Genomic DNA, 57,671 nt, shown 5'->3' on the forward strand with positions numbered 1-57,671 from the left:
AATAAACGGCGCCACGGCAGAGCCTTGTGCGAACACAATCAACCCACCCAATAACACCAACACCAAAATAATAGGTGCAAGCCAGAATTTTTTACGGGCCCGCATAAAGCCCCAAAGGTCTATTAATAAATCGCTCATTAGAATGGCCTCTCCATATGTTCTGCTGTTGGTTTATTGCTTTCTATTCGAAAGCTGAGCTCGTCTGTGTCATGTGATTTGATCGTCGCTGAACCGAATAAACGCGCTACAAATCCGGCGGGGGTTATAAGTAAGTAGAAAACGATACCTAGGATAATACGCGTATTAATAAAACCTAAAACTGCACCTATTTTCATCCACGGTAAATACACGACATATAAAGTTGAGGGCAACACCAACGCCCAAACAACCAAAATTGCCGATACAATAAAAGGCCATTGCGGTATCGCGTGACTAAATACCCAAGGTAAGAAAAACGCAAATATCAGGCTTACCAATACGGCACTAATCAATCCGAATTTACGCAGTTCAACTGCCCCAGGGTTTTCAATTTTGGGAAATAACTGATTACTCATACGCTACTCCTAATCCAACTCAAATTCTTCGCGCCAGTCACCGGCTTCCGCCCATTCTGGCTGTTCATGTTTGTACATCAAGAAATTTTCGATCAGCAAACAATCCATCTCCGTGCGCATAAAGCAGCGATAAGCGTCTTCAGGCGAACACACTATCGGTTCGCCGCGCACATTAAATGATGTATTCACCAATACCGGACAACCCGTTATATTTTCAAAAGCGTCAATTAGCCCATAAAATCGCGGATTGGTTTCTTTATGTATGGTTTGAATTCGAGCGGAATAGTCCACGTGCGTAACCGCTGGAATATCGGAGCGAGGGATGTTGAGCTTTTCGATACCAAACAGGTTGTTTTGCTCATCCGTCATTTGATGGCATTTTTCCTTCTTCACTGGAGCAACCATCAGCATGTAGGGGCTGGCCTCATCAATCTCAAACCACTCCGAAACTTTTTCCGCTTTACATGCCGGCGCAAACGGACGAAAACTTTCACGGTATTTAATTTTAAGGTTCATCGTTTGTTGCGTGCGCGGGCTGCGCGGATCGCCCAGAATGGAACGACCACCCAGTGAGCGTGGCCCAAACTCCATACGCCCCTGAAACCAACCGACGATCTGTTCAGATGCCAGAACGTCGGCGACTGTGGGGAGCAACGTGTCATCTTCCATGAAATGATATTTTGCGCCGACGGTATCTAAATACGCCTTTATTTCATTTTTTTCGTGACGCGATCCTAGATAAGAACCTTGCATACTATCGCTTGGATTTGCAGTACGAGGGTTGCCTAAATACTCATGCCAACAACTTAAGGCGGCGCCCAATGCACCACCTGCATCGCCCGCAGCAGGCTGCACCCAAATATTCTTGAAAGCGCCCTCGCGCAATAAACGCCCGTTAGCGACACAATTTAGTGCAACGCCGCCAGCCATACAAAGACTGTCGCAGCCGGTCTCACGCTGTACTGTTTTCGCCAACCTCAGAATAATTTCCTCAGTTACAACTTGTATTGAACGCGCTAAATCCATCTCCTTTTGGCCCAGCTCACTCTCAGGTGTGCGCGGTGGCCCACCAAATAATGCAGCAAACTTATCGTTCACCATGGTCAGGCCTGTGGCGTAATTAAAGTAGCTCATATCGAGACGAAATGTACCGTCATCCTTAACTTCGATCAGGTTGTCGTAAATAAGGTTAACGTAGGTAGGTTCGCCATATGGAGCCAAGCCCATTAATTTATATTCACCGGCATTCACCTTAAACCCGGTGTAGTAGGTGAACGCGGAATACAAGAGCCCAAGCGAGTGAGGAAAGTCGATTTCCCACTGCGGTGTCAAACTATTGCCATCGCCAACCCAAACACTACTCGTGGCCCACTCGCCAACGCCATCAAGACAAATAACCGCGGCTTTTTGATAGGGGCTGGGATAGAACGCTGAGGCCGCATGGGAGCGATGGTGATCATTAAAGAGTAGTTGCGGCAAATCCCCCGGCGCTATTCCACTCATCGCTGACAGGGCTTTTTTTAATGTCGACTTTAAAAATAACTTTTCCTTTAGCCAAACAGGCATCGCGGCAATAAAAGAGCGCAAACCATTTGGCGCGTAATGTAAATACGTTTCTAAAAGGCGTTCAAATTTAACCAATGGCTTATCGTAAAAAACGATGTGGTCTATATCAGAAAGGTCTATCGCGGCCTCCCTTAAACAATAGCCAATCGCGTGCTCTGGAAAAGACGGGTCGTGCTTCTTACGCGTAAAACGCTCTTCTTGTGCGGCCGCCATAATTTCACCGCCGACAACAAGTGCCGCAGCACTATCGTGGTAATAGGCAGACAAGCCTAAGATAACTTTTTTATTATTCTTCACAGATTTCCCCTGAATTACTTTATCGATCAATAACACAGAACGACGTGCGCAATATCACCACGCACGAGAGCTCTACAAACGTCATTTAAAACAAAATGGAATATTGATCGCTTGTTATTATTGTAAATTGGCGTAAAACAAAGTGTATTCACTTCAGGACTCCGCCTGAAAGAATGGCTGAACGCGACTTCTGTAAGGTCTGAATATATTATTTTTATTGTTACTACATTTTTAGCTACCGAATTACTCCAGACTGTTTCAACTCAGAAAAACATTCTTCGATGAATCCAGTCGTCACAAATCTCTAGCTAACAGCTCACACAGTTCAGAGGAGAAATATTACCAGCTAGTGATAGTCACTTGTACTATTAGGGTGCACCCCAAAGTGTGACCCCCATCTCATTATCGTCCCGATGTGGTCGTCTAGATATACAATATGAGGGAGCCGGAGTGCCGCACTGGAAAAACAAGCTGGTAACCCCAATAATAGCCAATCACAACTATTTGGAGTTTTAACATGCAGCAGGCAGAACACACCGTAGCGGTGATCGAATCCGGCGACCCTGTATGGGCGAGAATTCGTCAGGAAACGCGGCTGCAGGCCGAGTCGGAGCCAGCTCTAGCAAGCTATTTACATGCCAGTATTCTGAATCACAAGACTTTGGAAGCCGCATTGAGCTTTCATTTGGCTATGAAGCTAGCCAGCCCCGCTATTTCGGCCTTGCAGATTCGCGAGATCATCGAGGACTCGATCAAAACGAATACCGGCCTCAAGGAATCTATTCGCGCCGATATCAAGGCCGTATTTGACCGCGACTCTGCTTGCGATACCTACGTCTTACCTTTCCTCTACTTCAAGGGTTTTCACGCATTACAGGCGTTTCGAATTGCGCATTGCCTGTGGCTGGGTGGCCGCAAGTCTCTGGCCTATTTCCTGCAAAGCCATATTGCGCTTACCTTTGGGGTGGACATACACCCCGCAGCCCGCATTGGCAAAGGAATAATGCTTGATCACGCAACCGGCATTGTGATTGGTGAAACCACCGTGATAGAAGATGATGTATCAATTATGCAGGGCGTTACCTTGGGTGGGACGGGTAAAGAAGCTGGTGATCGTCACCCTAAAATTCGACGCGGCGTGCTCATCAGTGCTGGGGCAAAAATTCTCGGCAACATTGAAATTGGCGAAGGTGCGAAGGTTGGTGCCGGCAGCGTGGTACTTAAGGCCGTTGCGCCACACACGACGGTTGTCGGCGTTCCCGCACAACCCGTTGGCCATCCGGTTACCTCTTCCCCTGCTCTGGATATGAATCACGACTTTAGTTGCGACTGCGACGACTAATCGTTAGAACCCTAGGCTTTCTACGCCGCTATAGATGATAAAAACATAGTCACTAAAAAGAGAACCGGTATGACCGGTTCTCTTTTTAGGCTGGAAACTTATTAGGCGGGGATAGGAATCCGAGGAGCTAGCGCTTTTTGCCTTTAGGTGGGGTTCTACTGGGCATAGCCTGATTACGTTTATCTCCACGGGCAGAACGCGCTCGCGGGTTCCCCATACGTTTTTCATTCGACCGCAGGCGCAGCTCGCGCTCTTCGCTGGGCACCAGATGTCGTGGCGACTCACCAATTAAGTCGCTTCGCCCCATAGCTCGCAAGGCTTTGCGCAACTGCGGCCAATTTTCTGGATCGTGGTAGCGCAAAAATGCTTTTTGGGTTTTACGCTGGTCGCCATCTTTGGGAGTGAAGATTTTTTTCGTTTTATAGTTCAACGGCTTTAGCGGATTGCGATCGGAGTGATACATCGCGGTAGCCAAAGACATAGGCGAAGGGTAAAACGTTTGTACTTGATCAACTTCAAATTCATGTTTCTTAAGCCAAATCGCTAAGTTCAGCATATCCTCATCCTTACAGCCTGGGTGCGCGGCGATAAAGTAAGGGATTAAATACTGTTTTTTGCCTGCCTCTTTAGAGAACTGATAAAACATTTTTTCAAACCGTTCGTAGCTCCCCATGCCCGGCTTCATCATCATTTCTAAGGTTCCAGTCTCGCTGTGCTCCGGCGCAATCTTTAGATAACCACCAACGTGATGGGTGACCAGCTCTCTCACATATTCAGGGTCTTCCACCGCTAAGTCATAACGTAAGCCGGAAGCAATCGCCACCGTGTGAATACCGGGCACCTTGCGCGCCTTGCGATATAACTGGGTTGTCGGGCTGTGGTCGGTATTGAGGTTTTTACAAATCGTTGGGTAGACACAACTCAACTTGCGGCAGGACGATTGAATATTCGGGTCGTCACAATTTAGCGTGTACATATTCGAGGTGGGGCCACCCAAATCAGAAATAGTGCCCGTAAAACCGGGAACCTTGTCTCGAATATCTTCAATTTCCTGCAGGATAGATTCATGCGACCGACTTTGAATAATCCGCCCTTCGTGCTCGGTAATAGAACAAAACGTACAGCCGCCGAAACAACCCCGCATAATATTCACCGAGGTTTTGATCATGTCGTACGCGGGTATTTTTTGCTTTCCGTATTTTGGGTGCGGAACGCGGGCGTAGGGCAAACCAAACACCAAGTCCATTTCTGGCGTGGTTAAAGGAATGGGGGGCGGATTCACCCAGATTTCGCGCTTACCGTGTTTTTGCACCAAGATTCGCGCGTTATGCGGGTTGGATTCCTGATGTAATACCCGCGATGCGTGCGCGTATAGAATGGCATCTTTCGAAACCTTTTCAAACGATGGCAAGCGTATACAGGTTGTTTCTGGCTTTAGGTTTTGTTCTTCGCGACGCAACGGCATAGGCACAACTCGAATCGGCTGCACCGCGTCATCGGTTACCGGAGAGGCTCCGGAGTCGCACTGGTTTTCAGGTACGTATTCGTAAGGGCTGGGCATAGCATCAAGCCGCCCAGGCCAATCGATACGCGACGAGTCCAACTCGGTAAAACCATTTGGAACGTGGGGCATAACAACCGTGGTACCACGTAGATCAGTGATGTCTTTGATGCTTTCATTCGCCGCCAAGCGATGGGTTAAATCGATAATCGCGCGCTCGGCGTTGCCGTATAGAAGTATGTCGGCGGTAGAATCGATAAGTACCGAGCGCCGCACTTCGTTGCTCCAATAATCGTATTGCGCGATACGGCGTAAACTCGCTTCGATACCGCCGATCACAACGGGTACATCTTTCCAGGCTTCTTTACAGCGCTGGCTGTAAACGGTAACCGCACGGTTCGGGCGACTGCCACCTTCTCCGCCAGGGGTATAGGCATCATCGTGGCGGATACGTAAATCTGCGGTATAGCGATTTATCAATGAATCCATATTGCCGGCGGTTATGCCGAAATAGAGGTTCGGTTTTCCCAGAATTTTAAAAGGGTCGGCACTACGCCAATCGGGTTGAGCAATTATGCCAACACGAAAACCATGATTCTCTAGGAGTCGCCCCATCACAGCCATACCAAAACTTGGATGATCAACATAAGCGTCGCCGGTAACAATAATGACATCGCAGGAATCCCAGCCGAGCTGATCCATTTCGGCACGAGAGGTCGGCAGAAACGGCGCTACACCGTAACATTCGGCCCAGTAACGCGGGTATTGTTCTATATTTCGAGCGGCGATTTGGGGCATAGGATTACAACTGCATATATGAGAATGGGAGCACGGAGCTAATAGTGCGCTGTTCGAGCAGGCACATCAACAAGCGATCGACACCAAGGGCGACACCAGCGCACTCGGGAAGACCGGCATCCAGCGCGGCTAAAAACTTTTCATCTGGAGCAATAATGGGCTTACTCAATTCACAGCGAGTTTGATTATCGGCGTTAAACCTCTTGCGCTGCTCTGCCGCATCGGTTAGTTCCCAATAGCCATTGGCGACTTCAATACCTTGCCAAAACATTTCGAAGCGGTGCGCCACTTCAACACCCTCAGCGTTAACCGAGGTTTTCGCTAATGCCTTCTGGCAAGCTGGGTAGTCGTATACAAGGTAAATAGCGTCGTTCAACTGCGGCTCAACGAGATGAGAAAAAAGCAGGTCTAACCAAAGACTGATCGAGTCATCAGGCCAGTTTACGTCGAGCTTCTCCGCCGCTAGCTGCCTAAACTGGGCCGCACTTGCGGTATGCGGATTGAGCCCAGTATGACGTTCAAACAGCTCCCCGTAGCTAATTTTGGTAATTGCCGCCGCTACCTTTAAGTAACGGATCAACTCGACCAGCTCATCGATAAGCCGGTGGTCATCAAACTTGGGGCGATACCACTCGAGCATTGTAAACTCGGGGTTATGGCGTGCGCCCGCCTCATCGCGGCGAAAAGCTTTACCGAGATAGTAAATAGCGCCGCTGCCGGCCGCCAACAAACGCTTCATAAAATATTCTGGCGACGTTTGCAGGTAGTGCTCAGCAACCGATAAGGCCTCGATATGGGGATCGCTCACCGAGGCGGCGCCGAGAACTGGTGTATCCACCTCCCACACGCCTCTTTCGGAAAAAAAAGTGCGCAACTGACTCATCAGCTTGGCACGCTGCTGTAGATGTACGATAGACGCAGAAGGTTGCCAGTCACAAGGCATAAACATAACTCAAGCTATACAGTGATATCGCCAGCATAACGAGGGCAATACAAAATCGACAAAACTAAAGAAGCCGACACTAGGCCGGCTTCTCAATCAAACACGACAACTCGCCGGTTTGTTATTTACTTGCACGCCCGAGGTATTCGCCGGTACGGGTATCTACACGCACAACTTCACCGGTACACAAGAACAGCGGTACTTTTACCACCGCGCCGGTTGAGAGGGTCGCAGGCTTAGTGCCACCTTGAGCGGTATCACCTTTTAAACCTGGGTCGGTTTCAACAATTTCTAGCTCAACGTGGTTTGGGGCCGTTACTGCCAACGGCGCGCCGTTGTACAGCGTTACCATCACAATATCCTGCTCACGCAACCACTTAGCGGTATCGCCAACTACGGTTGCATCACCTTGATGTTGCTCAAACGACTGCGGCTCCATAAAATGCCAATACTCACCGTCGGTATACAGATACTGCATATCCATATCCATCACATCCGCACCCTCGAGTTGCTCTCCAGACTTAAAGGTACGCTCCCAAACGCGACCGGACTTGAGGTTTTTCAAACGCACACGTGCGAACGCTTGGCCCTTACCGGGCTTTACCATTTCACATTCGACGACGGAGCAAGGGTCTCCATCTAACATTACTTTTAAACCACCCTTGAATTCATTGGTAGAATACGTAGCCATCTTGACCTCAATTAATCACGAAAATGTTGCTGTAAAATAAGGGCGCTAATGATACATCGAACTATCCCAACATGGCAGACTAGAAGCTGGCAAGATGAGCTAAGTCAGCTTATTACTGAGCCAGAAGCGCTTTTTACCACATTAAAACTCGACCTTGGTCATCTCGAAGCGGCTAAACAGGCTGCAAACCTGTTTCCGCTGCGTGTTACCCAGTCCTTTTTAAACCGAATGAAGCCCGGAGATATTGCCGACCCCCTGCTCTTGCAAGTACTCCCTTTGGCAGAAGAGTTCAATCAGCACCCCGATTATTCAGCCGACCCGCTCGAGGAAGCTGAGAGCAACCCAGTTCCGGGGTTGATCCACAAATACCGCAGTCGCGTCTTATTGATCGGCGCCCCTCAGTGCGCCATTAATTGTCGCTACTGCTTTCGTCGTCACTTTGACTATCAAGCAAACAGCCCCTCTCGGGCACAGTGGCTCGATGCCTTGAGCTACATCCGATCAACACAGGACATAGACGAAGTCATTCTCAGCGGCGGCGACCCACTGGTGATTAGCGACCGGCAACTTGCTTGGCTGATTGACGAACTAAGCGCAATTCCACACCTTCAGCGCCTGCGCATCCACTCGCGCCTACCAATAGTCTTACCCTCGCGAGTCACACCGGAGCTGGTTAACATACTGACAAGCTCTCGACTGCAGCCGGTACTGGTGGTTCACTGCAATCATCCACAGGAACTCGACAGCGAAGTTGGTGCAGCGTTTGCGCTACTGCGAAATCAGGGGATTACCCTGCTAAATCAAACCGTTTTGTTAAAAGGTATCAACAACGTCGCAGAGACACTAATTCAACTCAGCAAAGAGTTGTTTAAGTTAGGTGTACTACCGTACTATCTGCACTTATTAGATAAGGTCGAAGGAACTACTCACTTCGACCAAAACGAGCGCGATGCAAAAGGCCTACATATGGCAATGCTCGCACACCTACCCGGCTATCTGGTACCAAAACTGGTAAGGGAAGAGGCCGGCGCTACAAGTAAAACACCCGTCTAAAAAGTTTAATCGACCAACCAAGCTTATAACTGTCGACTATACTTCAGGGTGTTGCCAGGGACGGATATGCTGAAATCGCTCATGAATAACGAAATGCTCCCGATAACACTGCTAGGTGGAATTGCGCTCCCACCAACTGATTTGACCAAACTATCCTTCTGTGGAAGCGCCAAACCTGCAAAAGTTCAGCAGTGGGTGGAAGGTTTGCGGGCAACGCAAAACCTACAAACCAGCGCGACGCTATACCGTTCGCTACCGGAAATAGCACGCTTACGCACTGCCCCGATGCAACGCCTAGCGGTGCTGGAAGCGGTTCGTCCGGTTACCCAGCGCGCTATTGAAGCGCTCACACAAGACTTTCTTAATCAACCCATCATTTTGCCAAAAGATGCGCAGAAAACAGCCATCGTCGCACAAGCGCTGCAAAAATCTATGGTGGACGGTTACACTCGCTGTATTCGAGAAATATGCACACAAAAGCGTCTTAAGGCTTCTGCGCTAGAAGGTCTGACTTTAGCGCTACACCGCGCTATATCCGGTATTGGGTTAATTTTTTTCCGCAGTTATCAACTCTACACCCAAGTACCAACGGGGCTTTGGCATCACTTGCACGCACTATTTCAAGTTGCCGAATATTTCGATGTGCTCGCAAACCCAGTCAACGATCCACATCTGATCAGAATGCGAGCGAGCAATATTCAATGCGCCTATATTCGAGTGCTGATGCTCGCCACCGCCCGCTTAAATCAACTCAACCGTAAAGATGTAGCGCGAGTTTATGAGATTTTCGAAACATGGTCGTTGAGTGTGCGGCTCCTGCCAAATTTAACCCAAGATAAAGACAACTTCTTTATCGTTAATATTTCGGCCGATTTAGCCCCTACATACAAATCCCGTTTTGTCGGTAGTGAGGACGATCGCGTTGTTGAACTAGATTTCAAGTCGCTGGTAAATCAGATAACCAAGCTTATGCCGGGCGGCGAAGTAGATAGCCCTGCAGAAACCGAGGGGCTGTCAATGCCCGCTGGGTTTCCTGTAACACTGCTCAATCATGTAATCGCGAGCTGGAGTAGTATTGCTCAACGGCGACAAGATCGTCGCACCGTTAAAAGTTCTTGCGAAGTCTGCGTTGGTTTAGTCGATTGCCACTATTTCATCTCCGGCGCTCAATCCTTCGACCAATTTAGCCAGCAAGGCGGCGCCAGCAGTCAGTTCGGCGGCATTGCTAACACCCTAACGGTTGGCTTAACTCCGCTAAGCAGTAAACCGAATGATAAAACGGAATACGATCGCCCTCTTTACCGTACATCAATTCAAAACATCAGCAATGGTGGCTATTGCCTATTATGGAAGGGAGACGTCCCCAACAAGCTCCTTGCGGGAGAAGTGCTCGGGATTAAAGAGCTGGGGAGACACACTTGGACTGTGGGCGTGGTGCGCTGGGTACGCCAACTAAAAGACTCATCTCAACTGGGTATTCAAACCCTAGCAAGTCAGCCGAAACCCTATGGCGCCGCGCAGATTTACGGCATGGGTGGTTACTCGGATTACATGCGAGCACTCTACATCCCATCCAGCAAGTCGGCAGATACACCGGCGACACTACTGACCCCGAGTGTGCCCTTTCACGAACAAGACAAGGTTAGATTGTTTGACGGCGAAGAAGCCACCACCATCAAACTCAACAAGGCGGTATTCTCCACGAGTACTATTCGTCAATTTTCATTTCACCCACTCGACACCCCCAGCAGCCCTAAACCTGAGATCAAAAAACCATCAAAACAGGATGTCGAAACAGAAAATTTTGAAGATGACTGGGAATAACCCTCTAAAAACTTGCGCCCCAGCACAGCAATAGCAATCTGTAGCAAGCTCGCGCTTGGCTTTCTAGGACTGCAGCTATATATCAAGTAAACTGGGGCGTGCTTCATTTAGCTGGTTTCCTGTTATAGTGGGCGTGGTCATTTTTGCGTCAGCTATAAGACTTACCTACTGAGCACAACACAATCGCTGTACTTCGCTAAGCTATACTCCACTATGCGAGAGCAACCTAACTAAGCGAAAGATTAACTAAGCGGAAAACTGTCAACGAGTCGCGGCCAGTATCGGCTCACTCAAACTTGGCTATTTTGCTATGGGCCAAATCGAATTTATGACACAAATTAAAACCATACGACTGCTCGTCCTAAACGATTCACGTAATGAGGCCGAGAGACTGATCAGTATGCTGCACAATGCAGGCAGGCCTGTCAGAGCACAGTACGTCGACAGTGAAGAAGCCCTTAATAAGCTGTTACAGGAGAAATCCTGGGATCTGATGATTGGCCTAGATACCACCACCAACATCAAACCCTCCGATGCTGTACGCCTCATTCGTCGCCTCAACAAAGATGTTCCCCTCGTGTTACAAACTCAAGAAGAAGGCACTTCGGCCGTGGTTGACGGCATGAAGCTTGGGGCCATGGACGTGGTTCGCCTCGATGAGGACCAACATCTCTTGCAAGTAATTCAGCGCGAATTTCAAAATCGAGAAGAACGCGACCAACGTCGCACAGCTGAACGACGCCACCGCGAGATCGAGCGCCACAACCAACAATTACTGGATAGCTCACGAGATGCAATCGCCTTTGTTCAAGATGGTATGTTTCTATATGTGAACGAATCCTTTAGCGAACTCCTTGGTCACAGCTCACGTGATGAGCTCGAGTGTATGCCGGTAATTGACATTATTAGCGCCGACGATCAAGACAAAGTTAAGAAGTTTTTAAAAGAATTCACCCTAAAAGGTAGCGACATCGAAACCAAGTCACTCGACTTCCGTGTAACGGCAGCCGATAGCAGCGAACGCGGGCTAAAGGTTGAAATTCGAAAATCAAGCTATGAAGAAGAACTTTGCATTCAGTTCCTAGTCCGCACTTCCAGCTCGGACAACGAAGAACTGGAAGCGCAACTGCAACAAATTAAGAGCCAAGACTTGGCAACAGGCCTGTTCAACAAAAGCGTACTCATGGATCACCTACATGAAGCCGTAGACAAGGCCGCTACCGCACAAATCAACAGCGCACTTATTAATATTGAAATAGAAGACTTTATCGAGACCGTCAGCGCCAAAATCGGCGTTTCGTCCACAGATATAGTACTGGGAACTATTGCGGCTCACGCTAAATCGCTCGTTAAAAAAGGCGACCTTCTATGCCGCTTTAACGAAGACTCCTTTATGTTGCTGGCACCTAAGATAGATGCCGAAACAGCCTTAAAGCGCGCGGCTACGCTCTATAAAAAATTAACGGATTACGTCGTTGATATCGATGGTAAAACAATCCAGTTCAGCTACAGCATCGGCGTATCCCTGATTACAGAGAACACCGCCGGTACCGACGAGCCCATCGACCAAGCACTTAAAGCACAGCAAAAAGCAAAGCTGGAACCCGAGCAACATGTGCGCATGTACGAGCCGGAAGAACGCAGCGCCGAAGACGAAAAACGCGATATCACCAATATGGTTCAGAACGCGTTAAGTAAAAATCAATTTAAGCTTTTATTTCAACCAATATTGAGCTTGCGTGGCTCCGATAAAGAACACTATGAAGTGCTTTTAAGGATGCTAGATAGTGAAGGAACAGAGATTTCGCCAAACGAATTTCTGGTATCGGCAGCACGAATTCGAGCCACTACTAAGATCGATCGCTGGGTAATATTGGAGTCTATCAAACTGCTTGCAGACCACCGCGGCAAGGGTAACGATACTCGTTTAATCGTCAATCTCAGCCGCGAATCTATGCTCGACCCTACCTTAACACCTTGGCTGGCAGTGGCCTTTAAAGCGGCTGGATTGCCAACCGAGGCAATCATTTTCCAGCTAAACGAAATCGATATCAACGATCACCTCAACGTTGCCAGCTCGTTTACCGCCGATCTTAAAAAGCTGGGTTGTGAGTGCAGCATTACGCGCTTCGGATGCGCCCTAAATCCGTTTAACGCACTGAAGATGTTGAGCTGTTCGCATGTGAAAATCGATGGCTCATTCACCCAAGACCTACAGAAGAATAGTGAAGATGCCGAAGCCTTAAATGAATTGGTTAGCCAGCTTCATCAGGAAGACAAAATCACAATTGTGCCTTTTGTCGAGAATGCCAGCGTGCTATCTAAACTCTGGCAGTCTGGTGTGCACTATATTCAGGGCTACTATCTACAGGGCCCAACCGACGCCATGAACTATGACTTTGATACAGAGAGCTAATCTAGCTCTCTGTCTCTAAAGCCCATCAGATATAAAATGGCATCCAACCCCAAGGTCGAGATGGCCTGTTTCGCTTCAGCCCTTACGAGGGGTTTTGCTCGAAAGGCAATTCCTAGCCCCGCAATGCTCAGCATTGGCAAATCGTTAGCGCCATCACCTACCGCCACCACTTGCTCTAGAGATATACCCTCGTTTGCTGCTAGTTCGCGCAACAACTGAGCCTTACGCTCGCCATTCACAATTTTGCCGGTAACCTTGCCAGTAACCTTGCCATCAACAACTTCTAACTCGTTGGCGAAAACATAATCAATACCGAGCATTTTCTGCAAATAATGACCAAAGTAATTAAAACCACCGGAAAGAATCGCGGTTTTATAGCCGAGCTTGCGCAATGATGAAATTAACCGCTCCGCCCCCTCGGTTACCGGTAACTGTTCGGCGATACCTTGTAACACAGATTCATCCAAGCCTTTTAACAAAGCCATCCGGCGTCTAAAGCTTGCGTTAAAGTCCAGCTCACCACGCATCGCCGCCTCGGTAATCTCAGCTACCTCAGCGCCAACCCCCGCAGCTTTCGCCAACTCGTCGATAACTTCCGCTTCAATTAAGGTAGAATCCATATCGAAACACACCAAGCGTCGTGTGCGGCGATACATATTATCTTCTTGGAAGGCTATATCCACATCAAGCCTAGATGCCAGCTCAGCGAAATCTGCGCGCAACTGGCCAATATTATGAGCCTTACCTCGGGCAGAGAACTCAATACAGGCTTTACTATTGCCATTGTCTGATTCAAGTGGCACCCGCCCGGTCAAGCGACTGATATCGTCAATATTCAATTCGTGTTTGGCTACAATCGTAGTTAGTGCCGCAATTTGCTCTGCGGTAATCTGGCGGGCCAGCAGCGTTACGATATGACGATCCTTGCCCTGATGAGAAACCCACTCGCCGTATTCAGGCTCAGTTATCGTCTCAAAGCGCACTTGCATTGCCAGAGATTCCATCGCAGCCAAAACACTATCAAGCGAGGCTTGTGCCTTAGCGTTTGTTGGGAATCGCACCAGCATACCGAGCGATAGGTTATCGTGAATTACAGCCTGACCAATGTCGAGCACGCTCGCATCAGCTTTAGATAGAATATCAGTGACCACCGAGGTCACTCCCGGTCGATCATGTCCAGCAATTTTGATTAAGGTAAGATCGCGCACGTGTCCTGCTCTATGAAAGAAAATAGTGGGGCATTATAAAGCAAGCGCAGACAAATACACCTGCCCGTTGCCTTCGAAGATAATTGTCTCTATCTTACGAAATAAATATTCGCCGCAGCGCTAGAAGCTAGCGGCCACGCACGAGCATCGGAGATACTTTTTGCGCATTCAATTTCAGCCGCTACCTCGACTTGTCCTCTTTCTTTTGGGATTGTTCGTAGGAATACTGGTCATTACACTCGCGACCCTGCCGCCGGCCCAGCAAATAAATCAAAGTCAGCTCGACAACTATGGTAGAACCATGGCTCGAATGGCCTCGCAGCAGGCCGTTGATGCAGCATTCAATCATGACTTATTGCGCTTACAAGTCATTCTACAAGGGGTAATGGACAACCCATTAACACAGCTCGCCACCATTCACGATGTCGAAAATAATCTCTTAGTGCAAGCAGGAGACTCGCGCAAACCAACCAAAAACAGCTCGAACTATACTGCTGCGATCCTATTGCACGACAGTATTGCCGGTTACCTCGGAATAACCTTACAGCAACCCACTCAAAGCTTAGCCGCACTGCAGTCCACTATTCTTTGGTTTGAATTGGTATTAGCCGCAATGATCGTATGGCTGATTTGGCGTAGTGGCAGTGTGGAAATTGACCTAAAGCAATGGCTTAGTCGACTGCCTGTCTTTAACGGCGGGAGTTTTAGCCAAAACACCGATCAACCGAGTGAAACACTTAGCTCTACTACGAACGAAATAGTCCCGATCAGCCTATCAATGACCACGGTGCCCTGTGTATATACAACTATTCGGGTCAAAAACCTCACGGTGCTTAAGCAACAGCTAAACGGTGCCAGCTTGCGCAAGACACTTACCCGCATGGAAACCATTATTGCCGATGTAGTTGCGCTCTACTCCGGCTACAGTTTTTCCTTGGAGGGTGAGTGTTATGTGCTGCGCTTCCCTATACATGAATCACAGAGTGAAGCCCTGTTCCGCGCTAGCTGCAGCGGCTACCTCATTGTTGAATTGGCCAGTATTATTCACAACATACCACTCGATCTTGCCGCTTTCGTTTCGGTGGCAAACCCGACAGACGAAAGTGCAGACCCGCTCCCCGGAGAACACCCAAACGAACAAGCCAGCGACGCTGAAACGACGCAGGAAAATGAAGTGAGCAACTTACCAATTGTCGGTTTAGCGCTAGATTCGCTTGCCGCTCGCGACCCACTTATTGGGCGCCGCTTACTTATTGTCGATGTCAGTAGTGGTGACGACCGCAAGCTCGTAACGGGCTTCCGTCAACCCTACCAAAATTTGCTAGAAAACCAACGTGTAGAATTTGAAAAACTGAGCGCCCGCTAGGCTCAGCAATTGGCCTAGTATCTGTCACTGTTCGGTCATACTCTTACACTACTCTTGTCCGCATTATCCCTCCATTCACACCTAGAATCGAGAACGGACAGGCGCACCATGATCAATGTCGAACAGGCTATTCACAGTAAATTCCCCAGCTTTGCCAGCAAACCCAAAATGCTGCGCAACCCCACGCTTACACTACTCAAAAAGCTCGTTCACGAAACTGAAATCAATGCTTTTTTACGTGACAACAACGACGCTCGAGGGTTCGACTTTATCGACCGAGTGTTCAGCTATTTTAACTTTAGCTACCGCGTAGACGCGCGCGAGCAGCGGCGAATACTTAAAGCTGGACGACTAATTATCATCGCGAACCACCCTATTGGCTCGCTCGATGGCTTGGCATTGCTAAGGATGGTAGGCGAGGTGCGACGCGATGTGAAGGTCATCGCAAACGATATGCTGATGAACTTCGAACCCCTACACGAGCTATTTATTCCGCTAGATAATATGACCGGTGGCAGCACCCGAAAAAGCTATAAAAACGTCATTAAAGCGCTAGAAGATGAACAGGCAGTGATAGTATTCCCCGCAGGAGAAGTCTCTCGCGCACGCCCGTCTGGGGTAAAAGATACGCGTTGGAGACCCGGCTTTTTACACTTTTCTCGCAAGACATCGGCGCCTGTTCTGCCAGTACACATCAACGCAAAAAACTCGCTATTTTTCTATGCCGCCTCGTTACTTTTTAAACCGCTGGGAACCGCCCTGCTCGCCCACGAGATGTTTAACAAACGCTCCGCTAACATTGCTCTTACCGTCGGTGAATTAATTCCGAGCAACCGGCTGAGCAGTAAATCTGTTCAGGATCGAGCACTCGTTAAACGTGTAAAAAGACACATTTATCGGCTTGGCCAACAAAAGGTAAGCGCCTTTGTCAGTGAGCTTCCCTTGGCCTCTGCCCAGCCACCGAAAAAACTTTTTACCGAACTACAAAACAATAAGCTGATCGGCGAAACCCGCGACGGCAATCAAATCTATCTCGTCGACTGCGCAAAAAAATCTGCAGTATTAAAAGAAATTGGCCGCTTGCGAGAACTGGCATTCCGCATGGCGGGAGAAGGCACAGGTAAAAAACGCGATATCGATAGCTACGACCTGCACTACCGCCACCTAGTGCTGTGGAATGCTAAAAATCAAGAGATAGCCGGCGCCTATAGAATTGGTGAGGGGAAAAATATACTTGCGAACTTTGGCGAAGAGGGGCTGTACACTCGAAGCCTATATAAATTCAAACCCGAACTCGCCCCCTACTTTGAACAGGGAATTGAATTGGGACGCAGCTTTGTCTCACCAAAATACTGGGGAAAGGCCTGTTTAGATTATTTATGGCAAGGCTTGGGGGCTTATATCGCTCACAATCCAGATGTGCGCTATTTGATCGGCCCCGTCAGTATGAGTGCCGATTACCCGCGCCAACTGATGAATACCCTAGTTTACTTTTATCGACGCTATTACGCCTGCGAACAACAACTGGCCGAAGCAAACCATCCATACTTGATTAGCACCGATACCCTTGACGAACTTGACCAGCTATTCGGACCGGCCGATGCCTCAGAGGCATTTGATTTGATGCAGGAGAAATTTAACGCGGGCGGTCACAAGTTACCGGTTTTGTTTAAGCAGTATGCCGCGCTGTATGAACCCGGCGGATTTAAATCGATAGTGTTTAGTCGCGACCCCGATTTTGGCGACTGTCTCGACGGCCTGTGTATGGCCGACGTTTGGAGCTTAAAAGAGAACAAGCGTAAACGCTACATTCCAAAACTTTAACGCTCGCGCTACAAACCACGTTGTTTTCGCGAGTAAGTCTCTTTTGCTTCCAGTCTTTTGCGGTCGCTCTTGCGCAACAAGACATAGGTAGCGCCATAGCTGCCATGTTGTTTTTGCGCCGAGTGAAAAGCCAAAACCTCTTCAAATTGTGGCAACCAATGATTGACGCAACTTTTCAACAGCGCCGGCGTTTCGCGACCCTCGCCTTTTCCGTGGGTTATAAGCGCCGAGCGCACATCATTGGCAATGCAATCTTTTACAAACTGAAAAATCGTTCGGCGTGCCTGCTCAACGGTCATTCGATGTAAATCTAAACGCGCCTCGGGTGGATACTTACCAAGGCGTAAACTTTTGAAAACACCATGCTGTACACCAGCGCGCTGAAAGCTCAACACCGCTAACGGGTCAACCATGTCCACGGGCGTACTGAGTGGATCCGCCTTTGTACTGGTGGCAGCCTCAGCGCTCAAACGCCGAGCTTCTTTATCAACATCAGCATCGCGCGGCGCTTTAATATCAACGCGTTTCTCGACCTTAAGTGGCTGAACATCGTCACCTAAGAGACTGCTAAAATCGCCATCATCAGACATGATTATCTCTCACCAAAATGGCCAATTAATCTAGCCGCGTATACCCAAATACTGCAAACCCGACACTTAATATACCTAGGTAGCTACACGATCCGATAGCAAGGTTCGTACTCAGTCGTTGGGATCTTCATTCGCTTTTGCTCAACAAACGAGCGCAATAACTTTTCCAACGGCTCGATAATTTCGACGTCACCACTGATCAAATACGGGCCGTTTTCAGCAACGGATTTAATCCCATTGGCCTTAACATTACCGTCTACAATACCCGAAAACGCCTTGCGCAAGTTGCTCGCGAGCTTATGTGGTGGCTGTTGCTTATGAAGGCTTAGTGCCGCCATTTTTGCGTGCGTAGGCTCGAAAGGATGCTGCTGGTCATCGTCAATTCGCACCACCCAGTTAAAATAGTAGGCGTCGTGAGTAGCCCGTCGATAATCGGTAACCCGCTGCATAGCGTCACGCATTTTTTGAGCCACCAAAATGGGATTATCGACAACGATCTCATAGAGTTTTTGCGCCTCGGCTCCAAGCGTCAAACCAATAAATTCATCAATCTGCTCAAAATAAGCGGCCGCCGTGGGTGGGCCGGTAAAGATTAATGGGAAAGGAATATCTTTATTTTCTGGCAGCATCAAAATACCCAAAATATAGAGAATTTCTTCCGCGGTACCGGCGCCACCAGGAAATACCACAATTCCGTGCCCAGCTCGAACAAACGCCTCTAAACGCTTTTCGATATCCGGCATAATGATAAGCTGATTTACAATTGGATTGGGCGATTCTGCGGCGATAATACCGGGTTCAGTAATACCGATATAACGGCCCTGCACACGCTGCTTGGCATGCCCAAATGTTGCCCCCTTCATTGGCCCTTTCATGGCCCCAGGGCCACAGCCGGTACAAATATCAAGGCCGCGTAGCCCCATTTGATAACCGACTTCTTTCGAGTATTCGTACTCGACTTCATTAATCGAATGCCCACCCCAGCAGACAATAATGTTGGGGGTCCGCTGAGTGCGCAATAAACCGGCATTGCGTAAAATATGGAACACTCCGTTAGTAATCCCCTCGCTGGTATTCAGGTCGGCGTCGCACTTTTCCAGCAATTCATTATTAACGTAGATGATGTCCCGTAATGCCGAGAACACATGTTCCTTTATGCCTTGAACAATTTCGCCATCAACAAATGCATTTGCAGGAGCATTGTGTAGCTCCAACTTAATACCGCGCTCTTGCGTTACAACGTCAATAGAAAAGTTTTTAAACTGCTCTAAAACAAGTTGTGTGTTATCTGTTTCGGCACCGGTATTCAACGCGGCTAAAGCACAGCGTCGGAAAGTTTCATAAACTTGCTCGTTACCTCTATCAACTAATCGCGCAACTTCTTGCTGCGACAAAACCTCCATGGTGTTATCAGGTGTTATACGAGCAGAAATGCCCGTACTTTCCGGCCCCGCTCCTTGGGTTAATTCTAGGGTTGATACTTCACTCACTAACTTATGCTCCTTCCTCGTGCTGTGCGGTTAGCCTAATAACACTCGCGTATTTTAGTGTACGTGACCGTGTGCGATTTCTTCTTCGGTTGCTTCACGTACGCTGTCTACGGTAACGTCAAAATGTAGCTCTTTACCTGCCAGTGCATGATTGCCATCAATAGTAATGCCTTCTTCGCCAATTTCAGTTACAACAACATATTGCATGCCGCCAGAACTTGTTTGCGCTTGGAACTCCATACCTACTTCGATATTTTCAATACCACTGAACGCCTCGGCAGGAAGTGTTTGTACTAGCTCGGCCATGACTTCGCCATAACCATCCGCAGGTTGTATAACAACATTTTTTTGGTCGCCAACAACACAACCTTCCAACTCACGCTCTAGGCCTGGAATAATGTTGTCGGCACCGGCCAAATAATTTAACGGCTCACCGCCAGCAGAGGAGTCAATCACTTCTCCGTCTGCGCCTTTCAATGTGTAGTGAATAGAAACAACGCAGTTGTCCTGAATTTTCATAGAGTTCTCCTGCCCAAGGGCGTAAATAGCTGCCCGCAGGCATGAATGCTAATGTGTAGGGAAATGTTGAATGCGCGAGTTTAACGCAGACGCTGTTAAATTAGTACTTTAGCGCGGGGAAACTAGCGAGGTATTACCAGCTCACTCTAGGTATAAACAAGGGTGATTTTAGTGTTGAGTGAACTGGTATAGCATGACAAGACGCCAGCAAAGTGGCGCCCGCAGCATTATTTATTTAACCTATTTGAGATCAGGTTATCGACCACTGAAGGATCTGCGAGTGTCGAAGTGTCGCCCAAAGCATCCACCTCATTTGCGGCTATTTTCCGCAAAATACGCCGCATAATCTTACCTGAGCGTGTTTTCGGCAAGCCGGGCGCCCACTGAATAAGATCCGGTTTGGCGATAGGCCCAATCTCTTGAACACAAAGTTTTATTAGTTCGCTCTTTATGGCTTCACTAGGCTCTTCACCACTCATAAGGGTAACGTAGGCATAAATACCTTGCCCCTTGATGGCGTGCGGGCAACCGACAACGGCGGCTTCCGCTACTTTCGGGTGCAGTACCAGCGCACTTTCGACCTCTGCGGTACCCATACGGTGACCTGAAACGTTTAGCACATCGTCTACTCGCCCCGTAATCCAATAGTAACCGTCAGCATCTCGACGCGCGCCGTCACCAGTGAAATAGTAGCCGGGATAGGTACTGAAATAGGTCTGCACCATACGCTCGTGATCGCCGTATACAGAGCGGATCTGACTAGGCCAAGAGGACTTTATTGCCAAACTGCCTTCGCCCTCGCCTTCAACCTCGTGGCCGTCTCCATCCAGCAATACCGGCTCTACACCAAAAAATGGCAGTGTCGCGGAGCCGGGCTTAAGATCGGTAACGCCGGGCAAGGGTGTAAGCATGTGAGCGCCGGTCTCAGTTTGCCACCAGGTATCCATAATCGGGCAGCGACTATCGCCAACTACGCGGTAATACCATTCCCACGCCTCGGGGTTAATCGGCTCGCCGACGGTACCAAGTATGCGCAGTGACGCGCGCGATGAGCTTGTTACAAACTCATCGCCCTGCCCCATTAAGGCTCTAATCGCTGTTGGCGCGGTATAAAAAATACTGACGTTGTGCTTATCGCAAATCTCCCAGCAGCGCGCCGCCGTTGGGTAGGTAGGGACACCTTCAAACATCAGTGTGGTGGCGCCATTTGCCAGTGGACCATAAACGATATAGCTGTGCCCCGTCACCCACCCGACATCGGCAGTACACCAATAGATTTCACCTTCGTGATAGTCGAAGACGTACTTGTGGGTCATCGCCGCTTGCAGCAAATAACCACCGGTTGTGTGAAGTACACCTTTAGGCTTTCCAGTGGAGCCGGAGGTATACAAAATAAATAGGGGGTCTTCCGCGTCCATAGGCTCTGCGGGGCATTCGCTGCTGACCGACTCGATCGCGTCGTGGTACCAAACATCTCGGCCCTCATGCCAATCAATACTGCCGCCGGTACGTTTAACAACAACAACCGAACTAACACCAGGGCATTGCTTCAAGGCTTTGTCGGCATTCGCTTTCAAGGGCACGGCGCGACCACCACGAAGGCCTTCATCTGCGGTGATAACAACCTGACAATCAGAGTCGTTAATGCGATCTTTAAGTGCTTCCGGTGAAAACCCGCCAAACACTACAGAGTGCACTGCACCAATTCGAGCACAGGCCAACATTGCATAAGTGGCTTCGGGGATCATCGGCATATAGATGCAAACGCGATCACCTTTTTTTACACCACGGGCTTTCAACACATTCGCAAGCCGGCAGACCTTATCGTGCAATTCACGGTAAGTGATGTGCGCATCGACACTCGGGTCATCACCTTCCCATATGATGGCAACCTGATCGGCGCGATGCGCCAAATGCCTATCGATACAGTTGGTTGCTACATTCAACACACCACCGGCAAACCAGCTAGCCTCGCCTTTTACAAAATCATACTCACGAACCGTTTCCCAAGGCTTTTCCCAGCGTAGAAAATAGCGTGCTTGTTCAGCCCAAAACTCATCTGGGTGCGCAATCGAATGCTTATACATCCGTAGGTAATCGGCTTTTGAAATAATGGCATTATCGGCGATGGCAAGTGGTACGGGATAGACGGTCGACATGATCCAACTCCAGCAAGTTTCTGGGCACTAAAAAATATAAGGCGAGATACTACCCTATTTAATTTCTCGGTTTAATCATAACCGTTAATTAAATTAGTCGGTGAACGGATTGTAACTTGTTTGAGCTGGCGCAAATCTAGCGAGCCACAATAAAGGTTCAGGTAGATACTAAGAAGGGGGACGAAAATAAAATCGAGAACAACGACCTGTAACGACTACACTGCAACCAATACGCATACTGAAGCGGAAATAGCGATGAAGTATCACTGAATTGGCGAGCCGCAACCCGCACATCAGAAACGTCGACACATTATCAACGCCAACCAAAAGCATGCAGCGTGATATTAAAAGTGGCAATCTATGCTGCAAGCAGGCCGCCAACAATTAGGCGACCTGAACGGGTATGCTGCTAGAGGTTCGTTCAACGGAGTTGTCGCGATTCAAATAAACTAAACGCGGTTCAAACTTGTCGGCTTCAACATCTTCCATTTGTGCATAAGCGGCAATAATAATACGGTCGCCTACCTGTACTTTACGCGCAGCCGCTCCGTTCATAGAAATCGTTTTTGATCCAGCCGCGGCGAGAATCACGTAGGTGGAGAAGCGCTCACCATTATCAACATTATAAATATCAATGCGCTCGAACTCCCGCAACCCTGCGAGCTTCACTAAATCTGCATCTATTGCACACGAGCCGTCGTACCAGAGCTCGGCCTGGGTAACACACGCCATGTGCAATTTACCCTTGAGAAGCGTAATTTGCATGCTTACAACCTCAATTTGATGGCGCTCCCAGCTGAAGGGAGACATTGTCGATTAATCTAGCCGCCTTGGTATACATGGCGCCCAACAGGGTAATACTCAAATCATCGTGCGCAGCCGGCTCTAATGTTTTGCTATTACAGACACTAACGTAATCCGGTCGAAAACCGGCATTTTCTATCTGGCGCTTGGCTTCTAGTTCAAGCTGGACAAAATCGCGCTCACCGGCAAGGATTTGACCCTCAATCCAGCATAAGGTTGCCTGCAGCTGATTGGCGCGCGGCCGCTCTTCAGCGGTGATAAAACCATTGCGCGAACTCATTGCCAAACCATCAGCCTCGCGAACAATATCGCCAGCGATAATCTCCACGGGAATACAAAGGTCTTCAACCATTCGCCGTATTATAGCCAATTGCTGGTAGTCCTTAACACCAAACACCGCCACATCTGGCTGCACAATGTTAAAAAGCTTGGTAACCACCGTAGTTACACCCTCAAAGTGACCGGGTCGGCTAGCACCGCAGAGCACGCTCGCCATACTTGGCACGATTACACGAGTCTGTGCATCCATGCCATTCGGGTAGATTTCAGCTTCGTCTGGGCAGAATAAGAAGTCGCAGCTAATCGCTTCCAGTTTAGCGCTGTCTTGCTGAAGCGTTCGCGGGTAACGATCCCAGTCTTCATTTAAGCCAAACTGCAGACGGTTGACGAAAATACTAGCTATGACAATATCGCAATGCTGCTTTGCTATTTCAACTAGCGCCAGATGCGCCGCATGCAAATTGCCCATGGTTGGCACAAAGCCAACGCCCTTTCCTTCAGATCGCGCTTGGCGAATGGCGGCACGAACGCTGCTAACGTGATGAAATATTTGCATAGGAGGCCGTTTCAGGAGGTTTAGTTATCGCGAGAAAAGTATTCGGGAGCGAGGTTGTCAAAACGGGTGTATTTACCCAAGAACGCTGCTCGGCAGGTGCCAATTTCGCCGTTACGCTGTTTGCCAATTATCAGCTCGGCCATACCCTTGTCGTTACTTTCTTCGTTGTAGTACTCGTCTCGATAGATAAACAAAATAACATCGGCGTCCTGCTCGATTGCGCCTGATTCACGCAAATCTGAGTTCATCGGACGCTTATTAGGGCGCTGTTCCACGCCGCGATTAAGCTGTGACAAGGCGATTACCGGGCATTCATACTCCTTCGCTAACGCCTTAAGAGAGCGAGAGATTTCTGAAATCTCTTGGGTACGCCCTTCGGTACTACCCGAGATCTGCATGAGCTGCAGGTAATCGATCATGATCATGCCAGGATTGCCGTGCTCACGTGCAACGCGACGAATACGTGCGCGAACCTCGCTGGGAGACAATCCTGCGGTATCATCGATAAACAGTTTTTTGTCTTTCATCTTGCGAAAAGCGGCTTCGAGCTTTGGTAAATCTTCGTCGCTTAATTGCCCGTTGCGCAACGCCCCTTGGTCGATGCGCCCCACAGAGGACAACATTCGCATAATCAATGAGTCCGCCGGCATTTCCAGGCTGAATACCAACACGGGTTTGGGCTGAGAAAAAGCTGCTGCCTCGACAAAGTTTAGCGCCAGTGCCGTTTTCCCCATTGAGGGTCGAGCGGCCAAGATAATAAGCTCGCCGTTTTGCCAGCCTGAGGTTTTTTCATCCAGCTCGCTTAAACCTGTAGAGAGGCCGGTAATATCGCTATCGGAATTTATTAACTCGTCAATTTTTCCTGCCGTTTTTTTCAACAGCACATTTACATCGAGAAAACCGCCCTCTTTAGGTCGATCTTCGGAGATATCAATTAATTTCTTTTCAGCAAACTGTAGTAGGTCCGCAGACCCCATACCGGCGGGGTTGTAGCTGGCACGCGTAATTTCTGTCGCCGCCGAAATAAGCTGCCGCAAAGTAGAGCGCTCACGCACAATACGCGCATAGGCAACTACGTTGGCGCTACTCGGAACATTGGTGGCAAGGTCGGTGAGATAGTCCAATCCGCCGCAAGAACTCAGCTCGTCTTGCAGGCTTAGGAATTCACCAAGGGTAATAACATCGATAGGCTGCTCACGGTCGATGAGTTTGACCATGGCCTGATAGATCTTGCTGTGCGCAGACTTGTAAAAGTCTTGATCGTTAACCGCTTCTGCAACCGCATCAAAATGGGTTGCATCCTGCATCAGCCCGCCAAGCACCGACTGCTCCGCTTCAATAGAATGCGGCAACGGCGTGCCAGCCTCTGACGATTGCGCCAGTTGCGGATATTCTGGAAGAGTCTGATGATCTAATTCGTTCATTCGGCAAACCAGTAAGGGTTACAGCCTGCGCACCTAGCTAACAGACGACAACCGCTGAGACAACAAGGGCGCAGCTCAAAAAATGAGTTGCGCCCTATTGTAACCATTTTTGTAAATGTGTTCTTAGTAAGCATTAGCAGGCTAAGAACATACAAAAATTTACTCGGCTTCAATTACCAAGGTAACTGTCTGCGTAACATCTACGTGCAACTGAAGATTGATTTCGAAAGTACCCAAGTCACGTAAAGTACCCTGCGGCAACTTAACTTCAGACTTAGACACTTCGATACCTGCAGCTGTGATCGCATCTGCGATATCGCGAGTACCAACAGAACCGAACAACTTACCTTCGTCACCAGCTTTAGCAACGATAGTGAAGGTGCCTTTTTCTTCCAACAACTTGGAGCGACCTTCTGCGGCAGTTCGACGATCTGATGCAGCGGCTTCAAGCTCAGCGCGACGTGCTTCAAATTCAGCGATATTGGATTCAGTAGCAGGAATTGCTTTCCCCTGCGGTACCAAATAGTTACGGCCAAATCCGGCTTTAACGTCGACTTTATCGCCAACGGTACCCAATTTACCAACTTTTTCGAGCAGAATAACTTCCATCTCGGTTTCCTCTAGAGTTTCAGCAGCGCTTATGAGCGTTGCATCAAATTAAATCGTTTTCTGTAATCTAGCCAGACATCGGTGAGACCGATAACCGACAATGCCAAAGCAAACGGCGGCACAAACAGCAAACCAAAATAAAGAACCACCAACGACCAAGTACCCAGTTTATATTTCGCCTTAACACAGTGCGCTAAACCAATACCGGCTATCAATAAGGGCAACCCAAACACGCTTGCCCAAAAAATGTAGTCCAAACCTTGAGTACTGCAGTAAACCAAGCCTAGCGCGCTAGCAAGCGCCAAAGGCAAGGTTAAGCGCAAACCGTGAAACTCCGCCTGAAAACCGCCGGGGTTGTACAGTAAGCTTTGCCACCAGCGAGCAACAAATACACCAACTAGCACACTTAGTGAAATCCAGTAGGCGATAACTCCAGAAGCGCGCGTTATTGTCCAGTCACTGAACAATTCGGCTTCCGCAGCCGTTGTTAACTCGGCGTTTGTTTCTAGAAACCGACGGAAAAACACCGTCAGTTCCGCAGTCACATTGTCGGTCAAGGTAGCAACAAGCAACGCACTTAGCGTGCTAGCGGCTACCGTGACAGCAAGGGTAGCGGGCCAAGAGACGGTGAGCCGAAGCACCAACGCCGCCAGATAGGCTACTAACAAAACGGCTATGCCGCCGAGCGCCATCACTGCTCCAACCTTGCCAAACCAGAGGGTTGCCAAAGCGGGTAAACAAGCCCATAGAGTGACAAAAAAGCCTTCTTGCCACCCCTTACGCAGGGTAACTAAGCCCAGCGCACCTTGCGTTAAAAACGCCAAAAACGGGAATACGGTTCCCACCAAGGCCATCGACACTGCTTGTAACCGGCCACGCATGACAAATTCGGCCAGCATTCGCATCATAAGGCAATGACCTTGCTATTCGGTTAGATTACTCGTGTGCGTCTGAATACGGCAGCAATGCCAAGAAACGGGCACGCTTAACTGCGGTAGACAACTGACGCTGATACTTAGCTTTGGTTCCGGTAATACGACTAGGTACAATTTTACCTGTCTCAGAAACGTAGGCTTTTAAGGTATCAAGATCTTTATAATCAATTTGCTTTACGCCTTCGGCGGTAAAACGACAATACTTACGGCGACGGAAAAAACGAGCCATTCTTATTCCTCCTCGTCTGCGGTTTCATCAGCAGGCGCTTCATCGGCATCTGCATCAGTGGACTCTTCTTCAACTCGGGCAGCAGCCTCGGCAGCACGACGTTCAGCGCGGTTTTTGCGCTCACGGCTTTCTTTCTCTACCTTCAGAATTGGAGACTCTTCAGTCACAGCTTCGTCGCAACGAACAACCATGTTACGTAACACAGCATCGTTGTAGCGGAAGTTTGTGGTGAGTTCGGCAAGAGCTTCTTCAGTACATTCAACATTCAACAACACGTAGTGTGCTTTATGAATTTTGTTGATTGGGTAAGCCAACTGACGACGGCCCCAGTCTTCGAGACGATGTACACTGCCGCCGCTATCGTTAACGGCCGCGGAGTAGCGCTCGATCATACCGGGCACCTGTTCGCTCTGGTCAGGGTGGACCAGGAACACAATTTCGTAATGACGCATTTTTGCTCCTTACGGGTTAGTAGCTTCTCAACACCAAACAAAGTGGTGGAATGAAGCAAGGAGTATCACTAAGGTAGGCAGAAGCGCCACCCAGTGGGTTTAGGGCCGCGTATTCTAGGGAGTTGGTGGTCAATTTGCAACCATACCCACACTTATTATGTAAATCCCTTCGGCAGACCTAACGGGACGGCAATTTACTTTGCTGGAGCGCGCCATAGCGGCAACCCAGCAAACCACAAAGCCTTAGACTATTTAGCTAATCGCTGACGTACAACTTCATACAAGATCACACCAGTAGCAACCGAAACGTTCAGACTCGAAACGCTTCCCGCCATAGGTATTTTCACCAAATCATCACAGGTTTCTCGGGTAAGGCGGCGCATACCAGAACCCTCGGCACCCATCACAATTGCACGCGGCCCACTTAAATCGGCCTCGTAAATACTTTGCTCCGCCTCACCGGCGGCTCCGGCTATCCACAAGCCTTTTTCCTGCATTTTTTTCATGCTACGAGCAAGGTTGGTAACCGCTATAAGCGGCACGGTTTCCGCAGCACCACAAGCCACCTTGCGCACAACATCGGTTAAACCTACCGAGTTATCTTTGGGGATAACTACCGCATCAACACCGGCCGCATCGGCGCTACGTAAACAGGCGCCAAGATTGTGCGGATCGGTAACGCCATCCAAAATCAAGATCAGCGGATTGCTGCCATCATCAAGCATGTCGTAAAGCGCCTGCTCATTATAGGCTTTAGCCTGGCTGGCATAGGCGATCACCCCCTGGTGATTGCCGTCGCACAATTCGTCTAAATCTCGCCGATCGAGATAGCGAACCGGCTTCCCACAGGTGTCCGCAAGACTGAGAACATTTTTTAAACGCTGATCCTGACGCCCTTGCGATACCACCAACTCTTGCACGCGATCCGGCGCGGCATTCAATAGCGACTGTACCGCATGAATACCAAAAACTAATTCTTGCTTCATTCTTTACCACTCGTTTTTTTGCGCCCGCTCTTAACTGCAGCGCCCGCAGTTTTCGTTGTTTTAGATGTAGTTGCTTTTGCTGACTTGGCTTTTGTCGCGACTTTAGGCTGCGCCTTTGAGCCGACTTTCGCCTTGCTAGCTGGCTTCGCTTTGGCTGCGGGTTTTGCCTTGCTCGATGCTGTCTTTGCTTTAGATACCGGCTTGGATTTGGCCGCGGCCTTTGCTTTAGCGGTAGGTTTAGCCTTTCCAGCTGGCTTCGCTTTTGCCGTAGCCTTAGCCGTAAGGCCTTTCGCCCCCGCCTTAGCTTGGTCTCGTTTACTGGTCGCAGCCATCTTATCGCCACCATCCGTCGCTGCCACTTTGCGTTTGCGCGGCGAGCGCGGCCCTTTGCCGGCAGGCTTGTTATTAGCAGACTTACGACCTCGGCCTTGCTCAACACCCGCCGCCTTGCGGTCCTCAGCCATATTTAGCTTTTTATTTTTACGGCTCGATTTCACTTCCGTTAATTCGAAATCGATTTTACGCTCGTCCAAATCGACACGCACAACCTGCACACGCAACTCGTCGCTCAAACCAAATACTAGCTTTCGACGCTCGCCCACCAAACGGTGCTGCGCAGCATGGAAGGTGTAATAATCTTGCGGCAACCCAGTGATGTGAATTAACCCTTCGACATACACATCTTTTAATTCAACGAACAAACCAAAACCGGTAACAGAGCTAACTACACCATCAAATTCTTCGCCGACACGATCCTTAAGGTACTCACACTTTAACCAACTCACCACGTCGCGCGTAGCATCGTCAGCGCGGCGCTCGGTAACGGAACACATTTCACCAAAAGCCGCCATGTCGGCGTCGGTGTAGGGGTAAATATCTTCAACCTTGATGACCTTCGCTTTCGGTACACGACGAACTTTGTCGGTTTTGATACGAGAACGAATAACGCGGCGCAAAGCGCGGTGCACGAGCAAATCAGGATAGCGGCGAATGGGCGAGGTAAAATGCGCATAGGCCTGATAGGCCAGGCCAAAGTGCCCTAAATTCTGCGGCGAATAAACGGCTTGATTCATACTTCGCAGCATCACCGTCTGAATAATATTTTCGTCTGGCCGCCCCTTAATACTCGACATAACCTGCTGATAATCTTTCGGTGTTACGTCACCACTCCCCTTCATGCCAAGACCAAGTTCGCCCAAAAACTCATATAGACGACCAAGCTTTTCATCTTTTGGTGGCTCATGAATTCGATACAGGCCGGGCAACTCGTGAAACTCAATAAACTTGGCCGCACACACATTCGCTGCCAGCATACATTCTTCAATAACCTTGTGAGCGTCATTGCGTTGGGTTGGCACTATGCGTTCGATTTTGCGATCCGCGTCGAACAATATGCGTGTTTCGCGTGTCTCGAAATCAATTGCGCCGCGAACTTCTCGCGCCGCTCGCAAGGCTTTGTAAAGTTTATGAAGCTCATCTATTTGCGGCAAAAGCGCTGTGTGCTGCTTGCGAATACCGCTATTTTTATCGCCCTGCTCTTCAATAATCTGGCCGACTTGCGTGTAGGTAAAGCGCGCGTGGGAGTACATAACCGCTTCGTAGAATTCATAGCCGGTAATCCGCCCTGAAGCACTGACTGTCATTTCACAGACCATGCACAGACGATCAACTTTTGGGTTGAGTGAACAAAGGCCATTCGATAAGGCCTCAGGCAACATTGGCACAACAAAATCGGGGAAATAAACGGAATTACCGCGCTGCTGAGCCTCTAGATCCAGCGCTGAGCCAGGCTGCACGTAGTGGCTTACATCGGCGATCGCCACCGATAAGCGCCAGCCGCCACCCCGCTTGGGCTCACAGTACACGGCATCATCAAAGTCGCGGGCATCTTCACCATCAATGGTTACAAATGGCACTTTACGCAAATCTACGCGAAATGCCTTATCGTCGTCTTCAACCTCGGCCTTGAGCGGCGCCACATCTTGCAGTACTTCATTTGGCCAAATGTGAGGAACACCGTGGGAGCGAATAGCGACATCAATCTCCATACCCGGCGCCAAATGATTTCCCAAGACCTCGGAAATAACCCCCACAGGATGGCGTTGCCGCCCCGGCTGAACGGTAATATCCACCACCACAATTTGCCCTGCAGTAGCACCTTTAATATCTTCGGCGGCGACCATAATATCTTGGCCGACGCGAGGGTTGTCTGGTCGAACAAAGTAGATGCCACGCTCGGCGACAAAGCGCCCCACCAACTGTTCGGTGTTGTGCGATAACACCTCGACAATAGAGCCTTCCATCCGCCCGCGATGATCGGCCGGCCCAGGGCGTACCAACACCTCATCGCCATCAAACACTTTTCGCATCTGGCGGTTAGTGAGGTAAATATCGCCGCTGCCATCAGCGGGGATAACAAAGCCAAAGCCTTCGCGATGTCCTTGCACTCGACCGCGCACCAACTGCATTTTATCGACTCGCCCATATGCGCCCTTGCGGTTAGACATAATCTGACCGTCGCGTTCCATTGCAATCAAGCGTCGCCGCAATGCTTCTATATGGTCTTCGTCCGCCAAATTGAGCGCCTCGCAGAGGGCTCTATTACCCATAGGCCCTGGTGCCTTCTCCAGCACATCGAGAATAAATTCTCGACTAGGAATCGGGTTGTCGTACTTGGAAGCCTCACGTTTGGCGTAAGGATCTTTCTTAAAAGGTTTTTTTTTGCTCAAGGGAATTTCCTGAGAGACGCCTGTGACAGGCAAGAGAGCCCCGTTAAAGGAGCAAGTTGCTGCTAATATAGCAAATTCGGGGGAAGGAAGGATAACCTGGTGCGCAATTAGCGCTTCCCCAATTGACAAGAAATGCCAAGAATCTTATAGTGCGCGCCCTATCACGTGTGCCCTCAAGGCCCACAGAGCACAACCAATCATGTGCAAATCCGCCGTAATGCCCAGGTGGTGAAATTGGTAGACACGCTAGCTTCAGGTGCTAGTGCCCTCACGGGCGTGGAAGTTCAAGTCTTCTCCTGGGCACCATTCTACTTTATACCGTTTTCGGCTAAATCCAACTATACTTTATTAATCAATGACTTAGCATTGCTTTGCTAGGGTCGTTGGCGTTACATTTCAAGCCATATCCAGCCCTTTTTCGCATGATTTTACGAATAAATTGCGAATGGAGAATGCTTATATGGCAACGATCCGAAAACTCAAAAGCAAACGTTTTGTGGCTTAAGTACGCAAGTACGGACAGTACAAATCCAAAACCTTCGATAACAAAATTCAGGCAATGGCATGGGCGGCAGAAACCGAACAAAGCCTTTCACCTGAAGCCCTCAAGAGCATAATTATAGGGCGGGGATGACCTCGCAGTATGGTGCAAAAAGAGATTCATTACTAATTGACTTTAAAGACCTAAAAAGCATAGTGAAGCAGCACTACAAGGAACGATCTGAGGCTTTTGAGAATGCCCTCCCACATTTAAACGACTCCTCCTTATGTGTTAATCCTGCTTTTGTATTTCGTTTAAATGTTCCTATAGATTTTAATCAAGTAATCGGTACAGCTCAGAAAAGTGAATTCTGGAATATTTATGTTTTTCTGGTAGACCCATTACCACGCATACCGAAAAAAAACACCCAAACTCTTGAATGGGATTTGGTCTATAGAATTTTTAGAAAACGTTATTCAGCGCAGCCTAAATTTAAGTACTTTTTTTAAAAAATACTGTCAAGAAGTATTCAAAACCTACCCTCAAGCAAAGGATATTTAATTCTGAAGTATGCACCCGCGCCAATATAGAAAACAGACCTATCAGCCCTCATGTGCGGTTCCGACCGCGCCACCTATATTAAATCTTGGCTGCAAGCACTAAGGAACAATAAGAAATTTATTTTTAAAGCTGCATCACACGCACAAAAAGCCGTGGATTTTCTACATGGACTTGCCAGCGAATAACCCCTTAACAGTAGCGTCACAATCAAATGATTGTGACGCATTTTTAGCCAGTTGCACGGGGTCGTTATGGTTGGCTGCTTCGTTCCAGCCTCTAATTCTTGATAGTAACGGAAGGACATATCGCAGCGTGTGGCAACATCCTGCTGCGAACGGTTGCTTTTTGTTCGATATTTTCTGAGCGTTTCCCCAAATACCGTTTTCACGTCTGTCATAGCGTCATTTCCCCCTAAATGTTCGGTGCCTAAACAAAAAGAGAATAGTTACGTGCTAAAGCGCGTAAAATGCAAAAAGCTGTACGTGCTATAGCACGCTACTGTTTGCGCGGACTTTCTGAGCCGCATTTCATAACTATGACTAGACCATTGGAGAAACTGCTATGCGCGTATTAATTGCTGCAACTGTGGCACTAAGTGCCTTACTCGGAGGCTGTGGAAGCGGTGGAGGTGGTTCTACTAACCCCACACCAACACCAGACCCTACACCTGATCCAACGCCTACCTATACCCCCACAGCATTTACAGGCTTCATGCCTGACTTTGAGGGGGATGTAGCCCTAGCCATCGTGAGTGGTCATGCCATTACCGCCACCCGACAGCTCGACACCAACGGCGATGAGAAAATCTACTTCTACTTTGAGAATGAAGAAGGCGAAGACATTGCAGGGGCAAGCGACTACGGCATTGATGCCTCGATCTTTCCTGCCCTGTATCTTGAAGATGACGGCGTTGTGTGTCTTCAATATGCAGGATATGTGGAGTTCACAACGAGTGTTAAAGGCGATATTACGTCTGATGCTATCACCTTCCGCCAGTGCGGTAGTGATGTGATACAGGCAGCCGATATATCCGAGGACTGGCAGCCGACCTATATGGAGTTTGTGAGCCTTGCCCAGCTTGCAGGTACGATTATCACTGATAGTGCTGGCGACTGGAGTTTTAACCTGAAAGCTACTACCGATAATGAGGGCGATGTAAGGCTATATGTATCTAACCCCTTCAACGCGACCTTTGAGGCGTTGGTTGACGTAGACAGAGGCATTATCTGCTCAAACTTCATCCAGAGCAGTGAGGTAGGCGCATTTATCACCCGTGTGACGGGTTCAGATGAACTATCTACCGAAGGACTTGCCGCTTATCTAGGCGATGATCTTGTCAGGGATAAAATCGTCTTTCTTCCAGACTGCAACTATGACCTTGCTGATTGGCAAGAGTAAGCGGCAAGTGTCCTGTCCGTGCGCCTGCTGCGCTGCTGGACGGGAAACCCCTGTACCGCGCTATTTCTTCAAGGAGCATTGCTGCACCTATGAAGAAATAGCGCTGTTTGTTGAATTCTATGTAGTCGGCATCCGCCTCTATATCCGCGTCCTGTCTGAAAACCCAGCCGTCCTAAAAACTCTGTCAGAACTAGCCACCAACCACGCACATTACTTCACCCTGAGCGAAGACGACCAGCTCCACTATATGGAAATGATGGCGCGATGGGCATTCATTCATGCCCGAGAAATCGCAACAAACCACGCTACCGCTGATGACAGCAAGAAGGTATTTAGCGACACCGCCAGTTAATACAATCCAGCCCGCGCATTCCGTTCATTAGTAAACCTCACTTAAGCCAGCGCTAAACCACTGTTTTCCGTTGTTGATTCCCGTATTTCCCTTTATTCTCTCCTTCGGATACAGAGTGACGAGAGATATGACCGATCAAATATTGACCATCAAAGACGTTGCGATATACCTGAAACTTGCAGAAAAAACCGCCTATAAGCTGGCAGCCGAAGGCAAATTGCCAGGCTTTAAAGTGGGAGGTAGCTGGCGCTTTAAACAGGCCGATATAGAAAGCTGGATTGAAGATCGAAAAAACGACAAGCAAAACTAGGAATGCTATAGCGTGCTATTAGATAACAAAAATAACGGGTATGTGGGCAATGTGCTAAAAAACCGCTCATTCGAGGGAAGTAAGCTATCCGTGCTTTCCAGCCTCTTTACCTTATATGGGTTCGCTTCACTCAAAAAGGAATTGTCCAAGCTTCAAAATACACGCTTATTCCTTACTGATTGGCAAGGCCAGCAAAGCCTTCAGGCCATTGTTGGGAATGAACAAGAAGTCAGGCTTATAAACCAACTGGATCAAAAACGCGTTGCCGCTGAATGTGCCCGTTGGTTTAAACAAGAGGGGCTAAAAGGCAAAGTAAATGTGAAAGCCAGCTCGAAGCCGCAGGCCACACAAAACCTAATACACTTAGAGTCAACAGATAATAGTTTTGCCATTCATGGCAGTGCCACTTTCTCGCCTACAGGGCTTGGCGACGTTCGTTCTGATAGCCTTCAAATGAATACGGGTATCTCCGATACCGAGACAACAAAGCAATTAATCGCATGGTTTGATGGCATATGGGCTGATGAAACAAGTGCTAAAGATATAAAAACAGAGCTAATCGAGAAGCTCGATTTCATCGCGTCCGACCAACCTGCTAATTTCATCTATTTCCTCACTCTCTACAATATATTCAAAGACTTCCTCGAAGATATTGATGAAGAAAATATCATCAAAAGTAAAACTGGCTTCAAAGACACCATTGTTTGGAACAAGCTCTACAAGTTCCAAAAAGACGGCGTTTTGGGGGCAATTGATAAGCTGGAAAAGCACAACGGATGCATTATTGCTGATAGTGTCGGCTTGGGTAAAACCTTTGAAGCTTTAGCCGTTATCAAATATTACGAGTTGCGTAATGATCGCGTATTAGTTCTCTGCCCTAAAAAGCTACGTGATAACTGGACAGTCTACACAATAAACGACAAACGCAACTTGCTTGCAACAGATCGCTTTAATTACGACGTTCTCAATCACACAGATTTAAGCCGTGCCAAAGGTTTTTCAGGCGAGATAAATCTTGAAACTCTTAATTGGGGCAACTACGACCTCATTGTGATCGATGAATCACACAATTTCCGTAACAACCCAAATAAGGCTGAAGGAAAGACCCGATACGAACGCCTGCTAGACGATATAATCCGTTCAGGCGTCAAAACCAAAGTGCTCATGCTCTCTGCCACGCCCGTTAATAACCGTATGAATGACCTGAAAAATCAGGTCGCATTTATTACCGAGGGTAAAGATGACGCCTTTATCGATATTGGTATAAAGAATATCGAAAGCACTTTAAGGCTTGCCCAAAAACAATTTAACCAATGGACAAAAGAACCAGCGGATAGCAGAACTACGGCAACACTGCTCGATAGCATGAGTTTCGACTACTTCAAATTGCTAGACATTGTCACCATAGCCCGCTCCCGTAAGCACATAGAAAAATACTACGGCACAGCTGATATCGGCAAATTTCCTAAACGGTTGCCGCCAAAGAATGTTTATGCAGATATCGATCTCTCCGATGAATTTCCACCACTCAAAGAAGTTAATAAGACAATCAGGCGCTTGTCACTGGCAGGTTACTCGCCATTAAAATTCGTGCGTAATGACCTTAAAGGCGAATACGCACGTCGATACGACAAAGCGGTTGGCGACGGTAAAGGTGTATTCAAACAAGTTGACCGCGAGGAGAGTTTGATCCACCTCATGCGCGTTAACCTGCTCAAGCGCATGGAAAGCTCAATTCACTCATTTACGCTAACCGCTACAAAATTGGCAAATCAGGTCGAAAACTTATTGGCCAAAATAGATGCCCATGAAAGTGATGAACTGTTCGAACTAAACATCGAAGAAATTGAAGACGTAGAACTCAATGCGCCAGAGCTTGAGCCTTACATGCTCGGTAACAAAACCAAAGTATTGATTCAGGATATGGACTTGATCCGCTTCCGTCAGGAGCTTGAAGCAGATCGTGTATTACTGGAAAGCATTGTTAACGATGCCAAACGAGTAACGGCAGCCAGAGATGCCAAGCTTGAAAAGCTTAAGCAAGCAATTAAAGCAAAGATCGCCTCACCACTAAATCCTAACAACAAAAAAGTCATTATCTTTACCGCGTTTGCCGATACCGCTCAGTACCTTTATGCCCATCTTGTTGAGTGGGCACAAAAAGAGTTAGGCATTCACAGCGCGCTAATAACGGGTGGCGGCACCAACAAAACCACATTGTCGGGCGTAGGCTCTGATTTGAACAATCTGCTTACCGCCTTTTCCCCTATATCCAAAGAGCGGGATAAAATTGCGCCAGACGCAGTAGATGAAATTGATTTATTAATTGCCACAGACTGTATCAGTGAAGGTCAAAACCTTCAGGATTGCGATACGCTTATAAACTACGATATCCACTGGAACCCTGTGCGTATTATCCAGCGTTTTGGGCGAGTAGATCGACTTGGTTCAAAGAATACTCAGATTCAATTAATCAACTTCTGGCCAAATATGGAGCTGGATGAATATATCAACCTAGAGGCCAGAGTTTCTGGGCGCATGGTGTTGCTCGATATCTCTGCAACAGGTGAAGAAAACGTCATAGACGAAAATGCCACCGAAATGAACGATCTCGAATATCGCCGTAAGCAATTACAGCAGCTTAAAGATGCAGTGGTTGATTTGGAAGACATGGCGGGTGGCGTATCGATTACCGACCTCACACTAAACGACTTCCGCATGGACTTGTCCGATTACATGAACAAAGGGAGCCTTCAGCCTAATGGAGAAAGGCGAAAGAACATGTCCATACTAGAGCAAGCACCACGCGGTCTGTATTCAGTTGTGCGGCTCGATGAAGATTTAAAACAAGACGGTATCAAACAAGGCGTTATTTTCTGCCTAAAAAATATTCGGCAAGGTAAAGAGGCCGTGCAGGTTGATGATAATTACCCGTTGGCACCTTATTTTCTCGTCTATGTAACAGATGATGCCGCAGTTGAATTGAACTTCACCCAAAGCAAAAAAGTGCTCGATCTACTCAAGCGACAAGCGTTCATTCATAGTGAAGTGGATGAAGATTGCGTTGAATTAATAAACACCAAGACAAAGAATGGTCGCAATCTTGAACATTACCAACACCTGCTCGCTGTAGCGGTTGATAGCATCGCAGGCAAAAGCGAAGAAAAAGGCGTTGAAAGCTTGTTCACCAAAGGTGGTACTGTGCTCACCGCCACCAGCAGCCAAGGCATAGAAGATTTTGCTGTTGTTTCCTATCTCATCCTGTTGGATACGGAGGCAGAGCAAGCATGACAACTGAAACCTTTTCTCCCAAATCCATTAGCTTTGACGATTTTCTTGATCTGTTAGCGGTTCCGAAAGCATGCGAGATAAATAAGCCCATCTTCAAGAAAATGTTTTTAGATGCCAACGATGGCAAAAAAGCGATACTCGATGCCGCAGATAAAAAGGCACTAAAAGACGATATTGATAAAATACGTTGGCTCTACACCCTAAAGCCCAACACAATCAACATTGCACCTTATAAAGACCAAGAACGCGAATATCCAGAAATCGCGATACTGCATATCGAGCTTGCACAATCAGAAAGGCTCAAGCGAATAGCACACTTTATCAATCGTGCTATTCCATACCCGCTGGCAATGCTGTTTACCTGTGAAGCAGATGGCGCGCAAAAGCTAGCGCTAGTGCTAGCCGATAAACGTATCAATCAGGCAGACAAAGAAAAGTGGGTGATTGAAGACAGCATACACACGCGCTGGATCAACTTATCTTCAGTAAGTTCAGCGGAATACGAGTTTTTTGAAAGCCTTAAAATAAGCAAGTTACCGTTTACAAATTTCTTCGCACTATATCAAGCATTGATTGAGCGAGTGGTCGCCGTTAAGTGTGCTGAACACAGTGGTATTTTTTCTATTGAGAAGGCTGCTACTTCAAGTCAGAAAAGCTCAAGCACCGCACGACTAGATAAATTACGCGAGCTTGAACGACTGGGAGCACAGCGTTCAGAAATCTCGAACAAGCTGAAAAAAGAAAAACAAATGGGTAAGCAGGTTGAACTGAATACTCAGATCAAAAAGATTAACGATGAGATTGCCAATATCCAAGGCAATCTTTAGAAACTTATATTAAGTTAGAGAATTGAATATTGGAAATGGCCAGAATTATGAATGAGAGCAAAATGAAAAACATAGAGCTAGAAGACGGCCAAAGCGCCGATATCGTGTCTGACAATATTTCAAAAATGAAAGAGCTGTTTCCCGATGCATTTTCAGAAGGCGGTGTTAATTTTGATACGCTTCGTCAGTTACTTGGTGATGCATCCGTTTTGGATGAAGGCGAAGAAAAATATGGCCTTAACTGGCACGGAAAAAAGAAAGCGCGCCAGATTGCGCTAACGCCTTCCACTGGCACATTACTGCCATGCCCTGAAGAAAGTGTGGATTGGGATACAACCAAAAACTTATTTATAGAAGGCGATAACCTTGAGGTTTTAAAGCTGCTTCAAAAGAGCTTTGCTAATAAGGTAAAGATGATATTCATTGATCCTCCTTACAATACCGGTGAGGAGTTTATTTATCCCGACAAATTCTCCGACAATTTGAAAACATACCTTCGGTATAGTGGGCAAGTCGATGATGATGGGCTCAAGTTTTCGTCGCAGACAGAGGTTATCGGTAGAAAGCATACAAATTGGCTTTCCATGATGTATCCAAGATTGAAGCTAGCAAAGAACCTTATGACGCAAGATGGCGTCATTTTTATATGTATTGATGATAATGAGGTCGCGAATCTTAGAGCAATTTCTGATGAGATTTTTGGGGAAGAAAACTTTATAGCTGGTTTTATTTGGGAGAAGCGTACAAATCGTGAGAATAGAAAGATTGTTTCTTCTCGGCATGATTACATTCTTTGTTATTGTAAGAACTTGAATAAAAAAGAAGATGCAATCAAACAACTTCCAATGAGCGAAGAGGCACTTAACAGATACAAAAATCCTGATAATGACCCTCGTGGTGAATGGAAATCTGATCCTGCCACCGCCCAAGCTGGTCATGCAACTCCGAGCCAATTTTATGTTCTTACAGCACCTAACGGAAAACAACACGAATTACAAAGTGGAAGATGTTGGTTATACACAAAGGATGTAATGGAAGAAGCGATACAGGATGGTCGAATTTGGTTTGGTAAAGATGGGAATGGTGTGCCGAGAGTAAAAACATACCTAAATGCCAAAGAGCGTGGATTGACGCCTGAAAGCATATGGTTTGCTGCTGAGGCATCTACAAATGAATCTGCAAAAACTAAACTAAAAGCGTTGTTTTCAGGGAAAGCGGTTTTTGAAACGCCAAAGCCAGTAGAGCTTATTGATCTTGCGATTAAAATAGGAGCGGATGATGGTGTTGTCTTAGATTTTTTTGCTGGCTCCTGTGCTACAGCAGAAGCTGCGCTTAAATCTGGAAATCGATTTATTGTTGTTCAGCTACCTGAGGCCTGTGATAAAGGATCTGAAGCATATAAATCTGGCTACACAACTATTGCAGATATTGGTAAGGATCGACTAAGGAAGGTTGCTGGAGCTGTGGTCAGCGATGATGGGTGTGATCTAGGCTTTAAGGTTTTTAAGCTGTCGTATTCGAATATTAACTTATGGAACCCTGATCGTACTGATCTTGAAGAAAGCCTACTATCTCATGAGGAGCATTTGGTTGAAAATAGAACAGAACAAGATGTTCTCTATGAGTTGCTACTAAAGCGAGGAGTTGATCTAGCCGTTCCTATCGAGAGCCGAGAAGTGTCTGGTAAAAATATCTACAGCATCGGCTATGGCGTTCTCTTCGCCTGCTTAGATGAATCGATTACAAAAGATCAAGTCGAAGATATTGCTCAAGCGATTATCACTTGGCATGGTGAACTGGCTCCAAGCTCTGATACTCATGTTTTCTTCCGCGATAGCGCCTTCCGTGATGACGTTTCAAAAACCAACATGGCCGCGATTCTAGTGCAGAATGGCATCACCCATGTTCGCAGCTTATAAGGGAGTATAGCCATGAGCAGAAAAATTAGTGGTGCAGAATACCCCTTGGCAAAAATATTCAGTTCGGACTTTGAATATGTCATTCCTTCCTATCAGCGTCCTTATGCTTGGACGGTAGATCAGGCTTCAGAACTATTCGATGATCTTTTTGATTTTCACTCGTCAGAGCCAGATGAAGGATATTTTCTGGGAAGTATTGTGCTGATTAAGCAAGAAGGCCTCCCTTACTCTGAGGTTATCGATGGTCAGCAAAGACTTACAACTCTGACAATATTGTTGTCTATGCTTGCATTCAATATGCAAGGAAAGCAGCGCGACACGCTTTGCAAGTATATTTTAGAGCCGGGTAACGAGTTTGAAGGATTAGAGCCAAAGCCGAGGCTTACTTTACGTGAGCGAGATAAAGCATTTTTCCTCAAGTACGTGCAAGAACTCAAGTTTGATGAACTGTTTGCGCTCGACGACAAAGGCGTTGATAACGAATCTCGCTTGAATATTAAAAAGAATGCGCTGCTGTTCAAAAATCGTGTAGCTAAATCGTTAGATGATGATCCTGAGCGCATAAAAGGCTTTGTCGCATTTTTACTGCAAAGATGCTTTTTGGTGGCAGTTTCTACGCCAAGCCAGCAATCAGCCTTTAGAGTATTTTCGGTAATGAATAGCCGAGGGTTAGACCTTCAGCCAACAGATATTATAAAAGCCGACATTATTGGTAAATTGCAATCCGACCAAGAGCGTGAAGATTACAATGAACGTTGGGAAGATATGGAGGTAGAGCTAGGGAGAGGAGGATTTAATGACCTTTTTACCTATGTTCGAATGATATATGCCAAGGAAAAAGCCAAGCGGTCTTTGTTAGATGAATTTCGGGAGCATGTACTCAAAAAAATCCCAGAACCCGATAAGTTGATTTCTGAGATATTGGAACCCTATGCGAACGCTCTAGCGATAGTACGACAAAGCTCGTATGAAGCAGTCTCCCACGCGGAAGACGTGAACAAATACCTTCGCTGGTTGAATCGAATTGATAATTCAGACTGGATTCCTACAGCGATTAGGTTTTTATCGGATAAGAAAAATGACCCAGAATATGTGGCTTGGTTCTTTGAGCGCTTAGAGCGTTTAGCCGCGTATATGCATATTTGCGCGTTAAACATTAATGAGCGCATTGAACGTTACAATAAAGTTGTTTCTGTCTTAGAGTCACCGCACTCGCTTACCTCTCCAGTGCCAGAGATTGAGCTTTCCGATACAGAAAAAGAAAAGATGCGGGATGCTTTGGCCTGCAATATTTATGAGCTAACTCCTCGTCGTCGTAATTATTTAATACTGAGATTGGACGCCTTCATGTCAGATGGTGCGGCATCTTACGACCCAACAGTGCTTACTATTGAGCATGTCTTACCCCAAACCGTAGACCCAGCCAGTGAATGGGCTTCATTATGGGCAGACCCGATTGAAAGAAAGCAATGGGTGCATAAGATTGCGAATCTTGTTCCTTTGAATAGACGACGAAACTCCCAAGCGCAAAACTATGATTTCGCTAGAAAGAAAGAGGCTTACTTTTCTGGAAAAAAAGGCGTGTCATCATATGTTCTAACTACGCAAGTATTGAATAGCCCTGCATGGACTCCAGACTATCTTGCCAAAAGGCAACAAGAATTGCTGGATGTTCTCGAAGACAATTGGAGGCTAAGAGCTTGATATGATGAAACTGCATTTTGAAGATGATCTCGATTACCAGAAAGCCGCGATTGATTCAGTCGTTAACCTGTTTAAAGGGCAAGAAATTTCTCGCTCCGAATTTACTGTTACCTTTCAGGCGGATTCCAGCCCTAATTTTTCATTAGGCATGGAAGAAAGTCAGCTTGGTATTGGTAACAGGCTCTTACTGGTGGACGAAGAGATTGAAGAAAACCTTCGCAGAACTCAGTTAACCAATGGCTTGCGCCCCTCAGAAAAGCTCGCCAGCGGTGACTTTACTGTAGAGATGGAAACGGGCACGGGTAAAACTTACGTTTACCTTCGCACCATATTTGAGCTGAATAAAAATTATGGCTTCACCAAGTTTGTGATTGTTGTGCCATCCGTTGCCATTAAAGAAGGTACATACAAAACCCTGCAAATTACCCAAGAGCATTTTGAAGGCTTGTACCCAAAGGCCAAGGGCTATGAATATTTTCTCTATAATTCGTCAAAGCTCGGTCAGGTGCGTAACTTTGCCACCAGCTCCAACATCCAAATCATGGTGACTACGGTCGGTGCCATTAATAAAAAGGATGTAAACAACCTCTATAAAGAAAACGAGAATACTGGTGGTGAAAAGCCCATTGACCTAGTTCGCGCCACTAATCCGATAATTATCGTGGATGAGCCACAAAGTGTTGATGGCGGCCTAACGGGTAAAGGGAAGGAAGCGCTAACGGCAATGAATCCGCTTTGTACCTTGCGATATTCCGCTACCCATATCGATAAACACCATATGGCTTTCCGCCTAGACGCGGTGGATGCCTATGAACGTGGTTTAGTGAAGCAAATCGAAGTGGCTTCATTACAAATCGATAGCGGTAATAACAAGCCCTACATCCGTTTGGAGTCCACCAGTAACAAAAAAGGTTCCATCACCGCCAAGGTCGAAATTGATGTTCAGCGTGGCAAAAATATTAAACGTGAATTCTTAACTGTTGAAGATGGTGATGATCTTGAGCAAATCACTAATCGTGCGATCTACGAAAACATGCAAATCGGCACGATTACTTGCGCCTCTAAGAATAAGAAAGGGGGCAATGAGTCTATCGAGGTCAAAGGTGATGGTTTTGATCAAACGCTCAATGTCGGCGAAGCCATTGGCGGTGTAGACCCAGATGAAATTAAGCGCCTGATGATACGCCGAACGATCAAAGAGCATTTTGATAAAGAGCTAACCTTTGCCGCCAACAAGCAGCCCATCAAAGTATTGAGCCTCTTCTTTATTGATAGTGTTGAGCACTACCGCCAATATGATGAAAACGGCAATATTGTTCTTGGTAAATATGCCAAGATGTTTGAGGAAGAATATCGCAAACTGGCGAAGTCGGCGGATTATCAAAGCCTTTTTAAAGAAATTGATTTGGATACTGATGCCTCTGAAGTTCACAACGGTTATTTCTCTATCGACAAAAAAGGGAAATCAGTAGAAACAGCAGAAAACAATCAAGCAGGCCGAGATAACGCAGAACGTGCATACAGCTTGATTATGAAAGAAAAAGAGAAGCTGCTTAGCTTTGACACTAAACTGAAATTCATCTTTTCTCACTCAGCCCTGAAAGAAGGCTGGGATAATCCCAATGTGTTCCAGATATGTACCTTACGTGATATGGGCAGCGAGCGAGAGCGCCGCCAGACGCTTGGGCGTGGGTTACGTTTATGCGTAGATCAAAGCGGCATGCGCTTACGTGGCAATGAAATTAATACACTGACCGTAATCGCTACGGAAAACTACGAAAAGTTTGCTGAAAATCTACAAAAAGAGATCGAGCAAGATACAGGTATACGGTTCGGCATTGTTGAAGAACACCAATTTGCGGATATCAGAGTCGTATCCGAGTCTGGCGAGCCGCACGCACTTGGTTTTGAGCAATCTAAAAAAGTATGGCAGTTCTTAAAAGACGAGAACTTCGTTGATGCTAAAGGCAAGGTTCAAGATACACTCCGAGCAGCATTAAAAGATGGCACTTTTGAACTACCAGAAGAGATTAAACAAGAGCTTATTGAAACGCATGGTGAAGCACAGGCAGGGATAGTAGCGTCTGATATTCAAGGTGTGTTGCGAAAACTTGCTGGCAAGTTGGATATCAAAAACGCTGATGATCGTAAGATTATTCGGACTCGGGAAGCCGTGCTGGAATCCGATGAGTTCAAGGCGCTCTGGGAACGCATTAAATACAAAACAACGTATCGCGTCGAGTTTGATAATCTAAAACTTATCAACGATTGCGCTGAAGCTATTCGATCATGCCCTCCAATCACTAAAACCCGCGCACAATTTCGCAAAGCAGATATTGCAATTGGTAAAGGTGGTGTGACAGCAGATGAAACCTCCGCATCGGGATTCACCTCAATCCATGAAAACGATATTGAACTGCCAGATATCATTACTGACTTGCAGGATAAAACTCAGTTAACGCGCAAAAGTATCGTGCAGATACTTCGTGATAGCCGAAGGCTTCAAGACTTCACACGTAACCCCCAGCAGTTTATGGACTATTGTTCAGAAGCGATCAACCGAACTAAGCGCTTAGCGTTAGTAGACGGTATTCGCTACACCCAAATAGGCGAAGAGCATTACTACGCTCAAGAGCTGTTCCAGCAGGAAGAGCTAAAGGGCTATTTGAAGAACACGCTGGAAACCAATAAGTCCGTTTACACGCACGTAGTCTATGACTCAGCGGGTGTAGAAAAAACCTTCGCCGAAGACTTGGAAAAGAACGAAAAAGTGAAGGTTTACGCCAAGCTGCCTGCTTGGTTCAAAGTGCCTACACCACTCGGAACCTATAACCCAGACTGGGCAGTAGTAGTTGAAGACGAAGGCGAGGAAAAACTCTACTTCGTTGTCGAGACTAAAGGCAGTACATGGTGGGATGATCTTCGCCACCTTGAAGGCGCAAAAATTAAATGTGGAGAAAAACATTTCGAAGAAATAGCAAAAGAAACTGAAAACCCAGCTAAGTACATCAAATCTACCGACGTCGATGGAATGATGGGATACGTGGATTAATGAAGAGGCCTTATCCATGAGTTCGTATACAGACAATATGACCGAAAAAGAGTGGGAGGCATTTTGCGAAATAATGCTACGCCATCATTATGGCCAACCCAATTTTTGGTCAGTTCCTGATAAAGATAGCGGAGATTTTGGAATAGAGTTTTATACGGCGGATGGAACGATTTTTCAGTGTTACTACCCTGACTTATCTGCAGACATGAAAAAATATAAACAAAAAATACAGAAAAAAATTAATGATGATTTGAAGAAGCTGAAGGAGTACGAGGCAGGCATTGGTGGGATGCTTGGTGATATAAAGGTAAAGCAATGGGTATTAGCCGTGAAACACTCTATCAGTATCTAAAGAAGTATTAAATCTGCGTCAATTATCGTTTTAACATATTAACGCACAGTGGGTTAGTGTAGTAATTCTTCATCATTGCTTGGCAATCAGCCTGAATTTTCAGAAAGCATCAATATTTTCATTTATTTTGTAACGCATTCGTTATTTAACGCCATGAAGAAGTAACGCATTCTTCATCGAGAGGTAATATGATAATTGGAATAGTTTCCCAAAAAGGTGGCGTTGGTAAAAGCACGTTAACCCGACTGATTGCACGAGAATACGCAATTAATAGCTGGATGGTTAAAATTGCCGATATGGACTCAAAGCAAGGCACATCCACACGCTGGAATATGCTGAGAAATGAGCATCAAGTTGAACCCATCGTTAAGGTAGAGCAATACAGAAGCGTGAATGACGCAGTATCAGATTATAACAAAGGTGACTTTCACCTCCTTATATTTGATGGTGCGCCTGCCGCTAGCAAAGAAACCTTGTCTATTGCCAAGCACTCAGACCTGCTCATTCTGCCTACTGGAATATCCTCGGATGACTTAGAGCCAACCGTCAGGCTTGCACATGAATTAGTAAAAAATGGCATTCAGCATAAACAGATTGTTATTGTATTTTGTCGTGTGGGTGACTCGTTGCCAGAAATTGAAGAAGCTAGAAACTACATTTCAATGGCGGGTTACTTTGCGATTGATTCTTCGTTGTCAGAGCGTGTTGCTTATCGTCGAGCGCAAGATAGCGGAAGGTCGGTTACAGAAACCACGTTTGGCTCACTCAATAAAAAAGCGGCTTTGTTAGTGCAGGAAATTGTCAATCACTCGAAAAAACTGTCGTAAAGGATTAGGCTATGAATCATGTAAAAATACCACCGCCACCGAAAAAGCCGTCTGGAAAGGGCTTGCCGCCGCCAGCTACCGAAGCTAGCACCAACCTGAACAAAAGCATGGAGGGCGACTTTGTTGCCTTTAATTTTCGTGTGCCTGCCGAATTCAGAAAGAATGTACGACAATACGCGCTTGATAATGACACGACTGCGGTACGGATCACGCCTAACCCTGCGTCGCTTTGCTCCTTGCCCTTTACTTCGTAAAGCCTAGCAAAAGGAGTTCGCAAAGCTCACAAAATGGTTTATTTCTTTGTTTAATTTTTTGGTTAGTTGCGTGGCTTGAGGTAATCAGTATTTTTTGAGTATGTTGCTCTGTATTGGATTTGGCAAAACAAAGAATGCGCGGAAAGGGAGTAGCATCACGCTTGGTCAGAGCTTATCGCTGGTGCGATTTTTACAAATTCTGCACCTTGCATAATAAAACTATTTAATCTCGCTCAGTGAGCTTGTTTGGTGGGGTCGTGAAGGCATTAAACGGTAGGAAATTTAGTAAGGTTACGTTTGGGGCGTTGTCGATCTTTTTCCTCGTAGTAAATCTTCCCCGTGAATAAGATGAAGCGCGAGTTTTTCTAATTCGGTGTTTTGATCTTCGCTGGTTAACTCATGGAGATAGCGCAGTCCTTCCGCACCCCGCCAAACATAGCTTCCACGAACACCCAGCTTTTCACCTCGGATGGTGACTTGCGCCCCGCTATCCATAAACGCCACATCAATGAACAGCGGTTCTTGATTTTCAATGAGTAGGGAGCGATGTATATCATTCAGCTTGATCAATTTGGGCATGGCCTGTTACTCCCACCAGCTTTAGATCAGGAGGCAAGCCGCCTAGAGTCTGACCTGCCATTTTACCAACAATGTTATTTTGGTTTTCTGGCTTTCTTTGCAATGCCGCTTGCCTTGAGGGCAGCTGCCATTGCTTTAGCTAATGATGCTTTGGGGTCAGCTTCATTGGGCAATATCGTATGTTGTTTCTCTTGCGGAGACAGTATTTTAGGTTTTTGAGGCTCTGTCATCGTTGGACTCCTTGCGATTATCCTCATCAATATCTATTTCTTCATCGGGAGTTAGATCTTCGATGATCATTTTACCGTCTTTATCCGACTTACCAGAGGCTAATTGATCAGGCTCTTTAAGATGGCGTTTACGGCGCATTTCTTCCATAGCTCGACGCGCAGCAGCGAGGGCTTTTTCCTCATCGGATTTACCCTTCAGCTTTTCGTTCTGCTTGTCTTTGATCTGTTTTATATCCGCCATGTCATAACCTCTTGATGCAGCAATCCTGCCCACTTATATAACTAAATCCAAAACTCACATAGTAATCTCTTACCGCTGCATTGACAGGATGCATGATTTTTAAGTGGTTCGCTCCCAGTAATGTACCGTAGGCAGTTAATGCCACCAACATGGTTTCCACTAACCGAATGTCCGTCACAGGGGCTTTTTCGATATAGTCGAGACGCAAGCCTGTTCCTGCATAGGTGGGTCTACCGAGTGATAACCCCGCGAGCTTGTTGTTTTTCCATGCCGCTGCTTCAAATCGTTTCGGAAACTTCATCTTCCATTCTTGCAGAGTATTTGGCCAATCCCAATCTTTAATACGGTTTGGTTGCTTATCCCATTGCTTGAAAGCCGCATAGGTCGAGTTATCCACCAATTTGAGCTTGATGCTTGGATCATCAAACACCTGATTGGCGCTCTTTAAGGCATCAAGCCGTAATTTGTTATAGCGTTGCTCCAGTTCCTCACGCATCCGTAAGTGTAAGCCTGTCATCCGTATTCCCCTTTGATGAAAAGGCTCGATTATAGCGGGAAGGGCGCTTGCATTCTGCGATATGGTGCGCCAATCGAGGGCTCAATTCCCTGAGTGGGAACTGGCTTAACTCGCCATTGCTTGCGTCTGGTGCCGCTTCTCCCGCAAGATGGCTTTGTCAGTGCGTGTTACTGATTCTTTTAGGTGTCGTGCGAAAATAGTGCGAATGTAATCGCCTAAGTCATTGATTTAGTTGGTAATGTGAAGTCCTCTCCTGGGCACCATATTCAGTTATCCCATACTTTTGCCGGCAAAAATCTCTTTATATTGCTGCTACATATATTACCCACTCCGGCAGGCCCAACAGTACAAACCCACAAAAGGTGTTTAATGCGTCTTATTCGACAGGTACATTTCCGTCTGTTTATGGCGCTGAGTGTAGCGAATACTGCGCTCTAGTAGCGGTGCAGAAATATCCTTCTTGTCAATAACATCGTAAATACCCAGGGCTATCGCCTGCTCATACAAATGCTCACCCATCACTCCAGACAAAACAATAAATGCAGGAGAGCCAGCCCCTTTTCGCAATGAGTCGATCAAATCAAAACCCGTATACTTACCTAGGTTGTAATCGATCAAACAAATATCACAACTTTTCTCTGCCAAAATAGTTTTCGCTTCCTCGTATGTACCCGCCTGAATAATTTCGTAGCTTGAGTAAGAGGATGCCACTGACTTTAACGCCGAGACAATCATCATTTGGTCTACTTCATTATCATCCACAACCAATATAGTTAATTGCTTTTTCTGCTGCCAAAATGCGCTGTCAATGGTTGATCGAAGCTGCGAATAACTTTCTTTAAGCCTGCTTTTAAGCGAGCGCATCTCGGTAATATCTGTGAGTGTAAGAACGCTACCCAGCGCCACTCGATGTTCATCAAAATAAGGTGATATTTTTACTAGCATGGTGCCGCCGCTAGTGGTGGCAATCTCTTTTTCTAAAGAACTTTCGGATTCTATAACGAAGGAGATATCGTTTAATAGAGATTCATATTCCAGTGCATGAGAGATGTGGTGAAAAGGCCGGCCAATATCAGTCGCCAGCAAATTAATAACTTCCGATGCTACTGGGGAAAAGCGCCGAATTAACATTGCATCATCCAAAAATATAAAACCGATATCTGCCGATTTTATAATGTTGTCAATATCCATATTGATCTGGGTAACTTCTTCGATTTTTTCTTGATATTCGCTATTTACCGTGTAGAGCTCTTCATTAACCGACTGCAACTCTTCGTTGGTACTTTGCAGCTCTTCGTTAGAGGCCATCAATTCTTCATTTGAGCTTTGCAGTTCTTCATTCGCGGTCTCCAGTTCTTCAATAGTTACCTGTAGGTGTTCTTGATTTTTCTTTAACGCGACTTCGAGATCGTGAATACGCTGCTGAGACTCTTCACCCACGTTGAATTCAACTAGAGTATCTTGCAACTCTCTTTCGCTTGGCTCTGTATGTTCAAACACTAGCGCCATATGCCCAGCAATGGCAGCCGTTGCAGCGATATAAATTACACGGAGCTTTACGACAAGCTCAGTGCCATCATCTGGCGTAAATCGAATCTCGCTGTATTGAACATTTTTTTGATCCGTAGATGCGCGGTTGATTGCGGTACTAACAGCTACGCCCAAACCTTCGCTAATAAAGTCGTTTATTTTTGCACTGAACCGACCAGCCTTAAGCTTGCGGGTATACAAGTGAACATCACCATAAACATGCTGCACCTCAAGATCTTCATTTAGAATAATACAAGCGGGAACATAGTCATCGATTAATGCTTCTAATAGTGGCAAAAAACTCGGCGTTTTTTGCTGTTGATAATTCCTAACTAACGACTCCACGCTTGGAACGGAACCTTTCTTCGCCGTTGTGTCACCTGAATTAAGCGATGAAAAGTTACCAGGCCCTACCTTCACATTTGGATTTTTACGATAGATGCGATTGCGTTCGTCATGCACGTCAAAATGCCGAGTGAGATCGCCTAAACTTTCCGACCCGCCAAGAAAGAGGTAGCCATCTCGCTGTATAGCAAAGTGCAGCATCGACAAAATTTGACGCTGTGCTTTCGGCTGAAAATAAATTAGCACATTGCGACACACGGCCAACTGACAATTCGAAAACGGAGGGTCTTTTAATAAGTTATGAGTGGCGAACACCACCATCTGACGAATAGACGGCGAAATCGTAACCAAGTCTTCGTCACTCTTTAGAAAATAGCGATTAAATCTCTCTTCGCCTACATCGGCAATTTCGTTAATATTAAATTGACCAGCGCTGGCTTCTGCTATTGCATCGGGGTCAACGTCTGTCGCAAATATTTTTACGGTTCGCGCAATGCCTCGCTTTTGAATTTCCTCGTCAAACAATATTGCCAGCGAATAAGCCTCTTGCCCCGTTGAGCAGCCCGCCACCCATACCCTTATCGTCTCTTCTTTAGAGGCCTGATCTAAAATGGTAGGTATTACTTTACTGCGAATCTCATTAAACGATTCGGTATCCCGAAAAAACCGCGTAACGCCAATAAGCATATCTTTAGCGAGCGTTTGTAACTCGCTCGGGTGCGACTGTAATAGAGCGTGATATTCAGACACACTGGTTAAACCGTGTAAGCCTATGCGCCGTTCGATTCGGCGCGAAATGGTACTACTTTTATATTGGGTAAAATCGATGTCGCTGCGCATACGCAGCAGCTCGTAGATGTCTTGGAGTGCACTTTCGGCCGTTTCCAGCTGATCTGATAACGATGTCTGTTCACCACTCACCAATGGATGAGAAATAAATTTAATGATCCGCGCGGGTATTTGATCTATCGGCACAACGACATCCACCAGGCCAGTGCGAATTGCACTAGTCGGCATACCGTCAAACTTCGCGTCTTCCGGCTCTTGTACCACCACTAAACCGCCCACTTCTTTTATTGCCGGTACGCCGCGACTACCGTCACTGCCTGTACCCGAAAGCACAACCGCAACACTGCGATGCAGCTGGTCTTCGGCTAAGGATCGAAAGAAGATATCAATAGGGAAATTATTACCGCGATCGGGCATCTGATCGATAAGTATCAGCTTGCCTTCAGCGATCATCATATTTTTTTTCGGTGGGATCAGGTATACCGTATTCGCCTCGACAACTACACCGTCGACGGCGTTGAAGATACGCATGGTTGTATGCCGGCTAAGCAGCTCATCCATCATACTTTTGAAGTCTGGCGACAAATGCTGAACAATAATAAAGGCCAAACCGCTGTTGACAGGCATATGGCGCATAAATTCTTGCAGAGCTTCAAGCCCTCCAGCCGAAGCGCCAATACCTACATAGTGGCTGGGCTGAACGGTGCCGGATTTAACTGTTGAGGTCTCAACCTCTGTAGATTCTGCTTTAGAAGGCTCAACGGATGACGCGGCAGCTGCCGCGGGTTCAGACGATTCGGGTGAAACGTTCTTGTCTTTCGTGGGCATCACGGGTTCCTTTTTTTGTCACCACAACTGCGGTAAGCCTTAACAACAGAAAGAGTCATATAGATAACGATAGTTTTTCTCGAAGGTTGTTAGGCCGCCTATGCGAAGGCTAGCCTATTTCCGAACGGCGAGATTGTAGCTGTTTACTAAAATAATTTGCAATCTCGGCTCCTGCAATTGGCTTATTTAGCAAATACCCTTGATAAGTGTCACACCCCCATAATTTCAACAGGTTAAGTATTTCGAATGTCTCAACACCCTCGGCAATCACTTCCATTTTCAGCGAGCGCCCCAAGGCTAATACGGCCTGGGTTATCGCCTCATCTTCTTTGTCGATCAATAAATCCTTAATAAAACTACGGTCAATTTTAATAATGTCGATTGGATATTTCTTTAGGTAACTGAGCGATGAAAACCCTGTACCAAAATCATCTAAGGCAACTTTAATTCCCATCTCCCGTATTTTCTTCAAGCTATCTACAGCATGACCTTGATCTTGGATCAATGCTGACTCGGTAATTTCCACAACGACATTCTTCCCGCTAAGACCTGAGTCAGAAAGAGCCTTCTCAATACCTAGCAACAGCAAAGGGTCTCGAAATTGTCGTGGACTGATATTCACGGACATTACCGCATCGCTATCCACCATACCTAAAGCAATCAAATCTTTTAGCTGATGAAAACTGATGTGTAGCAACCAACGACTTACTGGAGCAATTAAACCTGTATCTTCGAGCAGGCCGATAAAAGAATCGGGTCCCAGCAACCCTTTTACAGGATGGCGCCAGCGCAATAATGCTTCAAAGCCAATAATTTTATTACTCGCGACGGTGGCCTGCGCTTGATAAAACACCTCAAATTCAGCGCGCCCCAAGGCGCGATGCAAGCTATTGCCTAGCTCAAGCTTACGCCGTGAAGCTCTTTCGAGATCTGGAGAATAATATTGATAGTTATTGCGCCCTGAATCCTTGGCTCTATACAAGGCCATATCGGCTTGCTTTAACAGTGTTTTTGACGAACTGCTCTGCCCGTTTACCGCAAAGCAAATACCAATACTGGTGGAAATAAAAACTTCTTGCTGGGCAATAGTAAATGGCATTTCTAATGCTTTTAATATTTTATCCGACACATGCGCAGCCACCGATGCATCCGAAAGGCTTTCAAGCAATATGAAAAACTCATCACCGCCAACTCTCGATACCGTATCTTCTTGGCGTACACAGCTCAACAAACGATTAGCGACCTCCACCAACATTCGGTCACCGGCATCGTGCCCCAGCGTGTCATTAATATTTTTGAAACCATCCAAGTCTAGCGCCAAAATTGCCAAAGCCCCGTGCCGTTCAACTCGTTGTAGTGCGTGTTCAAGACGATCAAAAAACAACATGCGATTAGCGAGCCCGGTAAGAACGTCTCGCTCAGCCAAATGGCGAAGCTTTTCTTCTGCATCATGGTGATAGCTGTTATCCACCATAGTGGCGACAAAGCCGTTAACTTCACCATTTAATGTGAACAGTGGCCGAGCCTGAACCCAAACCCAGACCACGTCGTCAATACCTCGCTGTACCCTACATTCTTTACGGAACTCCTGCCCAGCCCCAACTTGACTGTGCAGCTCGGTTAGCACCGGCTCCGCGTCCTCATGATGTAAAAACTTTGACCAGCTCATTCCCTCAACCGATTCGCGCGTCATACCGGTGATCTCCAACCAGCGATCATTTGCGTATTCGGTATTCCAGTTAGTATCGGTTTGCAAAATACCCATCGGCGCTAAATCGGCAACGACCTTAAACCGCTGTAGCTCGGCCTGGTGCTGCTCCTGTATCTCGATTAGACGGCTGCTATCTCGCAGTATCAGCATAATGCGGGGCTGCCGGTACTCTTCGAAAAACATTAACGAGAGTTCAAGGGGAATTATCTGTCCATTCGACTTGCACCCTTGAACACGAATCGCCTCTTTGTGGCCATGCTTTACCGATTGAGCATTGAATGTTTGCGTCGAATGCTCATTACGAAAGCGCTCTGGCAAAAGATCGGAAATATGACAATGAACCGCTTGCGCTGCAATTCGCCCAAACATGAGCTCTGCCGCGGGGTTTATCCGCAATATTTTTTGTTCACGATTTATGGTGATAATTCCAACGGGGGCAAGAGTCTCTAGTCTTCCGAAACTTTCTCGCCAAGAGTCCTGCTCCAACAACACCCGCTTTTCGGAAATAGACTGTAATTGCTTGTTTTCAATAATACGCATCAAGCTGACACAGGTAGTAAGTAAGGGCCAGATACGCTTGGCAAAATCAACATGGTAGGGTTGTTGTGCGTTCGCCAAACAAATAACACTACGGGTTTTCTGGCCGTCGTTTAACGTCAGAACCAATACCTGCTCTAAGAGGGGAAGTTTCGGATAATTACTGCGAAGACTGCGAAGCGTGTCGGGGTCTAATACCATTGGTCGATTAAAGCTAATGGCGTTATATAAGGCTCTAGTCGCCTGTTCCACCCTGATAAGCGGCCAGTCCTCAATATTCACGTCAGCCCCAGGCTCAGCATCCGCAACACTTAGATGAGCGGCTATACACTTGAGCGCGGTCTGACCATCAGCATCGATACATCGCTCCATAGCAAAGGCAAATGGAGAGCCAGAAAGGGCACAAATTTCCTTTAGGGTATAGTGGTAAACCTTACTTAAATCGCTAAAACTTTGGATGTCGCGATGAAATCGATCTATGGCTTCACGCAACTGTGAATCTTTTCTTCGGTTACTCGGCAATTCTTCCATGGCGGCGTACTACACTTCTCAAAAAGTTGCTTTATGTCATTATAGTTCACGCCTGCAGTAATTTCCCTTGACTACAAGACGAAAACAGTAAGTACAAACTAACACCGGAAGACCTATAAATACTGCCATCAAAATTTATATAAACAAAGATTATATGAGGGCGTGTCAAAGCTAACCGAATAGAATACTCATTAGCTTATACAGTGATAGAGCCACACCCCCCGCTTCTTTGAGGGCATATTTGTAAACCTTCACGCCAAATCCAGCCAATCAAGACTAGCTCAATACCTATTACTTAAATTACACAGAAGGTCATTTTCGCTCCGCCCCAGCAGGCAACACATACCAGTCACAGCACAATTATCTTGACGGCCCGAACAAACAGGAATACTGTCTATAAATACAGTATTCGCAAATTATTTGAGCTAAACAGCGCTATGCCTTCCCCCCCTTTTAGAAAAGTTTTTCAGCCCCCGTCCAGCTCCGTTTATGGTAACGAACCCACAGATCGGCCGGTCAACGAGCCGCAAGCGAAACCCTCACTAGAGACGTTGCTACAGCAAGGCGATGTTTGGCGGGGGCATTCCCAGCGGTTTGTGACGAAGGATGCCGTGGATAGCACTTACCCTCAGTTGAATAAGCGGCTCCTTAATAAAGGCTGGCCTAGCAGTAGTTTGATCGAGCTATGCCAAGCCAGCCCTGGTTGTGGCGATTGGCTGCTGTTTGGTCCTGCGGTTATGCGATTACTACGGGAAAACACTCTGTACCACGCGGCGCTTCTAAACCCTCCCGCATTACCCTTTGCCGAAGGGCTCTTGCAGGCAGGTGTCCCGTTAAACCAGCTATTAATCGTGCGACCTAAAAGCAAAGCTGATTTTATCGCCTGCTTTACCGAGCTAGCGCGCTCTAGCAGCTGTTGTTCTATTTTGGCTTGGCAACCAAAATCGTTTTTAACCTACACAGAGCTACGCAAATGCCAGCTCGCCACTAATGCTGGTAAAGGTTTGTATGTTCTTCTGCGACCCGCCCAAGCCAAACAATCCAGTTCACCTGCCGGCTTAAGGTTATACAGTGAGTTTGAAGGCCAGCAACTTTTAGTAGGAATCATTAAGCAACGAGGGCAATTACAGAATCAGCTACATCAAGCCATCGCTATTGAGTTGCCCCAACAATGGCTGGAACAACAACCGCACCGCAACCCAGTAAACAACTCAACCCCGAGAGAGTATCGTTTTTATACTAACGGCCAAGCCAAACAAACAATCGCAATCAAAAAAAATGGGGGCCTTGATAACTACAGAGGTAAGCGTGGTTAACAACTATAACGTTACTCGCTGCTGGATTGCAGTGCGGCTACCGCAACTACCGCTAGACGCTCTTGAGGTGTCGAGGCAAGACGACATTGTTGTTACCCAGAAACAACAAATAGTGTGTGTAAGCTCCTCACTATTAACTAAAGGCATAAAGCCCTACATGCCTCTAACAACAGCTCAACTCCTCGCTGAATTTCAACAATACAAACGCCGTCCAGAACAAGAATTTAACCGCCTAACAGAACTCGCCAATCAACTTTATGCTTTCACGCCCTACTTAGAAACACACGTTCCCCATGAACATAAAGATGCTGGCTTCACTTTAGAAGTCTCTCGCAGCCTTAAACTATTCAACGGTTTGAGCTGCCTCTACCAAAAAATATACATCAGTTTAAAACATGCCAATGGCCACTTCGGCATTGGCCACACGCCTTCCGCTGCATGGCTATTATCCTTTATATCTGACACTACAGCACCAAGCCAAAATCAAGCCTTTGATCGAGAGGTAATATTAGAAAAATTAAGCCTTCAACCGGTACGCGCGCTCACCCTGCTACCGCAAAGTACATTAAGCCTAAAAGCCTTATCCGCAGAGGTTGACGCTTTAGAAAAAACGGGGTTTAAAACTTTAGGCGATATTTTAAAACAAATACAAAAACACTCTTTTGCCAGTATTCGCAAGCGCTGGAGCACACGTTTTTGTGAGTTAATGAGCGAACTGTTCGATATTGATCAAAGCCACGCTCAAAGCAAAATAGAAAGCACACCAAAAACTAACGATTCAATCAGCAACAATAAAAGCCCCCCCCTGCCGAGCCCTTCATTATTTAAAAAGCCTTTAATTATTTTTGAGCCTGAATCTTTTTTTTACAACAGTATGGAGTTCGACTACCCCATAAACACTAGCGAACAACTACATCAGCCCATGGCGATGTTACTGCAAAAATTAAGTGATTATTTACAACAACACCAACTGCAGTGCCAAGCGGTTGAATGGCGTCTGTTCGATATTTATCACGATTGTGAAACTCTTAATATCTATAGCAGCCAGCCACAGCAGAAATGGCAACTGCTCTACGAACTCAGCCAGATTCAACTCGAATCGAACAGCCTTCCCTTTGAGGTTGACGGGATTGAATTACACTGTCGCAACACACAAAAATTTACGGCCGACAACCAGACATTGGCTTTTTCTAGCCATGCCCACAGCACGGATAACGAAGCAATGGGCAAGCAACAATTACAGGATGATTTTGCACGATTAACCGCAAAATTACAGGCTCGGATCGGTAATGAGGCGATTTTCAAAATAGACTATAACGACAGCCACATACCGGAACTTAGCAACAAAAAAATAGACGTGTATGGCGCTAGCACAACGACAGTCACGACATCTATTGGCGCGAGGCCAAGCTGGATTTTTTCTCAGCCGCAACCCATAGAGTATAAAAGTGAATCGCTTTTCTGGCGTGGCACCTTGGCATTATTACAAGGGCCCGAGAGAATTGAGGGAAACTGGTGGGACAAACCCACTGCTCGAGATTATTTTTTAGCTCAGCGAGATGACGGCTTAAGAGTTTGGGTTTTTTATGATCTGCTACAAAACAAATGGTTGGTACAAGGTGTGTTTAGCTAGTGCCAGCTAAACACACCAGCGTGCAACCAACTCTAATTCAAGATGGTTACTGAAGCTATTAGACGTTATCGGCCGGCAAGGTAAAATCAAAATCATAGATATGCTTGCCATCTTCAATTCTAATTTCCATTTCGCCGGTTAAGCCATGTAACTCGCCAGTAGCCGAATCGGGTACCACCTCCAATATAAGGTGGTCATCACCTTTTCTCATAGTGCCGTAATGCTGTAATACAAAGCTGCCTAATTTACCATCCAAGCTACCAATAACCTGCTCAATGGCAACGTACCCGGCAGAACCATCAACCATGGTGCGCGCACTTAGCATCTCACCTTTGCTTGTAGCATCTAACGTACCGGTAAAAACTTTATCTATCGACATACGTCCAAGCTTCACGCCGGCCCCACCTTCAGC

General features: G+C 47.0%; 48 protein-coding genes, 1 tRNA gene and 1 pseudogene (1 of these 50 running past the window's edge). 22 read left to right on the plus strand and 28 right to left on the minus strand.

Annotated elements, in window-relative coordinates; all coding sequences use genetic code 11:
- The 3 genes from IDZ20_RS01615 to IDZ20_RS01625 all read right to left on the minus strand — a co-directional run.
- On the minus strand, nucleotides 1-138 hold a 138-nt coding region (locus IDZ20_RS01615; RefSeq protein ID WP_188149688.1), incomplete at its 3' end, for a DUF5989 family protein.
- Nucleotides 138-554, minus strand: coding sequence for an SxtJ family membrane protein (locus IDZ20_RS01620; protein ID WP_188149689.1), 417 nt, complete (start codon nucleotides 552-554; stop codon nucleotides 138-140). The genes IDZ20_RS01620 and IDZ20_RS01615, both read right to left, overlap by 1 nt.
- A 9-nt stretch (nucleotides 555-563) precedes the next feature.
- Nucleotides 564-2,417, minus strand: coding sequence for a carbamoyltransferase family protein (locus IDZ20_RS01625; protein WP_245792049.1), 1,854 nt, complete (start codon nucleotides 2,415-2,417; stop codon nucleotides 564-566).
- 517 nt (nucleotides 2,418-2,934) lie between these two features.
- Between IDZ20_RS01625 and cysE the strand changes: the two genes are divergently transcribed.
- Nucleotides 2,935-3,759, plus strand: a complete 825-nt coding sequence (gene cysE, locus IDZ20_RS01630) for a serine O-acetyltransferase (RefSeq protein WP_188149690.1) — start codon at nucleotides 2,935-2,937, stop codon at nucleotides 3,757-3,759.
- A gap of 127 nt (nucleotides 3,760-3,886) precedes the next feature.
- Here the strand turns inward: cysE and IDZ20_RS01635 are convergent, their stop codons facing one another.
- The 3 genes from IDZ20_RS01635 to efp form a co-directional block, all read right to left on the minus strand.
- The gene (locus IDZ20_RS01635; RefSeq protein ID WP_188149691.1) at nucleotides 3,887-6,058 is read right to left on the minus strand and encodes a YgiQ family radical SAM protein; all 2,172 of its coding nucleotides are present in this window, start codon (nucleotides 6,056-6,058) and stop codon (nucleotides 3,887-3,889) included.
- A gap of 4 nt (nucleotides 6,059-6,062) precedes the next feature.
- Entirely contained in the window at nucleotides 6,063-7,007 is a 945-nt protein-coding gene (epmA, locus tag IDZ20_RS01640) for an EF-P lysine aminoacylase EpmA (protein WP_245792050.1), read from the minus strand.
- Between the two features lie 115 nt (nucleotides 7,008-7,122).
- Nucleotides 7,123-7,692 carry an elongation factor P gene (gene efp / locus IDZ20_RS01645; RefSeq protein WP_188149692.1) on the minus strand — a complete coding sequence of 190 codons (570 nt, stop codon included), beginning with the start codon at nucleotides 7,690-7,692 and terminating at the stop codon, nucleotides 7,123-7,125.
- A 48-nt stretch (nucleotides 7,693-7,740) separates the two neighbouring features.
- Between efp and epmB the strand changes: the two genes are divergently transcribed.
- From epmB to IDZ20_RS01660, 3 genes are all read left to right on the plus strand, one after another.
- Nucleotides 7,741-8,745, plus strand: a complete 1,005-nt coding sequence (epmB, locus tag IDZ20_RS01650; RefSeq protein ID WP_188149693.1) for an EF-P beta-lysylation protein EpmB — start codon at nucleotides 7,741-7,743, stop codon at nucleotides 8,743-8,745.
- Nucleotides 8,746-8,811: 66 nt separating this feature from the next.
- On the plus strand, nucleotides 8,812-10,569 hold the full coding sequence (locus tag IDZ20_RS01655) for a PilZ domain-containing protein (protein ID WP_245792051.1): 1,758 nt from the start codon (nucleotides 8,812-8,814) through the stop codon (nucleotides 10,567-10,569).
- Between the two features lie 328 nt (nucleotides 10,570-10,897).
- Entirely contained in the window at nucleotides 10,898-12,985 is a 2,088-nt protein-coding gene (locus tag IDZ20_RS01660) for an EAL domain-containing response regulator (protein ID WP_188149694.1), read from the plus strand.
- Here IDZ20_RS01660 and serB read toward each other — a convergent pair.
- Entirely contained in the window at nucleotides 12,982-14,193 is a 1,212-nt protein-coding gene (gene serB, locus IDZ20_RS01665; protein WP_188149695.1) for a phosphoserine phosphatase SerB, read from the minus strand. The genes IDZ20_RS01660 and serB overlap by 4 nt on opposite strands.
- A 160-nt stretch (nucleotides 14,194-14,353) precedes the next feature.
- On the opposite strand from serB, the gene IDZ20_RS01670 reads away from it, so the two are divergent.
- Together IDZ20_RS01670 and olsF are read left to right on the plus strand one after the other, a co-directional pair.
- Entirely contained in the window at nucleotides 14,354-15,559 is a 1,206-nt protein-coding gene (locus IDZ20_RS01670; RefSeq protein ID WP_188149696.1) for a hypothetical protein, read from the plus strand.
- Nucleotides 15,560-15,667: 108 nt separating this feature from the next.
- Nucleotides 15,668-17,383, plus strand: a complete 1,716-nt coding sequence (olsF, locus tag IDZ20_RS01675) for a bifunctional ornithine lipid synthase OlsF (protein WP_188149697.1) — start codon at nucleotides 15,668-15,670, stop codon at nucleotides 17,381-17,383.
- Nucleotides 17,384-17,391: 8 nt separating this feature from the next.
- Here the strand turns inward: olsF and smrA are convergent, their stop codons facing one another.
- From smrA to rnr, 13 genes are all read right to left on the minus strand, one after another.
- Nucleotides 17,392-17,973, minus strand: a complete 582-nt coding sequence (gene smrA, locus IDZ20_RS01680; protein WP_188149698.1) for a DNA endonuclease SmrA — start codon at nucleotides 17,971-17,973, stop codon at nucleotides 17,392-17,394.
- An 83-nt stretch (nucleotides 17,974-18,056) separates the two neighbouring features.
- Nucleotides 18,057-19,463 carry a nucleotide 5'-monophosphate nucleosidase PpnN gene (gene ppnN / locus IDZ20_RS01685; RefSeq protein ID WP_281250535.1) on the minus strand — a complete coding sequence of 469 codons (1,407 nt, stop codon included), beginning with the start codon at nucleotides 19,461-19,463 and terminating at the stop codon, nucleotides 18,057-18,059.
- A 54-nt stretch (nucleotides 19,464-19,517) separates the two neighbouring features.
- A complete protein-coding gene (locus IDZ20_RS01690; protein WP_188149699.1) occupies nucleotides 19,518-19,982 on the minus strand; it encodes an FKBP-type peptidyl-prolyl cis-trans isomerase in 465 nt (154 codons plus the stop codon).
- A gap of 227 nt (nucleotides 19,983-20,209) precedes the next feature.
- Nucleotides 20,210-22,141: an acetate--CoA ligase gene (acs, locus tag IDZ20_RS01695; protein ID WP_188149700.1), complete on the minus strand. Its 1,932-nt coding sequence runs from the start codon at nucleotides 22,139-22,141 to the stop codon at nucleotides 20,210-20,212.
- A 384-nt stretch (nucleotides 22,142-22,525) separates the two neighbouring features.
- The gene (gene panD, locus IDZ20_RS01700; RefSeq protein ID WP_188149701.1) at nucleotides 22,526-22,906 is read right to left on the minus strand and encodes an aspartate 1-decarboxylase; all 381 of its coding nucleotides are present in this window, start codon (nucleotides 22,904-22,906) and stop codon (nucleotides 22,526-22,528) included.
- 10 nt (nucleotides 22,907-22,916) lie between these two features.
- Entirely contained in the window at nucleotides 22,917-23,780 is an 864-nt protein-coding gene (gene panC / locus IDZ20_RS01705) for a pantoate--beta-alanine ligase (protein ID WP_188149702.1), read from the minus strand.
- Nucleotides 23,781-23,800: 20 nt separating this feature from the next.
- Nucleotides 23,801-25,204: a replicative DNA helicase gene (gene dnaB / locus IDZ20_RS01710; RefSeq protein WP_188149703.1), complete on the minus strand. Its 1,404-nt coding sequence runs from the start codon at nucleotides 25,202-25,204 to the stop codon at nucleotides 23,801-23,803.
- Nucleotides 25,205-25,363: 159 nt separating this feature from the next.
- Nucleotides 25,364-25,813: a 50S ribosomal protein L9 gene (gene rplI, locus IDZ20_RS01715; RefSeq protein ID WP_188149704.1), complete on the minus strand. Its 450-nt coding sequence runs from the start codon at nucleotides 25,811-25,813 to the stop codon at nucleotides 25,364-25,366.
- A 29-nt stretch (nucleotides 25,814-25,842) separates the two neighbouring features.
- Nucleotides 25,843-26,721, minus strand: coding sequence for a hypothetical protein (locus tag IDZ20_RS01720; protein ID WP_245792052.1), 879 nt, complete (start codon nucleotides 26,719-26,721; stop codon nucleotides 25,843-25,845).
- Between the two features lie 28 nt (nucleotides 26,722-26,749).
- Nucleotides 26,750-26,977 (minus strand): 30S ribosomal protein S18, encoded by a 228-nt coding sequence (rpsR, locus tag IDZ20_RS01725; protein WP_188149705.1) that lies wholly within the window; start codon nucleotides 26,975-26,977, stop codon nucleotides 26,750-26,752.
- A 2-nt stretch (nucleotides 26,978-26,979) separates the two neighbouring features.
- On the minus strand, nucleotides 26,980-27,429 hold the full coding sequence (rpsF, locus tag IDZ20_RS01730) for a 30S ribosomal protein S6 (RefSeq protein WP_188149706.1): 450 nt from the start codon (nucleotides 27,427-27,429) through the stop codon (nucleotides 26,980-26,982).
- 248 nt (nucleotides 27,430-27,677) lie between these two features.
- Complete coding sequence (rlmB, locus tag IDZ20_RS01735; RefSeq protein ID WP_188149707.1) at nucleotides 27,678-28,415, minus strand: 23S rRNA (guanosine(2251)-2'-O)-methyltransferase RlmB; 738 nt, start codon at nucleotides 28,413-28,415, stop codon at nucleotides 27,678-27,680.
- Nucleotides 28,412-31,144 (minus strand): ribonuclease R, encoded by a 2,733-nt coding sequence (gene rnr / locus IDZ20_RS01740; RefSeq protein WP_188149708.1) that lies wholly within the window; start codon nucleotides 31,142-31,144, stop codon nucleotides 28,412-28,414. Before rnr ends, rlmB begins: the two co-directional genes overlap by 4 nt.
- A 219-nt stretch (nucleotides 31,145-31,363) precedes the next feature.
- On the opposite strand from rnr, the gene IDZ20_RS01745 reads away from it, so the two are divergent.
- The 3 genes from IDZ20_RS01745 (at nucleotide 31,364) to IDZ20_RS16465 (ending at nucleotide 32,371) form a co-directional block, all read left to right on the plus strand.
- Nucleotides 31,364-31,450, plus strand: a tRNA-Leu gene (locus IDZ20_RS01745).
- 324 nt (nucleotides 31,451-31,774) lie between these two features.
- Nucleotides 31,775-32,134, plus strand: a complete 360-nt coding sequence (locus tag IDZ20_RS01750; protein ID WP_188149709.1) for a hypothetical protein — start codon at nucleotides 31,775-31,777, stop codon at nucleotides 32,132-32,134.
- A gap of 102 nt (nucleotides 32,135-32,236) precedes the next feature.
- Nucleotides 32,237-32,371, plus strand: coding sequence for a zincin-like metallopeptidase domain-containing protein (locus tag IDZ20_RS16465; RefSeq protein WP_188149710.1), 135 nt, complete (start codon nucleotides 32,237-32,239; stop codon nucleotides 32,369-32,371).
- Between the two features lie 71 nt (nucleotides 32,372-32,442).
- Here IDZ20_RS16465 and IDZ20_RS16470 read toward each other — a convergent pair.
- Nucleotides 32,443-32,583 (minus strand): annotated as a pseudogene (locus IDZ20_RS16470) (helix-turn-helix domain-containing protein); the annotation flags it as partial.
- Nucleotides 32,584-32,747: 164 nt separating this feature from the next.
- Here IDZ20_RS16470 and IDZ20_RS01760 point away from each other — a divergent pair.
- The 11 genes from IDZ20_RS01760 (at nucleotide 32,748) to IDZ20_RS01810 (ending at nucleotide 46,472) form a co-directional block, all read left to right on the plus strand.
- Nucleotides 32,748-33,584, plus strand: a complete 837-nt coding sequence (locus tag IDZ20_RS01760; RefSeq protein ID WP_188149870.1) for a hypothetical protein — start codon at nucleotides 32,748-32,750, stop codon at nucleotides 33,582-33,584.
- Between the two features lie 7 nt (nucleotides 33,585-33,591).
- The gene (locus IDZ20_RS01765; protein ID WP_188149711.1) at nucleotides 33,592-33,936 is read left to right on the plus strand and encodes a hypothetical protein; all 345 of its coding nucleotides are present in this window, start codon (nucleotides 33,592-33,594) and stop codon (nucleotides 33,934-33,936) included.
- Nucleotides 33,937-34,063: 127 nt separating this feature from the next.
- Nucleotides 34,064-34,246 (plus strand): methylation-associated defense system helix-turn-helix domain-containing protein MAD1, encoded by a 183-nt coding sequence (mads1, locus tag IDZ20_RS01770; RefSeq protein WP_188149712.1) that lies wholly within the window; start codon nucleotides 34,064-34,066, stop codon nucleotides 34,244-34,246.
- 12 nt (nucleotides 34,247-34,258) lie between these two features.
- On the plus strand, nucleotides 34,259-37,537 hold the full coding sequence (locus IDZ20_RS01775) for a helicase-related protein (RefSeq protein WP_188149713.1): 3,279 nt from the start codon (nucleotides 34,259-34,261) through the stop codon (nucleotides 37,535-37,537).
- Nucleotides 37,534-38,364, plus strand: coding sequence for a DUF4391 domain-containing protein (locus IDZ20_RS01780; protein WP_188149714.1), 831 nt, complete (start codon nucleotides 37,534-37,536; stop codon nucleotides 38,362-38,364). Before IDZ20_RS01775 ends, IDZ20_RS01780 begins: the two co-directional genes overlap by 4 nt.
- 62 nt (nucleotides 38,365-38,426) lie before the next feature.
- Entirely contained in the window at nucleotides 38,427-40,283 is a 1,857-nt protein-coding gene (locus IDZ20_RS01785; protein ID WP_188149715.1) for a site-specific DNA-methyltransferase, read from the plus strand.
- Nucleotides 40,284-40,295: 12 nt separating this feature from the next.
- A complete protein-coding gene (locus IDZ20_RS01790) occupies nucleotides 40,296-41,987 on the plus strand; it encodes a DUF262 domain-containing protein (RefSeq protein WP_188149716.1) in 1,692 nt (563 codons plus the stop codon).
- A gap of 1 nt (nucleotide 41,988) precedes the next feature.
- Nucleotides 41,989-45,039 (plus strand): type III restriction-modification system endonuclease, encoded by a 3,051-nt coding sequence (locus IDZ20_RS01795; RefSeq protein ID WP_245792053.1) that lies wholly within the window; start codon nucleotides 41,989-41,991, stop codon nucleotides 45,037-45,039.
- Nucleotides 45,040-45,055: 16 nt separating this feature from the next.
- Nucleotides 45,056-45,391, plus strand: coding sequence for a hypothetical protein (locus IDZ20_RS01800; protein WP_188149717.1), 336 nt, complete (start codon nucleotides 45,056-45,058; stop codon nucleotides 45,389-45,391).
- Nucleotides 45,392-45,579: 188 nt separating this feature from the next.
- Nucleotides 45,580-46,218 (plus strand): ParA family protein, encoded by a 639-nt coding sequence (locus tag IDZ20_RS01805; RefSeq protein WP_188149718.1) that lies wholly within the window; start codon nucleotides 45,580-45,582, stop codon nucleotides 46,216-46,218.
- A gap of 11 nt (nucleotides 46,219-46,229) precedes the next feature.
- Nucleotides 46,230-46,472, plus strand: a complete 243-nt coding sequence (locus IDZ20_RS01810) for a hypothetical protein (protein WP_188149719.1) — start codon at nucleotides 46,230-46,232, stop codon at nucleotides 46,470-46,472.
- A gap of 291 nt (nucleotides 46,473-46,763) precedes the next feature.
- Here IDZ20_RS01810 and IDZ20_RS01815 read toward each other — a convergent pair whose 3' ends face one another.
- From IDZ20_RS01815 to IDZ20_RS16400, 6 genes are all read right to left on the minus strand, one after another.
- Nucleotides 46,764-47,051 carry a hypothetical protein gene (locus IDZ20_RS01815; protein ID WP_188149720.1) on the minus strand — a complete coding sequence of 96 codons (288 nt, stop codon included), beginning with the start codon at nucleotides 47,049-47,051 and terminating at the stop codon, nucleotides 46,764-46,766.
- Between the two features lie 74 nt (nucleotides 47,052-47,125).
- Complete coding sequence (locus IDZ20_RS01820; RefSeq protein WP_188149721.1) at nucleotides 47,126-47,281, minus strand: hypothetical protein; 156 nt, start codon at nucleotides 47,279-47,281, stop codon at nucleotides 47,126-47,128.
- On the minus strand, nucleotides 47,259-47,522 hold the full coding sequence (locus IDZ20_RS01825) for a hypothetical protein (protein WP_188149722.1): 264 nt from the start codon (nucleotides 47,520-47,522) through the stop codon (nucleotides 47,259-47,261). The genes IDZ20_RS01820 and IDZ20_RS01825 overlap by 23 nt, the downstream gene beginning before the upstream one ends.
- Before the next feature lies 1 nt (nucleotide 47,523).
- The gene (locus IDZ20_RS01830) at nucleotides 47,524-48,039 is read right to left on the minus strand and encodes a hypothetical protein (protein WP_188149723.1); all 516 of its coding nucleotides are present in this window, start codon (nucleotides 48,037-48,039) and stop codon (nucleotides 47,524-47,526) included.
- 366 nt (nucleotides 48,040-48,405) lie between these two features.
- Complete coding sequence (locus IDZ20_RS01835; RefSeq protein ID WP_188149724.1) at nucleotides 48,406-51,531, minus strand: chemotaxis protein CheB; 3,126 nt, start codon at nucleotides 51,529-51,531, stop codon at nucleotides 48,406-48,408.
- A 109-nt stretch (nucleotides 51,532-51,640) separates the two neighbouring features.
- A complete protein-coding gene (locus IDZ20_RS16400) occupies nucleotides 51,641-54,310 on the minus strand; it encodes a sensor domain-containing protein (RefSeq protein ID WP_188149725.1) in 2,670 nt (889 codons plus the stop codon).
- A 437-nt stretch (nucleotides 54,311-54,747) separates the two neighbouring features.
- On the opposite strand from IDZ20_RS16400, the gene imuA reads away from it, so the two are divergent.
- Together imuA and IDZ20_RS01850 are read left to right on the plus strand one after the other, a co-directional pair.
- Nucleotides 54,748-55,626, plus strand: a complete 879-nt coding sequence (imuA, locus tag IDZ20_RS01845; RefSeq protein WP_188149726.1) for a translesion DNA synthesis-associated protein ImuA — start codon at nucleotides 54,748-54,750, stop codon at nucleotides 55,624-55,626.
- Nucleotides 55,619-57,259: a Y-family DNA polymerase gene (locus IDZ20_RS01850; protein WP_188149727.1), complete on the plus strand. Its 1,641-nt coding sequence runs from the start codon at nucleotides 55,619-55,621 to the stop codon at nucleotides 57,257-57,259. The genes imuA and IDZ20_RS01850 overlap by 8 nt, the downstream gene beginning before the upstream one ends.
- 58 nt (nucleotides 57,260-57,317) lie before the next feature.
- Here the strand turns inward: IDZ20_RS01850 and IDZ20_RS01855 are convergent, their stop codons facing one another.
- Nucleotides 57,318-57,671 carry the 3' portion of a DUF3224 domain-containing protein gene (locus IDZ20_RS01855; protein WP_188149728.1) on the minus strand. It continues 51 nt past the right edge of the window, so 354 of the gene's 405 nt are visible here — the last part of the coding sequence; its start codon lies off the right edge, out of view; its stop codon occupies nucleotides 57,318-57,320.

Source organism: Teredinibacter waterburyi (assembly GCF_001922985.1).
Taxonomy (GTDB): domain Bacteria; phylum Pseudomonadota; class Gammaproteobacteria; order Pseudomonadales; family Cellvibrionaceae; genus Teredinibacter; species Teredinibacter waterburyi.

What these genes read in the sequence shown, in the direction of transcription:
- IDZ20_RS01620 (WP_188149689.1), bottom strand. Translation starts at nt 554, where the DNA reads ATGAGTAATCAGTTATTTCCCAAAATTGAAAACCCTGGGGCAGTTGAA.
- cysE (WP_188149690.1), top strand. Translation starts at nt 2,935, where the DNA reads ATGCAGCAGGCAGAACACACCGTAGCGGTGATCGAATCCGGCGACCCT.
- IDZ20_RS01635 (WP_188149691.1), bottom strand. Translation starts at nt 6,058, where the DNA reads ATGCCCCAAATCGCCGCTCGAAATATAGAACAATACCCGCGTTACTGG.
- epmA (WP_245792050.1), bottom strand. Translation starts at nt 7,007, where the DNA reads ATGTTTATGCCTTGTGACTGGCAACCTTCTGCGTCTATCGTACATCTA.
- efp (WP_188149692.1), bottom strand. Translation starts at nt 7,692, where the DNA reads ATGGCTACGTATTCTACCAATGAATTCAAGGGTGGTTTAAAAGTAATG.
- epmB (WP_188149693.1), top strand. Translation starts at nt 7,741, where the DNA reads ATGATACATCGAACTATCCCAACATGGCAGACTAGAAGCTGGCAAGAT.
- IDZ20_RS01655 (WP_245792051.1), top strand. Translation starts at nt 8,812, where the DNA reads ATGCTGAAATCGCTCATGAATAACGAAATGCTCCCGATAACACTGCTA.
- IDZ20_RS01660 (WP_188149694.1), top strand. Translation starts at nt 10,898, where the DNA reads ATGACACAAATTAAAACCATACGACTGCTCGTCCTAAACGATTCACGT.
- olsF (WP_188149697.1), top strand. Translation starts at nt 15,668, where the DNA reads ATGATCAATGTCGAACAGGCTATTCACAGTAAATTCCCCAGCTTTGCC.
- smrA (WP_188149698.1), bottom strand. Translation starts at nt 17,973, where the DNA reads ATGTCTGATGATGGCGATTTTAGCAGTCTCTTAGGTGACGATGTTCAG.
- IDZ20_RS01690 (WP_188149699.1), bottom strand. Translation starts at nt 19,982, where the DNA reads ATGAAAATTCAGGACAACTGCGTTGTTTCTATTCACTACACATTGAAA.
- acs (WP_188149700.1), bottom strand. Translation starts at nt 22,141, where the DNA reads ATGTCGACCGTCTATCCCGTACCACTTGCCATCGCCGATAATGCCATT.
- panD (WP_188149701.1), bottom strand. Translation starts at nt 22,906, where the DNA reads ATGCAAATTACGCTTCTCAAGGGTAAATTGCACATGGCGTGTGTTACC.
- panC (WP_188149702.1), bottom strand. Translation starts at nt 23,780, where the DNA reads ATGCAAATATTTCATCACGTTAGCAGCGTTCGTGCCGCCATTCGCCAA.
- dnaB (WP_188149703.1), bottom strand. Translation starts at nt 25,204, where the DNA reads ATGAACGAATTAGATCATCAGACTCTTCCAGAATATCCGCAACTGGCG.
- rplI (WP_188149704.1), bottom strand. Translation starts at nt 25,813, where the DNA reads ATGGAAGTTATTCTGCTCGAAAAAGTTGGTAAATTGGGTACCGTTGGC.
- IDZ20_RS01720 (WP_245792052.1), bottom strand. Translation starts at nt 26,721, where the DNA reads ATGATGCGAATGCTGGCCGAATTTGTCATGCGTGGCCGGTTACAAGCA.
- rpsR (WP_188149705.1), bottom strand. Translation starts at nt 26,977, where the DNA reads ATGGCTCGTTTTTTCCGTCGCCGTAAGTATTGTCGTTTTACCGCCGAA.
- rpsF (WP_188149706.1), bottom strand. Translation starts at nt 27,429, where the DNA reads ATGCGTCATTACGAAATTGTGTTCCTGGTCCACCCTGACCAGAGCGAA.
- rlmB (WP_188149707.1), bottom strand. Translation starts at nt 28,415, where the DNA reads ATGAAGCAAGAATTAGTTTTTGGTATTCATGCGGTACAGTCGCTATTG.
- IDZ20_RS01750 (WP_188149709.1), top strand. Translation starts at nt 31,775, where the DNA reads ATGACCTCGCAGTATGGTGCAAAAAGAGATTCATTACTAATTGACTTT.
- IDZ20_RS16465 (WP_188149710.1), top strand. Translation starts at nt 32,237, where the DNA reads ATGTGCGGTTCCGACCGCGCCACCTATATTAAATCTTGGCTGCAAGCA.
- IDZ20_RS01760 (WP_188149870.1), top strand. Translation starts at nt 32,748, where the DNA reads ATGCGCGTATTAATTGCTGCAACTGTGGCACTAAGTGCCTTACTCGGA.
- mads1 (WP_188149712.1), top strand. Translation starts at nt 34,064, where the DNA reads ATGACCGATCAAATATTGACCATCAAAGACGTTGCGATATACCTGAAA.
- IDZ20_RS01780 (WP_188149714.1), top strand. Translation starts at nt 37,534, where the DNA reads ATGACAACTGAAACCTTTTCTCCCAAATCCATTAGCTTTGACGATTTT.
- IDZ20_RS01785 (WP_188149715.1), top strand. Translation starts at nt 38,427, where the DNA reads ATGAAAAACATAGAGCTAGAAGACGGCCAAAGCGCCGATATCGTGTCT.
- IDZ20_RS01790 (WP_188149716.1), top strand. Translation starts at nt 40,296, where the DNA reads ATGAGCAGAAAAATTAGTGGTGCAGAATACCCCTTGGCAAAAATATTC.
- IDZ20_RS01795 (WP_245792053.1), top strand. Translation starts at nt 41,989, where the DNA reads ATGATGAAACTGCATTTTGAAGATGATCTCGATTACCAGAAAGCCGCG.
- IDZ20_RS01800 (WP_188149717.1), top strand. Translation starts at nt 45,056, where the DNA reads ATGAGTTCGTATACAGACAATATGACCGAAAAAGAGTGGGAGGCATTT.
- IDZ20_RS01805 (WP_188149718.1), top strand. Translation starts at nt 45,580, where the DNA reads ATGATAATTGGAATAGTTTCCCAAAAAGGTGGCGTTGGTAAAAGCACG.
- IDZ20_RS01810 (WP_188149719.1), top strand. Translation starts at nt 46,230, where the DNA reads ATGAATCATGTAAAAATACCACCGCCACCGAAAAAGCCGTCTGGAAAG.
- IDZ20_RS01815 (WP_188149720.1), bottom strand. Translation starts at nt 47,051, where the DNA reads ATGCCCAAATTGATCAAGCTGAATGATATACATCGCTCCCTACTCATT.
- IDZ20_RS01820 (WP_188149721.1), bottom strand. Translation starts at nt 47,281, where the DNA reads ATGACAGAGCCTCAAAAACCTAAAATACTGTCTCCGCAAGAGAAACAA.
- IDZ20_RS01825 (WP_188149722.1), bottom strand. Translation starts at nt 47,522, where the DNA reads ATGGCGGATATAAAACAGATCAAAGACAAGCAGAACGAAAAGCTGAAG.
- IDZ20_RS01830 (WP_188149723.1), bottom strand. Translation starts at nt 48,039, where the DNA reads ATGACAGGCTTACACTTACGGATGCGTGAGGAACTGGAGCAACGCTAT.
- IDZ20_RS01835 (WP_188149724.1), bottom strand. Translation starts at nt 51,531, where the DNA reads ATGCCCACGAAAGACAAGAACGTTTCACCCGAATCGTCTGAACCCGCG.
- IDZ20_RS16400 (WP_188149725.1), bottom strand. Translation starts at nt 54,310, where the DNA reads ATGGAAGAATTGCCGAGTAACCGAAGAAAAGATTCACAGTTGCGTGAA.
- imuA (WP_188149726.1), top strand. Translation starts at nt 54,748, where the DNA reads ATGCCTTCCCCCCCTTTTAGAAAAGTTTTTCAGCCCCCGTCCAGCTCC.